63 protein-coding genes, 2 tRNA genes, 6 pseudogenes and 1 riboswitch (2 of these 72 only partly in view) are annotated in these 53,069 nt (G+C 70.0%); of the genes and pseudogenes, 34 read left to right on the top strand and 37 right to left on the bottom strand.

Translation table 11 applies throughout. The features are described 5' to 3' along the window. The 4 genes from HK415_RS15860 to HK415_RS15875 form a co-directional block, all read right to left on the bottom strand. Positions 1-952: the 5' portion of a sensor histidine kinase gene (locus HK415_RS15860; RefSeq protein ID WP_171561030.1), read on the bottom strand. 554 nt of this gene lie to the left of the window's left edge; only the first 952 of its 1,506 coding nucleotides appear in the window; its start codon is at positions 950-952; its stop codon lies off the left edge, out of view. Continuing rightward, positions 883-1,299 carry a PAS domain-containing protein gene (locus tag HK415_RS15865; protein ID WP_171561033.1) on the bottom strand — a complete coding sequence of 139 codons (417 nt, stop codon included), beginning with the start codon at positions 1,297-1,299 and terminating at the stop codon, positions 883-885. The genes HK415_RS15860 and HK415_RS15865 overlap by 70 nt, the downstream gene beginning before the upstream one ends. A 40-nt stretch (positions 1,300-1,339) precedes the next feature. Further along, a complete protein-coding gene (locus HK415_RS15870) occupies positions 1,340-1,681 on the bottom strand; it encodes a hypothetical protein (protein WP_171556302.1) in 342 nt (113 codons plus the stop codon). Between the two features lie 105 nt (positions 1,682-1,786). Continuing rightward, on the bottom strand, positions 1,787-2,131 hold the full coding sequence (locus HK415_RS15875) for a response regulator (RefSeq protein WP_171561035.1): 345 nt from the start codon (positions 2,129-2,131) through the stop codon (positions 1,787-1,789). Between the two features lie 539 nt (positions 2,132-2,670). Here HK415_RS15875 and HK415_RS15880 point away from each other — a divergent pair. After that, complete coding sequence (locus HK415_RS15880) at positions 2,671-2,877, top strand: hypothetical protein (protein WP_171561038.1); 207 nt, start codon at positions 2,671-2,673, stop codon at positions 2,875-2,877. A 213-nt stretch (positions 2,878-3,090) separates the two neighbouring features. Here the strand turns inward: HK415_RS15880 and HK415_RS26485 are convergent, their stop codons facing one another. Further along, positions 3,091-3,306, bottom strand: coding sequence for a hypothetical protein (locus HK415_RS26485; protein ID WP_309246718.1), 216 nt, complete (start codon positions 3,304-3,306; stop codon positions 3,091-3,093). Between HK415_RS26485 and HK415_RS25340 the strand changes: the two are divergent. From HK415_RS25340 to HK415_RS15890, 3 genes and pseudogenes are all read left to right on the top strand, one after another. Beyond that, positions 3,218-3,928, top strand: a pseudogene (locus HK415_RS25340) (gamma-glutamyltransferase); the annotation flags it as partial. The gene HK415_RS26485 and the pseudogene HK415_RS25340 sit on opposite strands and share 89 nt — an antisense overlap. A gap of 121 nt (positions 3,929-4,049) precedes the next feature. Next, positions 4,050-4,691, top strand: a complete 642-nt coding sequence (locus HK415_RS25345; protein ID WP_253261911.1) for a gamma-glutamyltransferase — start codon at positions 4,050-4,052, stop codon at positions 4,689-4,691. A 211-nt stretch (positions 4,692-4,902) separates the two neighbouring features. Then, positions 4,903-5,448, top strand: coding sequence for a hypothetical protein (locus HK415_RS15890; protein ID WP_171561040.1), 546 nt, complete (start codon positions 4,903-4,905; stop codon positions 5,446-5,448). A 27-nt stretch (positions 5,449-5,475) separates the two neighbouring features. On the opposite strand, the gene HK415_RS15895 is transcribed toward HK415_RS15890, so the two are convergent. After that, on the bottom strand, positions 5,476-5,754 hold the full coding sequence (locus HK415_RS15895) for a KTSC domain-containing protein (RefSeq protein WP_171561042.1): 279 nt from the start codon (positions 5,752-5,754) through the stop codon (positions 5,476-5,478). A gap of 76 nt (positions 5,755-5,830) precedes the next feature. Here HK415_RS15895 and HK415_RS15900 point away from each other — a divergent pair, with 76 nt between their 5' ends. Both HK415_RS15900 and HK415_RS15905 read left to right on the top strand, forming a co-directional pair. Continuing rightward, the gene (locus tag HK415_RS15900; RefSeq protein WP_171561045.1) at positions 5,831-6,724 is read left to right on the top strand and encodes a dienelactone hydrolase family protein; all 894 of its coding nucleotides are present in this window, start codon (positions 5,831-5,833) and stop codon (positions 6,722-6,724) included. Between the two features lie 57 nt (positions 6,725-6,781). Beyond that, the gene (locus HK415_RS15905; protein WP_171561047.1) at positions 6,782-6,955 is read left to right on the top strand and encodes an ATP-binding protein; all 174 of its coding nucleotides are present in this window, start codon (positions 6,782-6,784) and stop codon (positions 6,953-6,955) included. A gap of 10 nt (positions 6,956-6,965) precedes the next feature. On the opposite strand, the gene HK415_RS15910 is transcribed toward HK415_RS15905, so the two are convergent. After that, positions 6,966-7,115, bottom strand: a complete 150-nt coding sequence (locus HK415_RS15910) for a hypothetical protein (protein WP_171561049.1) — start codon at positions 7,113-7,115, stop codon at positions 6,966-6,968. Between the two features lie 176 nt (positions 7,116-7,291). Beyond that, on the bottom strand, positions 7,292-7,522 hold the full coding sequence (locus HK415_RS15915) for a cold-shock protein (protein ID WP_171561052.1): 231 nt from the start codon (positions 7,520-7,522) through the stop codon (positions 7,292-7,294). Between the two features lie 262 nt (positions 7,523-7,784). On the opposite strand from HK415_RS15915, the gene HK415_RS15920 reads away from it, so the two are divergent. From HK415_RS15920 to HK415_RS27610, 5 genes are read left to right on the top strand one after another with little or no spacing between them, the layout of a single operon-like run. Beyond that, entirely contained in the window at positions 7,785-8,771 is a 987-nt protein-coding gene (locus HK415_RS15920) for a Bug family tripartite tricarboxylate transporter substrate binding protein (protein ID WP_171561054.1), read from the top strand. Next, positions 8,768-9,325, top strand: a complete 558-nt coding sequence (rraA, locus tag HK415_RS15925) for a ribonuclease E activity regulator RraA (protein WP_171561056.1) — start codon at positions 8,768-8,770, stop codon at positions 9,323-9,325. Before HK415_RS15920 ends, rraA begins: the two co-directional genes overlap by 4 nt. Continuing rightward, on the top strand, positions 9,322-10,755 hold the full coding sequence (gene leuC, locus HK415_RS15930) for a 3-isopropylmalate dehydratase large subunit (protein ID WP_171561060.1): 1,434 nt from the start codon (positions 9,322-9,324) through the stop codon (positions 10,753-10,755). The genes rraA and leuC overlap by 4 nt, the downstream gene beginning before the upstream one ends. A gap of 1 nt (position 10,756) precedes the next feature. Further along, positions 10,757-11,296 (top strand): 3-isopropylmalate dehydratase small subunit, encoded by a 540-nt coding sequence (leuD, locus tag HK415_RS15935; protein ID WP_253261912.1) that lies wholly within the window; start codon positions 10,757-10,759, stop codon positions 11,294-11,296. Continuing rightward, a complete protein-coding gene (locus HK415_RS27610) occupies positions 11,263-11,379 on the top strand; it encodes a hypothetical protein (protein ID WP_507236454.1) in 117 nt (38 codons plus the stop codon). Before leuD ends, HK415_RS27610 begins: the two co-directional genes overlap by 34 nt. Positions 11,380-11,387: 8 nt before the next feature. Here HK415_RS27610 and HK415_RS26490 read toward each other — a convergent pair whose 3' ends face one another. Further along, entirely contained in the window at positions 11,388-11,651 is a 264-nt protein-coding gene (locus HK415_RS26490) for a c-type cytochrome (RefSeq protein WP_309246719.1), read from the bottom strand. On the opposite strand from HK415_RS26490, the gene HK415_RS26495 reads away from it, so the two are divergent. After that, positions 11,650-11,892: a hypothetical protein gene (locus HK415_RS26495; RefSeq protein WP_309246720.1), complete on the top strand. Its 243-nt coding sequence runs from the start codon at positions 11,650-11,652 to the stop codon at positions 11,890-11,892. The two genes, HK415_RS26490 and HK415_RS26495, sit on opposite strands and share 2 nt — an antisense overlap. An 85-nt stretch (positions 11,893-11,977) precedes the next feature. Here the strand turns inward: HK415_RS26495 and HK415_RS15945 are convergent, their stop codons facing one another. The 3 genes from HK415_RS15945 to HK415_RS15950 form a co-directional block, all read right to left on the bottom strand. Next, entirely contained in the window at positions 11,978-12,835 is an 858-nt protein-coding gene (locus HK415_RS15945; RefSeq protein ID WP_171561064.1) for an SDR family oxidoreductase, read from the bottom strand. Further along, entirely contained in the window at positions 12,832-12,957 is a 126-nt protein-coding gene (locus HK415_RS25930; protein WP_256373059.1) for a hypothetical protein, read from the bottom strand. The genes HK415_RS15945 and HK415_RS25930 overlap by 4 nt, the downstream gene beginning before the upstream one ends. Before the next feature lie 143 nt (positions 12,958-13,100). Further along, positions 13,101-13,454 (bottom strand): DUF4148 domain-containing protein, encoded by a 354-nt coding sequence (locus HK415_RS15950; RefSeq protein ID WP_171561066.1) that lies wholly within the window; start codon positions 13,452-13,454, stop codon positions 13,101-13,103. Positions 13,455-13,755: 301 nt separating this feature from the next. Here HK415_RS15950 and HK415_RS15955 point away from each other — a divergent pair, with 301 nt between their 5' ends. Beyond that, the gene (locus HK415_RS15955; RefSeq protein ID WP_171561068.1) at positions 13,756-14,061 is read left to right on the top strand and encodes an STAS/SEC14 domain-containing protein; all 306 of its coding nucleotides are present in this window, start codon (positions 13,756-13,758) and stop codon (positions 14,059-14,061) included. Positions 14,062-14,070: 9 nt separating this feature from the next. On the opposite strand, the gene HK415_RS24020 is transcribed toward HK415_RS15955, so the two are convergent. Genes HK415_RS24020 through HK415_RS15965 form a run of 3 tightly spaced genes read right to left on the bottom strand, consistent with a single transcriptional unit; the run spans position 14,071 to position 16,654 of the window. Next, positions 14,071-14,583, bottom strand: a complete 513-nt coding sequence (locus HK415_RS24020) for a molybdopterin cofactor-binding domain-containing protein (protein ID WP_216369809.1) — start codon at positions 14,581-14,583, stop codon at positions 14,071-14,073. Continuing rightward, positions 14,574-16,181, bottom strand: a complete 1,608-nt coding sequence (locus HK415_RS15960; RefSeq protein ID WP_253261913.1) for a molybdopterin cofactor-binding domain-containing protein — start codon at positions 16,179-16,181, stop codon at positions 14,574-14,576. Before HK415_RS15960 ends, HK415_RS24020 begins: the two co-directional genes overlap by 10 nt. Then, complete coding sequence (locus HK415_RS15965) at positions 16,178-16,654, bottom strand: (2Fe-2S)-binding protein (RefSeq protein ID WP_171561071.1); 477 nt, start codon at positions 16,652-16,654, stop codon at positions 16,178-16,180. The genes HK415_RS15960 and HK415_RS15965 overlap by 4 nt, the downstream gene beginning before the upstream one ends. Before the next feature lie 87 nt (positions 16,655-16,741). Continuing rightward, a riboswitch (TPP riboswitch) is annotated at positions 16,742-16,851 on the top strand. Positions 16,852-16,884: 33 nt separating this feature from the next. On the opposite strand from HK415_RS15965, the pseudogene HK415_RS15970 reads away from it, so the two are divergent. The 3 genes and pseudogenes from HK415_RS15970 (at position 16,885) to HK415_RS15980 (ending at position 18,907) form a co-directional block, all read left to right on the top strand. Further along, positions 16,885-17,924: pseudogene (locus tag HK415_RS15970) on the top strand (FAD-dependent oxidoreductase). Further along, positions 17,921-18,127, top strand: coding sequence for a sulfur carrier protein ThiS (thiS, locus tag HK415_RS15975; RefSeq protein ID WP_171561073.1), 207 nt, complete (start codon positions 17,921-17,923; stop codon positions 18,125-18,127). Before HK415_RS15970 ends, thiS begins: the two are co-directional and overlap by 4 nt. A gap of 3 nt (positions 18,128-18,130) precedes the next feature. Further along, complete coding sequence (locus HK415_RS15980) at positions 18,131-18,907, top strand: thiazole synthase (protein ID WP_171561076.1); 777 nt, start codon at positions 18,131-18,133, stop codon at positions 18,905-18,907. 18 nt (positions 18,908-18,925) lie between these two features. Here the strand turns inward: HK415_RS15980 and HK415_RS15985 are convergent, their stop codons facing one another. Further along, on the bottom strand, positions 18,926-19,192 hold the full coding sequence (locus tag HK415_RS15985; RefSeq protein WP_171561078.1) for a hypothetical protein: 267 nt from the start codon (positions 19,190-19,192) through the stop codon (positions 18,926-18,928). A 188-nt stretch (positions 19,193-19,380) separates the two neighbouring features. Here HK415_RS15985 and xth point away from each other — a divergent pair, with 188 nt between their 5' ends. After that, positions 19,381-20,154: an exodeoxyribonuclease III gene (gene xth, locus HK415_RS15990; protein ID WP_309246721.1), complete on the top strand. Its 774-nt coding sequence runs from the start codon at positions 19,381-19,383 to the stop codon at positions 20,152-20,154. Here the strand turns inward: xth and HK415_RS15995 are convergent. Continuing rightward, positions 20,135-20,536 carry a PAS domain S-box protein gene (locus HK415_RS15995; RefSeq protein ID WP_171561082.1) on the bottom strand — a complete coding sequence of 134 codons (402 nt, stop codon included), beginning with the start codon at positions 20,534-20,536 and terminating at the stop codon, positions 20,135-20,137. The two genes, xth and HK415_RS15995, sit on opposite strands and share 20 nt — an antisense overlap. Positions 20,537-20,661: 125 nt before the next feature. On the opposite strand from HK415_RS15995, the gene HK415_RS16000 reads away from it, so the two are divergent. Next, the gene (locus tag HK415_RS16000) at positions 20,662-20,961 is read left to right on the top strand and encodes a hypothetical protein (protein ID WP_171561084.1); all 300 of its coding nucleotides are present in this window, start codon (positions 20,662-20,664) and stop codon (positions 20,959-20,961) included. A 59-nt stretch (positions 20,962-21,020) separates the two neighbouring features. Here the strand turns inward: HK415_RS16000 and hemW are convergent, their stop codons facing one another. The 5 genes and pseudogenes from hemW to HK415_RS16025 form a co-directional block, all read right to left on the bottom strand. After that, positions 21,021-22,184 (bottom strand): radical SAM family heme chaperone HemW, encoded by a 1,164-nt coding sequence (gene hemW / locus HK415_RS16005; RefSeq protein ID WP_216370009.1) that lies wholly within the window; start codon positions 22,182-22,184, stop codon positions 21,021-21,023. Positions 22,185-22,201: 17 nt separating this feature from the next. Next, positions 22,202-22,747, bottom strand: a complete 546-nt coding sequence (locus HK415_RS16010; protein WP_253262278.1) for a non-canonical purine NTP pyrophosphatase — start codon at positions 22,745-22,747, stop codon at positions 22,202-22,204. A gap of 56 nt (positions 22,748-22,803) precedes the next feature. After that, a complete protein-coding gene (gene rph, locus HK415_RS16015) occupies positions 22,804-23,532 on the bottom strand; it encodes a ribonuclease PH (protein ID WP_171561087.1) in 729 nt (242 codons plus the stop codon). Positions 23,533-23,569: 37 nt separating this feature from the next. Continuing rightward, positions 23,570-24,472, bottom strand: coding sequence for a PP2C family protein-serine/threonine phosphatase (locus tag HK415_RS16020; RefSeq protein WP_171561088.1), 903 nt, complete (start codon positions 24,470-24,472; stop codon positions 23,570-23,572). 4 nt (positions 24,473-24,476) lie between these two features. Then, positions 24,477-25,470, bottom strand: a pseudogene (locus HK415_RS16025) (serine/threonine protein kinase); the annotation flags it as partial. 80 nt (positions 25,471-25,550) lie between these two features. Between HK415_RS16025 and HK415_RS16030 the strand changes: the two are divergent. The 4 genes and pseudogenes from HK415_RS16030 to HK415_RS16045 all read left to right on the top strand — a co-directional run bounded on the left by HK415_RS16030 (position 25,551) and on the right by HK415_RS16045 (position 29,733). Next, positions 25,551-26,471 carry a YicC/YloC family endoribonuclease gene (locus HK415_RS16030; protein ID WP_171561089.1) on the top strand — a complete coding sequence of 307 codons (921 nt, stop codon included), beginning with the start codon at positions 25,551-25,553 and terminating at the stop codon, positions 26,469-26,471. Between the two features lie 22 nt (positions 26,472-26,493). Beyond that, positions 26,494-27,111 (top strand): guanylate kinase, encoded by a 618-nt coding sequence (gene gmk / locus HK415_RS16035; protein ID WP_171561091.1) that lies wholly within the window; start codon positions 26,494-26,496, stop codon positions 27,109-27,111. A gap of 26 nt (positions 27,112-27,137) precedes the next feature. After that, positions 27,138-27,335, top strand: a pseudogene (rpoZ, locus tag HK415_RS16040) (DNA-directed RNA polymerase subunit omega); the annotation flags it as partial. Positions 27,336-27,522: 187 nt separating this feature from the next. Further along, a complete protein-coding gene (locus HK415_RS16045) occupies positions 27,523-29,733 on the top strand; it encodes a RelA/SpoT family protein (RefSeq protein WP_171563500.1) in 2,211 nt (736 codons plus the stop codon). A gap of 88 nt (positions 29,734-29,821) precedes the next feature. On the opposite strand, the gene greB is transcribed toward HK415_RS16045, so the two are convergent. Continuing rightward, positions 29,822-30,382, bottom strand: coding sequence for a transcription elongation factor GreB (gene greB / locus HK415_RS16050; protein WP_171561092.1), 561 nt, complete (start codon positions 30,380-30,382; stop codon positions 29,822-29,824). Positions 30,383-30,505: 123 nt separating this feature from the next. Here greB and HK415_RS16055 point away from each other — a divergent pair, with 123 nt between their 5' ends. The 4 genes from HK415_RS16055 (at position 30,506) to HK415_RS16070 (ending at position 33,927) form a co-directional block, all read left to right on the top strand. Beyond that, positions 30,506-30,808 carry a hypothetical protein gene (locus HK415_RS16055; protein WP_171561093.1) on the top strand — a complete coding sequence of 101 codons (303 nt, stop codon included), beginning with the start codon at positions 30,506-30,508 and terminating at the stop codon, positions 30,806-30,808. Positions 30,809-30,987: 179 nt separating this feature from the next. Next, the gene (locus HK415_RS16060) at positions 30,988-31,380 is read left to right on the top strand and encodes a hypothetical protein (RefSeq protein ID WP_171561094.1); all 393 of its coding nucleotides are present in this window, start codon (positions 30,988-30,990) and stop codon (positions 31,378-31,380) included. 434 nt (positions 31,381-31,814) lie between these two features. Further along, positions 31,815-32,777 (top strand): CvpA family protein, encoded by a 963-nt coding sequence (locus HK415_RS16065; RefSeq protein WP_171561095.1) that lies wholly within the window; start codon positions 31,815-31,817, stop codon positions 32,775-32,777. Position 32,778: 1 nt separating this feature from the next. Continuing rightward, positions 32,779-33,927: a DNA topoisomerase IB gene (locus HK415_RS16070; protein WP_171561096.1), complete on the top strand. Its 1,149-nt coding sequence runs from the start codon at positions 32,779-32,781 to the stop codon at positions 33,925-33,927. A gap of 12 nt (positions 33,928-33,939) precedes the next feature. On the opposite strand, the gene HK415_RS16075 is transcribed toward HK415_RS16070, so the two are convergent. Both HK415_RS16075 and treZ read right to left on the bottom strand, forming a co-directional pair. Next, a complete protein-coding gene (locus HK415_RS16075; RefSeq protein WP_216369811.1) occupies positions 33,940-35,967 on the bottom strand; it encodes an amylo-alpha-1,6-glucosidase in 2,028 nt (675 codons plus the stop codon). A 33-nt stretch (positions 35,968-36,000) separates the two neighbouring features. Then, positions 36,001-37,926 (bottom strand): malto-oligosyltrehalose trehalohydrolase, encoded by a 1,926-nt coding sequence (gene treZ / locus HK415_RS16080; protein ID WP_171561097.1) that lies wholly within the window; start codon positions 37,924-37,926, stop codon positions 36,001-36,003. Between the two features lie 193 nt (positions 37,927-38,119). On the opposite strand from treZ, the gene HK415_RS16085 reads away from it, so the two are divergent. Further along, positions 38,120-39,094 (top strand): Bug family tripartite tricarboxylate transporter substrate binding protein, encoded by a 975-nt coding sequence (locus HK415_RS16085; RefSeq protein ID WP_171561098.1) that lies wholly within the window; start codon positions 38,120-38,122, stop codon positions 39,092-39,094. On the opposite strand, the gene HK415_RS25935 is transcribed toward HK415_RS16085, so the two are convergent. The 6 genes and pseudogenes from HK415_RS25935 to HK415_RS27615 form a co-directional block, all read right to left on the bottom strand. Beyond that, positions 39,063-39,296: a YodC family protein gene (locus HK415_RS25935; RefSeq protein WP_216369812.1), complete on the bottom strand. Its 234-nt coding sequence runs from the start codon at positions 39,294-39,296 to the stop codon at positions 39,063-39,065. The two genes, HK415_RS16085 and HK415_RS25935, sit on opposite strands and share 32 nt — an antisense overlap. 86 nt (positions 39,297-39,382) lie before the next feature. After that, the gene (locus tag HK415_RS16095; protein WP_256373060.1) at positions 39,383-39,778 is read right to left on the bottom strand and encodes a response regulator; all 396 of its coding nucleotides are present in this window, start codon (positions 39,776-39,778) and stop codon (positions 39,383-39,385) included. Between the two features lie 156 nt (positions 39,779-39,934). After that, positions 39,935-40,011, bottom strand: a tRNA-Arg gene (locus tag HK415_RS16100). 58 nt (positions 40,012-40,069) lie between these two features. After that, positions 40,070-41,251: a CaiB/BaiF CoA transferase family protein gene (locus tag HK415_RS16105; protein WP_171561101.1), complete on the bottom strand. Its 1,182-nt coding sequence runs from the start codon at positions 41,249-41,251 to the stop codon at positions 40,070-40,072. Beyond that, positions 41,251-42,420 carry an acyl-CoA dehydrogenase family protein gene (locus HK415_RS16110; protein WP_171561102.1) on the bottom strand — a complete coding sequence of 390 codons (1,170 nt, stop codon included), beginning with the start codon at positions 42,418-42,420 and terminating at the stop codon, positions 41,251-41,253. Before HK415_RS16110 ends, HK415_RS16105 begins: the two co-directional genes overlap by 1 nt. 172 nt (positions 42,421-42,592) lie before the next feature. Then, positions 42,593-43,291: pseudogene (locus HK415_RS27615) on the bottom strand (HTD2 family dehydratase); the annotation flags it as partial. Positions 43,292-43,346: 55 nt separating this feature from the next. Between HK415_RS27615 and HK415_RS16120 the strand changes: the two are divergent. From HK415_RS16120 to HK415_RS16130, 3 genes are all read left to right on the top strand, one after another. Continuing rightward, positions 43,347-44,591: an MFS transporter gene (locus HK415_RS16120; RefSeq protein WP_171561103.1), complete on the top strand. Its 1,245-nt coding sequence runs from the start codon at positions 43,347-43,349 to the stop codon at positions 44,589-44,591. Further along, positions 44,588-45,301: an SAM-dependent methyltransferase gene (locus tag HK415_RS16125; protein WP_171561104.1), complete on the top strand. Its 714-nt coding sequence runs from the start codon at positions 44,588-44,590 to the stop codon at positions 45,299-45,301. The genes HK415_RS16120 and HK415_RS16125 overlap by 4 nt, the downstream gene beginning before the upstream one ends. Positions 45,302-45,528: 227 nt before the next feature. Then, positions 45,529-45,756, top strand: coding sequence for a hypothetical protein (locus HK415_RS16130; RefSeq protein WP_171561105.1), 228 nt, complete (start codon positions 45,529-45,531; stop codon positions 45,754-45,756). A gap of 62 nt (positions 45,757-45,818) precedes the next feature. Here HK415_RS16130 and HK415_RS16135 read toward each other — a convergent pair whose 3' ends face one another. From HK415_RS16135 to hrcA, 4 genes are all read right to left on the bottom strand, one after another. Further along, on the bottom strand, positions 45,819-45,971 hold the full coding sequence (locus HK415_RS16135; protein WP_171561106.1) for a hypothetical protein: 153 nt from the start codon (positions 45,969-45,971) through the stop codon (positions 45,819-45,821). Further along, a complete protein-coding gene (locus HK415_RS16140) occupies positions 45,968-46,225 on the bottom strand; it encodes a hypothetical protein (protein WP_171561107.1) in 258 nt (85 codons plus the stop codon). Before HK415_RS16140 ends, HK415_RS16135 begins: the two co-directional genes overlap by 4 nt. A 169-nt stretch (positions 46,226-46,394) precedes the next feature. Further along, positions 46,395-46,471 (bottom strand) — tRNA-Ile (locus tag HK415_RS16145). Between the two features lie 30 nt (positions 46,472-46,501). Then, positions 46,502-47,509 (bottom strand): heat-inducible transcriptional repressor HrcA, encoded by a 1,008-nt coding sequence (gene hrcA / locus HK415_RS16150; protein ID WP_171563504.1) that lies wholly within the window; start codon positions 47,507-47,509, stop codon positions 46,502-46,504. A 237-nt stretch (positions 47,510-47,746) separates the two neighbouring features. Here hrcA and HK415_RS16155 point away from each other — a divergent pair, with 237 nt between their 5' ends. Genes HK415_RS16155 through rapZ form a run of 4 tightly spaced genes read left to right on the top strand, consistent with a single transcriptional unit; the run spans position 47,747 to position 51,705 of the window. Then, a complete protein-coding gene (locus HK415_RS16155; RefSeq protein ID WP_290427538.1) occupies positions 47,747-48,247 on the top strand; it encodes a methyltransferase domain-containing protein in 501 nt (166 codons plus the stop codon). Positions 48,248-48,254: 7 nt separating this feature from the next. After that, the gene (locus tag HK415_RS16160; RefSeq protein WP_171561109.1) at positions 48,255-49,151 is read left to right on the top strand and encodes an NAD kinase; all 897 of its coding nucleotides are present in this window, start codon (positions 48,255-48,257) and stop codon (positions 49,149-49,151) included. Further along, positions 49,148-50,815, top strand: a complete 1,668-nt coding sequence (gene recN / locus HK415_RS16165) for a DNA repair protein RecN (RefSeq protein WP_171561110.1) — start codon at positions 49,148-49,150, stop codon at positions 50,813-50,815. The genes HK415_RS16160 and recN overlap by 4 nt, the downstream gene beginning before the upstream one ends. Positions 50,816-50,823: 8 nt before the next feature. After that, positions 50,824-51,705, top strand: a complete 882-nt coding sequence (gene rapZ, locus HK415_RS16170) for an RNase adapter RapZ (RefSeq protein WP_171561111.1) — start codon at positions 50,824-50,826, stop codon at positions 51,703-51,705. Position 51,706: 1 nt separating this feature from the next. Here rapZ and mutY read toward each other — a convergent pair. Both mutY and HK415_RS16180 read right to left on the bottom strand, forming a co-directional pair. Further along, positions 51,707-52,742 (bottom strand): annotated as a pseudogene (gene mutY / locus HK415_RS16175) (A/G-specific adenine glycosylase). Beyond that, positions 52,743-53,069, bottom strand: the end of a protein-coding gene (locus HK415_RS16180; protein WP_171561112.1) for a dynamin family protein. 1,641 nt of this gene lie beyond the right edge of the window; 327 of the gene's 1,968 nt are visible here — the last part of the coding sequence; its start codon lies beyond the right edge, outside the window; its stop codon occupies positions 52,743-52,745.

Here is a 53,069-nt window from a genome sequence, read left to right on the forward strand (position 1 = left end):
TCATCCCGCGGGTGCGTTCCGCGGCCGGCGGCAATTCGCCGACGCGGCGCAGGATCTCCAGGCCGGTGCGGATCGGCGCCAGCGGATTGCGCAGCTCGTGCGCCAAAGTGGCGATGAATTCGTCCTTGCGCCGGTCCGCCTCCACCACGTCGGTGATGTCGGTGGACACGCCGCACACGGCATAGATCTGGCCGTTGTCGTCGTACAGCGGGAACTTGCTGGAGCGGAAGGTCGCGGCCTGGCCGTGCAGCAAGGCGCGCTCCTGCGTGACCACCGGCTGCCCCTCCTCGGCCACCTTGCGGTCGGTGGCGCGCAGGCGCGCCGCGGTTTCGGCGCCGAAGATCTGTTCGTCGGTGATGCCCTGCGCCTCCTCCGGGCTCAGGCCATGCAGCCGCCGCCAGGCCTGGTTGGACAGGATGTAGCGCCCCTGCAGGTCCTTCGCGTACACCAGCGCGCCGGCGCCCTCGATCACCGACAGCGTGAGCCGCTGCGCGGCGCGCAGCTTGCGCTCGGCCACCATCTCCGTCGTGACCTCGCGCGCCGCGCAGATGCCGCGCTCGGGCTGCAGGCGGCCGTCGATCATGGCGAACACGATCTGCAGCCGGATGTGCAGCCAGCGCACCACGCCGCTGGGCAGCAGCGCGCGCACGTCGATCGCCAGGTGGCCGTTGCCCGCCGGATCGAGGGTGCGCGCGATCTCGCGCAGGTAGCGCTCGCGGTCTTCGGGGTGGATGCGGTCGAAGATCGCCTGCCGCGGCACCGTCAGCGGCCCCTCGCCGAGTTCCAGCAGGCGGGCCAGTTCGCCAGAGATGTGGTTGAGGTTGGTGCGGTAGTCGATCTCCGCCATCACCAGGCCCGCGGCCTGGATGCCCATCTCCAGCTTCAGCTGGGTCGCCGCGCGCTGCGCCTCGGCCAGCTTGCGCTGCGTGATGTCGCGCGCGATGCCCAGCACGCCGACGATGTTGCCGCTGGCGCCGCGCAGGGCATCTTGCGGGCCAGCCAGTGCCGCACGCTGCCGTCGGGAAGCCGCAGCGCTTCCTCGATCTCGGTCGGCTGGCCCGACGCGATCACGCGCCGGTCGTTCTCCATCAGTTGCCGCGCCGCCTGCAGGTCACCCAGGATCTCGGCGTCCGTGCGGCCGAGGACCTGCTCCGCGGAGCGCTGGAGCGCGGCCAGCGTGGCCGGATTCGCGAAGCGATAGCGGCCTTCGAGGTCCTTGGCGAACATGACGTCGTCCGTCGCTTCGGCGATGGCCGTGGCCAGCAGGCCCGGGTGCTCGAAGAGGCTCGCGGCGGTCATGTATGCGCATTCTCATGCACAAGCCGCGCCGCCTGCAGCCTCAGCGGCGGTAGGGATTGTTCGGACGGCGGTCCTGGTGGTCGGGCGTGCCGTCGCCGTCGCTGTCCTGCTGCACGGTGCCGTAGGGATAGGACGGAGCGCTGCCATAGGGATAGGTGCCGTAGCTGCCCGGATAGCTGCCCTGGCTCCCCGGATAGGTGGCGGCGGGGTAGCTGCCGTAGTTGCCGGGATAGCTGCCATAGGTATAGACCGGCCCGGTCTGGTACTGCACGTTCGCCGGGCCGTAGCCGGGCTGGCCGTAGCCGTAGCCGTAGGGATCGCCGTAGCTGGCGCAGCCGGCCAGCACGGCGACGGCGGCCAGGGGAAGAAGGAGAGCTTTCATGGGACGGACCTCACAGCATGTTCATTGCTGCAGCCAGTCTGCGCAGCGCGGCCGTTCACCGGCGCAGGGACACTGCCGCTTTACCTGTAGGAGGCCGCGATGCGCTCAGCCCGCCGCCGGCGGCAGCACCTGCAGCAAGGCGGCCACCATCACCGGCTTGAGCAGGAAGTGGTCGAAGCCGGCGAGCTGCGCGGCCTCGCGGTCGGTCGTGGAGTTCGACCCGGTGAGCGCCACCACCTTGATCGCCTCGGTGCCCGCGGCCTGGCGGATCCGCGTGCAGGCCAGCACGCCGCCCATGTGCGGCATGTGCAGGTCGAGGATCACCACCGCCGGCCTGTGCTCCAGTGCCGCGGCGACGCCGGCTTCGCCGTCGTAGGCCACGATCGGCTCGAAGCCCAGCATCTCGAGCAGCTGCGCCAGCGTGTCCGCGCCGTCCCTTTCGTCGTCCACGACCAGGACGCGCGTCGGGCGGGACGCTGGGGGTGAGGCGGGCTCGTTCTCCATCCTGCAAAGGTAGCAGTTCGGCGCGCCCGCGGGTTGAGCAAGACCAGTGCCCGCAGGGCCTTGCGCGGCCGGGCCTCCCGGCGTGGCCGCGGCTCGGCAAATGGGTTACGATGGTCCGGCCCGACGTCTGCAAGACAGTCATCCTGAGGCCTCTTCCCCTTCGCGCCCCTGCCGGGCGTGTCGCAGTCGAATCCCCCATCGTTGATCTTCCTGGCGTCGGTTCCGCGCCAGCCTTGCGCCTCGCAGGGGCTGGTCAGAGAGTCGAACAGGAGACACGCCGATGGCCAAACCCAACTACGCATTCGCCAAGCGCCAGCGCGAGCTGGAGAAGAAGCGCAAGAAGGAAGAGAAGGCGCTGGGCCGCAAGGAGCCGCACGAACAGGAACAGGACCCCGCCGCCCCCGTTCCCGCCGCCGTCGTCCCCCAGCCCCCGAACCCAAGTGAGCGCTGCCCGTCCGGAAGACCGCCGGCGAGGAGAACTGCAGTTGAAAGACGACGTCAAGACCGAGCTGCGCGCCGATGGCCTGCGCTACGTGTCGAAATCCAGCGGGACGGACTTTCCCGGCGCGTTCGGCGCGACCATGAGCTGCTTCCGCTGCGGCCGGCACGTGCCGCGCTCCGGCCTGCGCTCCTTCCTGCTGGCCGGCTCGCGCCAGTACTGCTGCCGCAACGGCTGCGCGGTTCCCGGCTAGACCCGTTTTCCCGGAGCTTCGTTCAGGCTCCGTTCAGGACCGCCCCGCCACACTGGCAGGATGAAGGCGGTCCCCACCACCCTGAAACTGCTGGCGCAGCTGGTCGCATCCGTGCTGCTGGCCTGCGTCGTGCTGTGGACCGCGGCTGCCGCCATGTGGCGCTGACCGCGCCCGGCAGAGGGAAAACCGCGGTGCCCGCCGGCCCGCCCCTCGCTACATTGGCCAGCGCATGGTCGATGACAACCTCTCCAACACCCAGTCCGTCCGCAAGGCGGTGATCGCCACCGAGGCCGGCGTGGTCGCCTCGCAGCACAAGGGCGCGGCGCGCGTGGGTGCCGCGGTGCTCGCGGCGGGTGGCGATGCGGTCGATGCCGCGGTCGCCACTTCCTTCGCGCTCGGCGTGCTCGAACCCTGGATGAGCGGCGTCATGGCCGGCGGTGCCATGGTGCTGTGGCGCGCGGACGAGCAACGCGCCCATGTCGTGGACTACGGCATGCGCTCGCCGCGTGCCCTCGATCCCGCGGACTATCCCCTGAGCGGCGCCGGCCGCAACGCCGACCTGTTCCCCTGGCCGGCGGTGGTGGACGACCGCAACGTGCAGGGCGCCACCGCCGTCGCCGTGCCCGGCGTCGTCTCCGGCCTGGGGCTGGCCCACGCGCGCTACGGCAACCAGGGCTGGCGCGACCTCGTGCTGCCGGCCGTGCAGCTCGCACGGCAGGGCATGCTGGCGGACTGGTACTCCGGCCTGATCACCGCGTCCTGCGCCAAGGCCCTGTCGCTCGATGCGGACGCGGCCGCCATGTTCCTCGACGAAGGCCGCTGGCCCATCCTCGGCTCGTGGACCGGCAGCGCCGAGCGCCGCATCGACCAGCAGGCCCTGGCCCGCACCCTGCAGCGGATCGCCGACGAAGGACCGCGTGCGCTCTACGAAGGCGAGCTGGCGCGCGCGCTGGTGCGCGACGTGCGCGCCAAGGGCGGCTGCCTGGGCGAGCCGGACATGGCGGCCTACCAGGCGCATTGGGCCGAGCCGCTGGTGGTGCCCTACCGCGGCCACCACTTGCACGCCGCGCCCGGCCTGACCGGCGGCCCGACCTTCGCGCAGGCACTGCAGCAGCCTGGAGCGCGAACTGCAGCCGGACGGCCGCGGCCCGGGCCCGCAGGCCTACCAGGCGATGGCGCGCGCGCTGGACGCGGCCTTCCGCACGCGGCTGGAGAACATGGGCGACCACGAGAGCCCGAGCGCACCGCCCTGCACCACGCACTTCAGCGTGGTCGACCGCCACGGCAACATGTGTTCGGTGACGCAGACGCTGCTGTCGGTGTTCGGTTCGCGCGTGGTGTCGCCCTCCACCGGGCTGCTGCTGAACAACGGCATCATGTGGTTCGACCCCGAGCCCGGCAAGCCGAATTCGCTGGCGCCGGACAAGCGCGTGCTGGCCAACTACTGTCCCGTGGTGGGCATCGCCGGCGACGGCCGCCAGTTCGCCCTCGGCGCCTCGGGCGGCCGCAAGATCCTGGGCGCCGTGATGCAGCTGAGCTCCTTCATCCTCGACCACGGCATGACGCTGGACCAGGCCTTCCACCAGCCGCGCATCGACGTCAGCGGCAGCGGCCAGGTGGTCGCCGACCAGGCGCTGGGGCCGGAGATCCTGGACGCGCTGGCGGAAGTCATGCCCACGGTGCCGGGCCGGCGCATGGCCTTCCCCTACCTGTTCGCGTGCCCCGCCGGCGTCATGCGCGACACAGGTCGCAACATGGGTTGCACGGAGGTGTTGTCGCCTTGGGGTGACGCCGTGGCCGGGAGCGAAAGGTAGGCTCCGGCGGACCGGCGGCGGCGCGCGCGGACTTTTCCCTGGCTCGGCTGTAACAGTGCGAATCGGCGTGGGGCTTCCCGGCCCTTGCGGCCGTACATTCAGCTGGGGCAACCGCCCACAGGGAAACGGAGCACGCGCCGCAATGGCAACCATCATCAGCTGGGTACGCGCCACTGGCGGGTGGCTGCGCTCGCCGTTCGGGGACCTCCCCGTGCTGCGCGCGGACGACCCGCAGGTGCACCAGACCTGGCTGATCCTGGCCGGCGGCATCGCGCTGATCCTCTCGCGCGCATCGAAGGCGGAACTGGAGACGCGCTTCTGCGCCGCGCGCCAGGTCTACGCCCTGGTCCGCGCCCGCCTCGAGAAGAGGCGCCTGCCCAAGCCGGAACCGACGCTGCTGCGCGACGCGCTGCACGAGATCGCCAACCTCGCCGATCCGATGACCAAGGAAGCGGGCCGCGAATGCCTGGCCCGCACGGTGGAGCGCATGGCGCGCAAGGCCGGCACCGGCACGCCCGCGAGCACCGGCCCGGCCTCGCTGCAATCGACGGGCGCCCCGCCCAGCAGCCATGTGGCGCCCTCGCAAGTCACGCAGTCCGCGCAGGCCGCACCCTTGCCTGAGCCAGCTCCCGCTGCGCCGCCGGCGGAAGACCACCAGGCCACGCAGATCGACCTGGACCTGCTGTTCGAACGCTCGAACAAGCTGCGCGGCACCGTCGCCTTCGCCCGCTCCACCACCTTCGGCCAGGACTCCTGATCCGCGCGGGCAGCGCGCGACGGCAGGCTATTCGTCTTCCTTGCCGAACAGGTCGCCGAGGTCCTTGCCGCCCGACCTCGTGCCCGGATTCATCGGCCGTCCCTTCGGATACTCCTCGGCGATGCGGTCTTCCCAGTAGGTGGCCGGATTCGGCGCACTGCAGAGGCGGCGGAACACCTCCTCGGGCACGTGCTTGTACGCGAGCACGGACTTGTTGTCCCAATGCAGGTCCAGCTGGCGCGAGGCCGGGTCGTACTCCGCCTTGCGGACGCGGCCGCTGGTGAACAGTTTGGTGGGCATGGTCATGAGGCTAGTGCGCTCCCGCCGCGCTGTCAAAACTCCGGCGCATCGCTACACTCGCCCGACCCGCCAAGGAGTGACGATGCCGCCTCGCCTCACCGTCCAGGATTTCGACCAGGAACTGCTGATCCTCTTCGACGCCTACGTGCACGGCGACATGGACCGGCGCGGCTTCCTCGACCGCGCGCAGCGCTTCGCCAAGGCAGGCGTCACGGCAGCGGGCCTGCTCGCCGCGCTCAGCCCCGACTTCGCTCTGGGCCAGCAGGTGCGCCCCGACGATCCGCGGCTGAAGGCCGAACGCGCGAGCGTCGCCTCCCCTGCCGGCCACGGCAGCATCAACGGCTACCTCGTGCGGCCCGCCGCCGCGGGCGCGGCCCGCCTGCCCACCGTGTTCGTCGTGCACGAGAACCGCGGCCTGAATCCGCACATCGAGGACATCACGCGCCGTCTCGCGCTCGACGGCTTCATGGCCTTCGCGCCCGATGCGCTCACGCCGCTGGGCGGCTACCCGGGCGACGAGGACAAGGCGCGCGCCGCCTTCGCCACGCTGGACCAGGCGAAGACGCGGCAGGACTTCCTGGCCGCCGTCGCCTGGCTGCGCGCGCGCGCCGACGGCAACGGCAAGATGGGCGCGGTCGGCTTCTGCTACGGCGGCGGCATCGTGCACTGGCTCGCGACGCAGCTGCCCGACCTGAACGCGGCGGTGCCCTTCTACGGCAACAGCCCGGCACCGGAAGAAGCCGCGAAGGTGAAGGCGCCGCTGCTGGTGCACCTGGCTGGCGTGGACGAGCGCATCAATGCGGCCTGGCCCGCCTACGAGGCGGCGCTGCGTGCCGCCGGGGTGAGATACACGATGGTGCAGTACCCGGGCACGCAACACGGCTTCAACAACGACACCACGCCTCGCTACGACGCGGCCGCGGCCCAGCAGGCCTGGGGCCGAACGGTCGCGTTCTTCAAGTCGCAGCTGGCCTGAGGTCGCGCGACGCGCGGGCCCGCGCTGAGCCACATTGCCGCGCGAAGCTCTCTTGGCATGAACACGGGCATCGGCGTGGGCCTGGCGCTGGTGCGGCAGATCGTGGAACTGCACGGCGGGACCGTGCAGGCCAAGAGCCCGGGGATCGGGAAGGGTTCGGAGTTCTCGTTCCGGCTGCCCACGGTCGCTGCGCTGCAGGACCGGGCCGACCGCGCCGCTGCGCGCGGCTAGGCAACCGGCTTCAGGCGGCGGCGAAGGTGCCCGGCGCCGCGATCCACTTCATCGCTTCGGCGCGCGCGTAGTCGGCGGCGGTGAGCGGGTCGCGGAACAGGCGCGTCAGGCGCAGGATGCGGTCGCTGGTGCTGCGGCCGCTGCCCGAGCGGATCGACACGGAGCAGGCGAACCAGCCGTTCTCGATGGCGCGGGTGAGGGGGAAATGAGGTACTTGCCCACGTTGAGCGGGCTGTGGATGTTGTCTTGCATCGTTGTTCTTCTGTGGATTCGTGCTCCCGGCATGGGAGCAGCGCCGCTGCGGGCGCGAAGGCCGCAGCGGCGCCAGCGTGACGATCAGGAGGCGATCGTGACGATGTTGCTGGCCTGGGGACCCTTGGGGCCCTGGGTCACGCTGAACTGCACGCGGGCGTTTTCGGCCAGCGTCTTGAAGCCGTCGGCGCCCTGGATCTCGCGGAAGTGGGCGAACAGGTCCTTGCCGCCGTCATCGGGGGCGATGAAGCCGTAGCCCTTGCTCTCGTTGAACCACTTGACGACTCCGGTCTGGGTTGCTTGATTGGTCTGCATTCGATTTTCCTTTCGGGAATTGCCGCGCGGCAACGTGCCTCGCGGAGTGCGAAACGCCTAGAGGAGCATCGGTGGGGAATTCAAACAACGACGCGCCGGCGGGGCCGGCGGTGGAGAAGAGACCTGATGATGAACGGTCTGGTGAACGTCTAGCGAGGGCCATCATAGCCTCTTTCCGGACATCGCGTACTGTCCATCGAAAGTTGACCCGGCCTGCGCAGGCAAAATGGCCGCTTCCCCCGCAGTCCTCCCGGAGACGAACATGAACTTCCCCTCCCGCCGCTCGCTGCTCGCCGCAGCCGCGCTGGCCCTCGCCCTGCCCTTCGCCGCCAGCTCCGTCCAGGCGCAGGCCTGGCCCGACAAGCCGATCCGCATCGTGGTCGGCTTCGCGCCCGGCGGCTTCACCGACGTGCTCGGGCGCCTGATCGGCCAGAAGCTGTCCGAGCGCCTGGGCCAGCCCGTGGTGGTGGAGAACAAGCCGGGTGCCGCCGGCACGCTGGGCGCCGACCAGGTGGCCAAGGCCAAGCCCGATGGCTACACGCTGCTGCTCGCGCACAGCAACTCCAACTCGGTGGCGCCGGCGCTCTATCCCAAGCTGCCCTACAACATCCTCAGCGACTTCACGCCGATCATCCCGGTGGCCAACACGCCGCTGCTGCTGACGGTGCATCCCAGCGTCGCGGCCAAGGACGTGAAGGAGTTCGTGGCGCTTGCGAAGGCCAAGCCGGGCGCGTTGCGCTACGCATCCTCCGGCGGCGGCAGCGCCCAGCACCTGGCGGCCGAGCGCTTCCAGCTGGCCACCGGCACGCAGATGACGCACATCCCCTACAAGGGCAGCGGCCAGGCGATCGTCGACCTGCTCTCGGGCCAGGTGGAACTGAACTTCGAGAGCCCGCCCAACGTGATGACCCACGCCAAGGCGGGCAAGCTGCGGCTGCTGGCGATCACCAGCAACAAGCGCTCGGCGCTCCTGCCCGACGTGCCCACCATGGCGGAAGCCGGCGTGAAGAACGCCGAGATGCTGCAGTGGTTCGCGGTGATGGGCCCGGCGAAGATGCCGGCGGACATCACGCGCCGCCTGAACACCGAGATCGCCGCGATCCTGAAGATGCCCGAGGTGGCCGAGAAGATCGCCTCGCAGGGCGGCGAGATCATGGGCGGCTCCTCCGAGGACTTCGCGAAGTTCATCGCCAGCGACAGCGCCGCCTTCGCCCGGCTGGTGAAGGAAGCGAAGATCACGCTGGAGTGAGCACGGTGACGCTCAAGACCTCCGACCTGTGCGACGCCTGCGATGCGGCGCTGCCCTGCGCCCTGCCCTTTCGCGGCTGGGGCCGGCGGCGCGCCTTCTCCGGCAACATCCGCACCATCCGCTGCCATGAGGACATCGGCCTGATGCGCGAACTGGTGGGCCAGCAGGGCCACGGCCACGTGCTGGTGATCGACGGCGGCGGCTCGCTGCAGCGCGCGCTGTTCGGCGACGTGATGGCGGCGGTGGCCGCGCGCAACGGCTGGGCGGGCCTCATCATCAACGGCGCCATCCGCGACGGCGGCGAGATCGACGAGATGGACGTCGGCGTCAAGGCCCTGGGCACCGTGCCCAAGCGCGGCGAGCGCAGCGGCGCCGGCGAGGTGGACGTGCCCGTCACCTTCGGCGGCGTCACCTTCCATCCCGGCCGCCGCGTGGTGGCGGACGACGACGGCGTCATCGTGCTCCCGGAAGGGATCACCGAAGCCGACATCGAAACGGCCGACGCGCTGGCGGCGACCGCCGCCTACGCCGGCAACGGCGGACCGACGAAGTGAAGCCGCGCACGCTGTACCGCCGGATCGTGGATGCGCACACCGTGCGCAGGCTGGGCGACGCGGGCCAGGTGCTGCTCTACGTGGACCGGCAGGTCCTCAACGAGTACACCAGCCCGCAGGCCTTCGCGGCGCTGCACGCGGCCGGCCGGCTCGTGTGGCGGCCCGCCTCCTCCACCATCGCGGTGGTGGACCACGTGAACCCGACCACGCCCGTGCGCAACGCGCGCACGATGATGATCGCCGACGCCGAACGCTCGCTGCAGGTCAAGCTGCTGCAGCAGAACTGCGAATGGCATGGCATCGCGCTCTACGACATGCTGGATGAGCACCAGGGCATCGAACACATCGTCGCCAGCGAGCAGGGCCTGGTGCTGCCCGGCATGGTGATGGCCGCGGGCGACAGCCACACCACCACGCACGGCGCGATGGGCGCGCTGGGCTTCGGCATCGGCAGCAGCGAGATCGAGCACCTGCTGGCCACGCAGACGCTGGTCTACACGGTGCAGAAGTCCATGCGCGTGGACGTCTGGGGCCGGCTGGGCGCCGGCGTGACGGCCAAGGACCTCGTGCTCGAACTGATCCGCAGGATCGGCGCCGACGGCGCCACCGGGCACGTCATCGAATACACCGGCGCGGCGATCCGCGCGCTCGGCGTCGAAGGCCGGCTGACCCTGTGCAACATGAGCGTGGAAGCCGCGGCCCGCGGCGCGATCGTCGCGCCGGACGACACGCTGTTCGACTACCTGCACGGCCGCGAGCGCGTGCCGAAAGGCGTGCTGTGGGACCAGGCCGTGGCGGCCTGGCGCGGCCTGCGCAGCGAGGACGGCGCGGAGTTCGACGCCAGCGTCACGCTCGACGGGACGCAGGTCCAGCCGATGGTGACCTGGGGCACCAGCCCGGACCAGGGCACGACCATCTCGCAGGCGGTGCCGGATCCGGCGGACGAGACCGACCCGACCCGCCGGCGCAGCGCGGTGCGCGCGCTGGAGTACATGGGACTGCAGCCGGGGCAGCAGCTCGAGGGCCTGCCCATCAGCCACGCCTTCATCGGCTCCTGCACCAACGGCCGCATCGAGGACCTGCGCGACGCCGCGCGCGTGCTGCGCGGCCGCCGGGTCGCGGCCGGCGTGCGCGCTTTGGTGGTGCCGGGGTCGACCCAGGTGCGGATGCAGGCGGAGGCCGAAGGGCTGGCCGAGGTGTTCCGCGCAGCCGGCTTCGAATGGCGGCAGGCGGGCTGCTCGATGTGCGTGGCGATGAACGACGACCACCTGATCGCCGGCGACCGCTGCGCCTCCAGCACCAACCGCAATTTCGAGGGACGGCAGGGACCGGGGGCGCGCACGCACCTCATGAGCCCGGCGATGGTGGCTGCCGCGGCCGTGACCGGCGCCCTGGCCGACGTGCGCAAGCTGATGGCCGAGGAGCGCTGAGATGGAAGCCTTCAAGTCGCTCACCGGGATCGCCGCGGCACTGCCCATGGCCAACCTGGACACCGACCAGATCATGCCCAAGCAGTTCCTGCGCGGCGTGGACCGCGAGAGCGGGCTGGCGCTGGGATTCCTGCACGACCTGCGCTTCGACGCCTCGGGCGTGCAGCGCGCCGGCTTCGTGCTCAATCGCGAACCCTGGAGCCACGCGAAGATCCTGGTGACCGGGCCGAACTACGGCTGCGGCTCCAGCCGCGAGCACGCGGTGTGGGGCATGGTGCAGGTGGGCCTGCGCTGCGTCATCGGCTCCAGCTTCGGCGGCATCTTCGCCGACAACTGCGCGCGCAACGGCGTGCCGGCGATCACCTTGCCGGTGGAGGAAGTCGAGCGCCTGCTGGCGCTGGCGGCCGATCCCGCGCGCTGCGAGATGACGGTGGACCTGGAGCGGCAGGTGATCGCGACGGCGGACGGCCGCACGCAGGGCTTCGCGTTCGACCCCTGCGCCGGCACATGCTGCTCAAGGGCCTGGACGCGGTGGGCCTGACGATGGAGATGGCGGAGGACATCCGCCGCTTCGAGCAGAAGTACTTCCTGGCCAACCCCTGGCTCGCGCCGTCAGGCGCCTGAGCGCGCCGCTACTTGCCCTGCGCGACCATGTAGTCGACGGCCGCCTTCACGTCGGCATCGGCCAGCGCGGTGTTGCCGCCCTTGGGCGGCATCATGCCCTTCTTGCCGGTGTAGCCCTCGAGGGCGTGCTTGTAGAGGATGTCATTGCCCTGCGCGATGCGCGGGCCCCAGTCGCCCTTGTCGCCCAGCTTGGGCGCACCGGCGACGCCGGCACCGTGGCAGACCACGCAGGCCTTGCCGTAGGTGTCCTGGCCGGAGCCCGCGGCGCCCATGGCGGCGGTGCTGCTCGCGTCGGGGCTGGTGCTCGACGGTGCCGGCGAGGTCGAGGTGGTATTGGCGGCGACGGTCGTGTCCGCCGCCGGTGCGCTGGGCGCGGGGGTCGCGCTGCTCGGCGCGGGTGTCACGCTGCTGGCCGCCGTGGAGGCGCTGTCTTCCTGCCGGCTGCAGGCGCCGAGCGCCGCGGCGACCGCGAGCAGCAATGCAAGTCTTTTCATGGGATGTCTCTCCCGCTGACGTTGGGCCTGCATTCTGCGAACGGCGCGCGCAGCCGCCGCGTGAGACGCCGCCGCGCCGGCGCGTGCGGCGTCGTCCGACGGCTTCAGGACTTCAGGGCTGCGGCGACGGCCTGCTGCAGGGTGGCCGCGGGACGGCCGATCAGCTTTTCCAGGTCGGGCTCCGTTCCGTGCAGCGCGCCCTTCGCGGCGGAAGCATCCGAATCGGCCAGCAGCTGCGCGACCGGCTCCGGCAGGCCCGCGCCGAGCAGCGCCGCCTTGTACGCGGCCTCGGGCATGTCCTGGTGCTTGACCGGCTTGCCGCTCTGGCGCGCCAGTTCCGCGGCGAACTGGGCCAGCGTGAAGTGGGTGCCGCCCGCGAGCTCGTACACGCGGCCGGCTTGCGCATCGCCGGCCGTGAGCACCGCCGCGGCGGCATCGGCGTAGTCGGCCCGGCTGGCGCTGGAGATGCGGCCCTCGCCCGCGCTGCCCATCACCACACCGTATTGCAGCGCCGCGGGGATGCCCAGCATGTAGTTCTCGGCATACCAGCCGTTGCGCAGCAGCACGTGCGGGATGCCCGATGCCGCCAGCGCCGCTTCGGTCTGGCGGTGCTCTTCGGCCAGGCCCAAGGGCGACACGTCGGCATGCAGCACGCTGGTGTAGGCGATGAGTTGGACGCCCGCGCGCTTGGCAGCATCGACGACGGCGGCGTGCTGGCGGGCCCGCTGGCCGATCTCGCTGGAAGAGACCAGCAGCAGCTGGTCGACGCCGGCGAGCGCCCGCTCCAGCGTCTGCGGCCGGTCGTAGTCGGCCTCGCGCACCTGCACGCCACGGGCGGCCAGGTCGGACGCCCTGCCCGGATCGCGCGCCAGCGCAAGGACCTGCTGCGCGGGCACCGTGTCGAGCAGCCGCTCGATCACCAGGCGGCCGAGCTGGCCGGTCGCACCCGTGACGGCGATCATGCGGCGCTCCCGGACAGCAGGATGCAGAAGTCGACGGCGGGCGGGGCGGCGCGATCGTCGCCCAGCGCGAGCGAGGACGCCGCGGCGAGGGCAAGCAGGAGGGTGAGGAGGTAGCGGGCCATGGAATTCCTTCGGGGGCGTGGACCGGTGTCCACGCCATCACTCTAGGCAAGCCGCGCGCCTGCGTATGTGCGTTTACGCACGCCCCAAACGACGCAGGCGCCGCGATGCGGCGCCTGCGTCCCCTCCCCGGCCGGGAGCGTTCTTATTCGCCGATCAGCTTCGTGCCGTCCTCGGCCATCTGCGTGTCGGCCGGATGCGCCGGTTCGCGGCGGGCCAGGAATGCGGAGCCGCTGTCCTCGCCGTTGAAGGCGCCGACCACGTCACGCGAGCGGATGTACTCCTGCGTGACCTGCTCGCGGGTGTGCGCGCTGCGGAAGCCCGCGACCGGGTTGTAGTCGTCGGCCCAGGGGTTCACGCCGGACTGGCGGTGCTGTTGCAGGTCCTGCAGCACCTGCGCGCGCGACAGGGTGGACGTGAACGGCGGCTCCATGGTGATGTCGTCGGCATACGCGCCGGCGGAAGCGAGGAGCAGGGCGAAAGCGATGGTGCGGTTCATGGTGGTTTCCTCTGTTCGGGTGAGCTGGAATTGCGCCGGGGGTGCTGCCTGGGTGCCGCGCCTTCGACGCAGCGAACAATAGGCGAGCCCCCTAAGATCCAGCTCGTCCCGACAAGGTAGGGACCGCATGCATGCGCGATGCGCCACGTGCTCACGCGATGCGGCGCGAGGGCCTGCGCTGCGTCGCGTCTGCGTGCGGCCTCAGGAAAATGCTGCCTGCGCCGGCGGCGGCATGCCGTATGCTCGAACCATGAGCCTGAGCTTCGACGTAGAGCACAGGGAGGGTTATGCGGTCGTCCGCATGAAGGGGGAACCTTCGCTCGGGCAGTTCCTGTCGCTGATCCAGATCATCGCGGTGGAAACCGGCACCTGGACGTCCAGGCGCGTGCTGTTCGACCTGCGCGGCATCCGCACCCTCACCAGCTTCACCGACCACTACGCCATCGGCGAGGAGACGGCGCGGCAGCTGCACCACCTGCACCGCATCGCCTCCGTGGTCGACCCCGACATGATCACGCGCGCCAGCGAGAAGACGGCCCGCCGCTCCGGCGTCAACCTCACCGTCTTCACCGACGAAGCCGAAGCGGTGCGCTGGCTCACTGACTAGGCGACCCGCTCACGCGGCCAGCGCCGCCTGCCGCAGCCGGTCCCAGGTGAAAGGCATGTCGCGCAGCCGCACGCCCGTGGCGCTGGCCAGGGCGTTGGCGATGGCTGCGGCCAGCGGCCCGTGGGTCGGCTCGCCGGCCCCCAGCGACTTCTCCTGCGGCCGGTCGACCAGCGCGATCTCCACGGGCGGCACCTCGGAGAAGCGCAGGATCGGATAGGCACCCCAGGTGTCGCTGGTGACGCGGGTGCGGTCGAACTGCACGGCCTCCTTCAGGCACCAGCTCACCGTCTGGATGGCGCCGCCCTCGAGCTGGTTGCGCACGCCGTCGGCATGCACGACGCGGCCGACGTCCACCGCGAGCCAGACGCGGCGCACGCGGATGTCCTGCTGCACCTCCACCTGCGCCACCGCGGCGCACCACGCGCCCTTGTTCTTGTAGCGGGCGAAGCCGAGGCCGAGCGCTTCGCCCTCGCGCTGCGTGCGCGCCTGCCACCCGGACATCTCCGCGACCTTCAGCAGCACCTCGCGGCGCGCGCGTCGGAAAGGTGGCGCAGCCGGAAGGCCAGCGGGTCTTCGCCCAGCGCGCCGGCGATCTCGTCCATCAGCGACTCGGCGGCGAACACGTTGCAGTGTGCACCCAGCGAGCGCAGCGAGGAGGTGCGCAGCGGCATCGCCAGCAGCCGGTGGTTGACGATCTTCCGTTGCGGGAAGTCGTAGTCCGGGACCGCGTTGCGCTCGGCCCCCGCGCCCGTGGCCACCGGCACGTTGATGGACACCTGCGGCGCGAAGCCCCGGTCCAGCAGCGGTGCCGCGTGGAACACCGGCACCGGCATGCGGCCGGGGCGCATGCTGTGGCCGTTGGACCAGATCTCGTGCTGCCACGCGCAGATGCGGCCCTGCGCATCGACGCCCGCGCGCACGTCGACCACCATCGCCGCGCCGAAGGGCGAGTGGCTCATCTCGTCCTCGCGGGTCCAGAGCACGCGGATCGGGACGCCCGGCATCGCGTGGGCGATCACCGCCGCATCGACCGCCGCGTCGTCCGCGCCGTTGTGGCCGTAGCAGCCCGCGCCGGGAACGTGCGAGACGGTGATCGCCGCCGCCGGCAGCCCGAGCAGCACCGCCAGGTCCTTCTGCATCGGATACACGCCCTGCGCGTGGGTCCAGACCTCCAGCTGGCCGCCGTCGAAACGGGCGACGCCGCAGGACGGGCCGATCGACGCGTGCGCGAGGAAGGGCCGCGAGTAGCTGGCGGCGAAGCTGCGCACCGCCGGCTGCGCCTGCGCCGAAGTCTTCTCGTCGACGATGCTGGTCTCGACCGGCTGCGAGCGCAGGAAAGTGCCCAGGTCGTTGACGTCGGGCAGCGTCTCGCTTTCGCGCCAGCGCGCCACTGCCTTCAGCTTGCGCAACGCGCGGGTCGCCTCGTGCTCGCCACGCCCGACGACGGCGAGGAAGCTGCCCTCGCGCAGCACGCGCACCACGCCGGGCAGGGTCTCGACGCTGGCGGCGTCCACCTCCAGCAGCGTCGCGCCGGGCGACGGCGGATGCGCGATGCGCGCGTGCAGCATGCCGGGCAGCGCGAGGTCGTGCAGGAAGGCGGGCTGGCCCAGCACCTTGGCCGGCAGGTCGATGCGTTCCACGTCCTCGCTCGCGGCAGCGGGCGGCCTGGGCGCGGCCTGCCCGTCGGCGGCGCGCTGCAGCAGCGCGGGGTCGGCCAGTTCCCAGTAGCTGATGCGCACGCCGGGCACGCCGCGCACGGCGATCTCGCCGTCGCGCACCTCCAGGTCGGCCACGGCCACTTCGAGCCGCCGGGCGGCGGCGCGCAGGTAGATGGCGCGCGCTTCGGCGCACACCTGGCGCAGCGCGCTGCCGGAGTCCTGCACCGACAGGCTGCCGGAGGTGAAACCCTCGTTGGGCCCGCAGGCGGTACTGGCGCGGACCATCGCGATGCGGTAAACCGCCACGTCGAGTTCGCCGGCGACGATCTGCGCCAGCGCGGTCGTGATGCCCTGCCCGAGTTCGACCTTGCCGCTGCGCACCTCGACGCGGCCATCGGGGAGGATGGACAGCCACTGGGCGAGCAGCGGATTGGCCTTCAGGCTGGCCGGCAATTCCGTCATGCCCCTGCCCCGGCGGCGGCCGCGCGCAGCACGGCGCGCACGATGCGGTTGTGTGCGCCGCAGCGGCACAGGTGGCCGTCGAGCGCCGCACGCACCTGCGCTTCGTCGGGGTTCGGCGTGCGCGCGAGCAAGGCGGCCGCCGTGGCCAGGATGCCGGAGAGGCAGTAGCCGCACTGGCCCGCCTGCTCCGCGAGGAAGGCCTGCTGCAGGACGCCGGGCTGTCCCTGCACGGCGAGCCCTTCCACGGTCACGATGTCCTTGCCCTCGGCGGCCGACACCGGCGTGTCGCACGAGGGGACGGAGACTCCGTCGACCAGCACGTTGCAGGCGCCGCACTCGCCGGAGCCGCAGCCGAAGCGCGTCCCCTTCAGTCCGCACGCGTTGCGCAGAACGTCGAGCAGTGGCGCGTTCTCCTCCGCCTGCACGAGGCGTTCGCTGCCGTTGATGCGCAAGCGGAAGCTGCCCGCGGCCATGAGCTGTCTCCTGCGCCCGATCACCCGCCGGGTCGTGCGGCCAGTCTAAGCCACGCGGGCGGCGCGGCGGGCCCGGCGCTATACTGGCGCCTTGCTCCGGGGTGCGGGCGGCATGGGCCGCGTCGCTGAGATGGAACCTCCAAACCCGAGAACTTGAACCGGTTCGTACCGGCGTAAGGAGAGCTGCATGCATCCCCCTCCCCCGTCTTTCGCCACACCGGCCGGCCACGATGAAGATCGCAGTCGCCGGCGCCGGCCTGCTCGGTCGCCTGCTCGCTTTCCAGCTGGCGCGCGCCGGGCACGCAGTCCACGTGTTCGATCCCGCAGCGCATGCCGGGGCGCGCGGTGCCGCGGGCTGGACGGCCGCCGGCATGCTGAGCCCGGTGGCCGAACTCGAATGCGCGGACGAGGCGGTGTTCCGGCTCGGCCTGCGTTCGATGGAGCTGTGGCCGCAATTGCTGGCGCGGCTGCCGGTGAGCGTGGAGTGCCGCTTCGACGGCAGCCTGCTGCTGGCGCATCGGGGGATGAGGGCTCAGCGCGGCGCGTCGTGGACCTGCTGGAGGGCAAGCTGGCGGGCGCGGATGCCGGGGTTCGCCTTGCTCACCACCGGCCTGCGAGGGTGGAGCCGGCGGCACTGAAGGAACTGGAACCGGCCGTGCACGGCCCCGCGCACGCCTGGCTGCTGCCGCACGAAGGACGCATCCACACCGTGCAGGCCATGCAGGCCCTGGCCGCATGCGCGACCGGCGTGCACTGGCGCTGGGGATGCGCGGTGGACGAGACGGCGCCAGGCAAGCTGCGCAGCACCGGAGGCACGGAACACTTCGACTGGGTGTTCGACGTGCGCGGCACGGGCGCGCGGCCGCAGCTGCCGGTGCGCGGCGTGCGCGGCGAGATCTTCTGGCTGCAGGCGCGCGGGCTGCAGCTCACGCGGCCGTTGCGCCTGCTGCACCCGCGCCACCGCGTGTACCTGGTGCCGCGCGCGCCCGACCTGGTGGTCGTGGGCGCCAGCGAGATCGAGAGCGAGGACCGCTCGCCCGTCTCCCTGCGCAGCACGGTCGAACTGCTGGCCGCCGCGCACAGCGTGGTGCCCGAGCTCGCCGAGGCGCGCATCGTGCACAGCGAAAGCAACCTGCGCCCCGCCCTGCCCGACAACCTGCCGCTGCTGGACACGCAGCAGGGACTGACCCGCATCAATGGCCTGTTCCGCCACGGGTGGCTGATCGCCCCCGCGCTGGTGGAGCGCGCACTGCAGGAGATGACACCATGAGTTTGCAGATCACCATCAACGGCGAGCCGCGCGTGCTGGAAGGCCACGAGACGCTCGCCGACCTGGTCGCCGCCCTCGGGCAGCCGCCGGCCGCGCTGGCCACGGCCGTCAACGGCGAATTCGTTCCGCGGTCGGCGCGCGCCACCGTGCAATTGCGCGACGGCGATGCCGTCTTCACTTTCCAGCCCATCACAGGAGGTTGAACCATGGGACTTCGCATCGCCGACGTCGAACTCGAAAGCCGCTTCTTCCAGGGGACCGCCGGCTACCCCTCGCCGCAGGTGCTGCAGGAGGCGATCGCCGCTTCCGGCACCGAGGTGGTGACGGTGAGCCTCAAGCGCCAGCTGGCCGCCGCGGGCACGCCCAACGACTTCTACGGGATCATCCGCAAGGCCGGCGCGCGCATGCTGCCCAACACCGCCGGCTGCAAGACGGCCAAGGAAGCGATCACGCTGTCGCACATGGCGCGCGAGCTGTTCGACACGAACTGGATCAAGCTGGAAGTGATCGGCGACGACCACACGCTGCAGCCCGATCCCTTCGAGCTGCTGGAAGCCACGCGCGTGCTGGTGAAGGACGGCTTCGAGGTCTTCCCCTACTGCACCGACGACCTGGTGAGCTGCCAGCGCCTGATGGACGCAGGCTGCCGCATCCTGATGCCCTGGGGCGCGCCGATCGGTTCCGGCCAGGGGCTGCTGAACCCCACCGCCCTGCGCACGCTGCGTGCGCGGCTGCCGGACGCGGTGCTGGTGGTCGATGCCGGCATCGGCTCGCCGCAGCACGCCGTGCACGCGATGGAACTGGGCTTCGACGCGGTGCTGGTGAACACTGCGGTGTCGCATGCCCACGACCCGGTGAGGATGGCGCGTGCCTTCCGGCTGGCGGTGGAAGCGGGACGCCTGGGCTACGAGGCCGGCATCATGGCCAAGCAGGAGATGGCAGTGCCGAGCACGCCAGTGACCGGACAGCCCTTCGTGCTGTGAGCCGGGCGCGGCGGCCGCTCAGCGCGGGCCGTCGCAGCCGGCCGTGGAGCGGCCGGGCGCTTCGAGCGATGCCACCATGCGGCGCACTTCCGCGGTGGACTTGGCGAGCAGCTGCCGTGCGCGTTCGCGCTTGCGCGCCGCATCGGCGCGCAGTTCATCGAGGCGGTCGCCGGGGGCGCCGCGCGCATGTTCGAGGGTGGCCTGGTACAGCGAGCTTTCCGCGGCGCGCGCCGCGTGTTCGGCCTGCTGCCATCGTTCGAAGGAAGAAGGTTGGTCTGGACTCAATGCACGCTCCTTGGAAGGGTGCACTCACGACGACCTGGCTCTGCGGCCGCTGGCTAAGGGCACGAAGGATAGCCAGGCGAAGGGGAATGCGGTCACTATACGCCGCAGCGCGGATGGCGTCCAAGGGAATCTGCACTCGCTTGTGCGTCATATGTGCGTGTCATGCACATGCCAAACGTGTTGGAAATGTGAAGATCGCCACTTTCAACGTCAACGGTGTCAAAGGCCGGCTGCCCCGGCTGCTCGAGTGGCTGGAGGAAGCCCGGCCGGACGTCGCCTGCCTGCAGGAGATCAAGACCGGCGACGCGACCTTCCCCGCCAAGGCGATCGAGGACGCGGGCTACGGCGCCATCTGGCACGGCCAGCGTTCGCACCATGGCGTGGCGATCCTCGCGCGCGGCACGACGCCGGTGGAAGTGCGCCGCGGACTGCCGGGCGACGACAGCGACGCGGCGACGCGCTGGCTCGAAGCCGACATCGGCGGCCTGCGCATCGTCTCGGTGTACCTGCCCAACGGCAATCCGGTGCCCAGCCCCAACTTCGACTACAAGCAGCGCTGGATGGATCGCCTGATCGCGCACGCGCGCACGCTGATGGACTCGGGCCGCGACGTCCTGCTGTGCGGTGACTTCAACGTGGTGCCGACCAACTTCGACATCTACAACGCCGGCAGCTGGCGCTTCGACGCGGTGCTGCAACCCGAGACACGCGAGAAGTACGCGCGGCTGCTCGCGCAGGGCTGGGTCGACGCCACCCGCCATCTGCATCCCGGCGAGCGCATCTACACCTTCTGGGTCAACGAGGCGGCATTCCGCCGCAACGCGGGCTTCCGCATGGACTTCCTGCTGCTCACGCCTTCGCTGCTGCCCCGGCTGCAAGCGGCCGGCGTCGACGCGGAGCAGCGCGGCCGGGAAAAGCCGAGCGACCACGCGCCGGCGTGGATCAGCCTGCGGCCGCCTTGAGCTGGGCGTCGGTGGCATCGCGCCCGGTCGCGTAGACCCCCACCACCTGCCCCTGTGCGTCCTTCAGCAGCGCGAAGCTGAAGTCCACGTAGAGCTTGCGGCCCTCCTTGTGCGTGGCGCGGGTGCGCATGACGCGGCCGCCCACGCGCAGTTCGCCGGTGGCGACGGCACGGGCGAAGCCGGCATCGTGCGCCGCCTTGAAGCGCTCGGGCATCAGGATGTCCAGGCTCGCGCCGAGCGCCTCGCTGCGCGGATGGCCGAACAGGCGCTCGGCCGCGTCGTTCCAGTAGCGGATGATTCCCTGCGTGTCCGTGACGACCAGTGCTTCGGGCAGGCCGTCGAGCAGCGAACGCAGCAGGACGGTGTCGTCGAGCATGCTCATCGTGCCAGTCTCGCACAGCGGCGCCCGCGGCCGGATGGAAGCCCCGCTTCGCTGCCGTCCGACAAGGGTCATGCCGGGCCGCTTGCTAGGATGGCTGCGAACCGACGGAACAAGAAGGGGACCCCATGGATGAGGATATAGAGGCGCTCCGGCGCGAGGTGCAGCACCTCATCGCGATGCACACGGCTTCCTACGTGACCCTCACTTCGCTGGTGGCGACCCACCCGCACCCGGAACACTTCCAGCTGCACCTGATCAGCGCGCTGGAGGGCGTGCTGGGCTCGGAGCGGCTGGCGAAGTGGACCGACGAGCAGAAGCAGATCGTGCGGCGGGTGGTGGAGACCTTCCAGAACGTGCGGCCGGCGGCGCCGATCGATCCCTTGAAGGCGGCGCTCGGAGATCGGGACCCTCGGTCGTACCCGTAGGCTGGCGGTGCGAGCGAAGCGGCACCCCAGCGCTGGGGTTCGCTACGCTCACCACCAGCCTACGAAAGAAAGAGCCCCTGCAGGTCCGACAGGAAATCGAAGCCCCGCTCGGTCGGCCGCACGCGCACCAGGTCCCGCTCGATCAGCCCCTTCGCCTGCGCCTCCTGCAATGGCTTCTCGATCGCCGACAGCGGCAACCCCGTGCGGTCCCGGAAGTCCTGCAGCGCGAAGCCCTCCCGCAGGCGCAGCGCATTCAGCATGAACTCGAACGGCAGGTCGCTGCGTGCGACCTCGTCGTCCTGCGCGATCGCGTGGCCGGCCAGCGCGTTGTCCATGTAGAGCTTGGGCTCGCGCTTGCGCACCTGGCGCACCACGCGGTGCGGGAAGCTGATCTTGCTGTGCGCACCGGCGCCGATGCCCAGGTAGTCGCCGAACTGCCAGTAGTTCCAGTTGTGCCAGCAGCGGTGGCCCGGCTTGGCATAGGCCGACACCTCGTAGCGCTCCAGCCCGGTCGCCGCGGTCATCTCGGTGATGCGGTCCAGCATCGCGTACGCCAGGTCCTCCGGCGGCGTCACCGGCGGGAACTTGGCGAAGTAGGTGTTGGGCTCGATGGTGAGGTGGTAGATCGACAGGTGGGGCGGCATCAGCGCCAGCGCCTGCGTCACGTCCTGCTCCAGCTGCTCCAGAGTCTGCCCGGGCAGCGCGTACATCAGGTCGAGGTTGAAGGTGTCGAAGCTCGCCGCCGCCTCCTCCACCGCCGCGATCGCCTGGCGGCTGTCATGCACGCGGCCGAGCGCGCGCAGGAAGCCGTCGTTGAAGCTCTGCACGCCCACCGACAGGCGAGTGACGCCCGCGGCGCGGAAGGCCTTGAAGCGGTCCTTCTCGAAGGTGCCGGGGTTGGCCTCCAGCGTGATCTCGGCATCCGCCGCCAGCTTCACGCGCGCGCGCACGTCCGACAGCAGGCGATCGATGCCCTGCGGCGAGAACAGGCTGGGCGTGCCGCCGCCGATGAAGATGCTGTGCACCTCGCGGCCCCACACCAGCGGCAAGGCGGCTTCCAGGTCCGCGCGCAAGGCATCGAGGTAGCGCTGCTCCGGCATGGCGGAGGGCTGCATCTCGTGCGAGTTGAAGTCGCAATACGGGCACTTCTTCAGGCACCAGGGCAGGTGCACGTACAGCGCCAGCGGCGGCAGCGCGGGCAGCTGCAGCGTGCCGGGCCGCATGTAGTGCTGGATGTCCTTCACAGCCAGCGCTCTCGGATGAGCTCCACCATCTGTTTCGCGGCCTGGCCGCGATGGCTGTGCGCGTTCTTCACTTCCGGCGGCAGTTCGGCGAAGGTCTTGCCGAAGGCGGGAATGAACATGACGGGGTCGAAGCCGAAGCCGTGGCTGCCGGCAGGGCGGCGCGCGATCTCGCCCACGGCACGGCCGACCGCGATCAGTGGCTCGGGGTCCTCCGGCGAACGCACGGCAACCAGCGTGCTGACCAGCGCCGCGCGGCGGTTCGTGATGTCGCGCATCTGCTCCAGCAGCGCGATCACGTTGTTGTCGTCGCCCTTGGGATAGCCGAACTGCGTCGCGTAGTAGGCGGTGTCCACGCCAGGCTGGCCGCCGAAGGCATCGACGCAGAGACCCGCGTCGTCCGCGATGGCCGGCAGCCCCGTGTGCTGCGCGGCGTTGCGCGCCTTGGCCAGCGCGTTCTCGACGAAGCTGCGGTGCGGCTCCTCGGCTTCCGGCACGCGCAGGCTGCCCTGGCGCACGAGTGCTATGCCCAGCGGCGCGAACATCGCCTGCAGCTCGGCGAGCTTGCCCTGGTTGTTGGACGCGAGGACGATGCGATCGATCACGCCTGCAACGCCTTTTCCTGCATGGCGACCAGCTCGGCGATGCCCTTCTCGGCCAGCCGCAGCAGTTCGTCCATTTCCTTGCGGGTGAAGGCCACGCCCTCGGCCGTGCCCTGCACTTCGACGTAGTGGCCGGCGCCGGTCATCACCACGTTCATGTCGGTGTCGCAGGCGACGTCCTCCACGTACTCCAGGTCCAGCAGTTCCGTGCCTTCGACGATGCCCACCGACACGGCCGCGACGTGGCCGGTGATCGGCGAGGCCGCCAGCTTGCCGTCGCGCACCAGCTTGTTGACCGCGTCCTGCGCGGCCACGAAGGCGCCGGTGATGGCCGCGGTGCGCGTGCCGCCATCGGCCTGCAGCACGTCGCAGTCCAGGGTGATGGTGCGCTCGCCCAGCTTCTTCAGGTCGAACACGGCGCGCAGGGACCGGCCGATCAGGCGCTGGATCTCCTGCGTGCGGCCGCTCTGCTTGCCGCGCGCGGCCTCGCGGTCGCCGCGCGTGTGGGTGGCGCGCGGCAGCATGCCGTATTCGGCGGTCACCCAGCCTTCGCCGCTGCCGCGCTTGTGGGGCGGCACCTTCTCCTCGACGGAAGCGGTGCACAGCACGCGGGTGCTGCCGAACTCGATGAGCACGGAGCCCTCGGCATGGATGGTGAAGTTGCGCGTGATGCGCACGGGGCGCAGCTGGTCGGCGGCACGGCCGCCCAGACGGGAGAAAGTCGACATGGGCCCGATTGTCTCAGGCCCGGATAGCCCTGCCGGACTAGGCCTTCTTCGCGGCGGAGCGCCGGATGGCTTCGTTGATCTCGGCGATGGAGCGTTCGATCGCCGCGTCGTCGAGGTCGTCCACCAGCGTGTCGAGCACGCCGGCCTGGATGGTCGAGGCGAACACGCCGTCGGAGATGCTGTCGGTGGAGATGCCGCGGGTGGACTCGAAGGTGTCCGGCGTCTCCCACTCCATGGCGATCACGGTGACGTTGTCCGAGTGCTCGCCGCCGTTGCGCAGCGCGCCCTCGACCAGGTCGGGCACGGCCTCGGCCACCGGCTTGATGGCCAGCTCACGCACGATCTCGTTGTCTTCCAGGCTGCCCCACAGGCCGTCGGAGCACAGCAGGATCTTGTCGCCCTGCTGCAGCTGCACCGGCCCGGTCACGTCGAACACGGGCTTGGTCGGCGAACCGAGGCAGGTGAAGAGGATGTTGCGGTTGATCCGGTCCATGCGGATCACGCCGGCGTTCTGCTGTTCCAGGTAGGAGTGGTCGCGCGTGCGCGTGAGCAGCTCGCCGGCGCGCACCACGTACAGCCGCGAGTCGCCGCAGTGCACCCAGGTGGCGTGCGTGCCCTGAACGATCGCCGCGACCAGGGTCGTGCGCGGCGTGTCGAGCATGCCCTTCTCGCTGGCGTAGCGGATGATCTGGTGGTGCGCCGCCATCAGCGCGATCGACAGGAACTCGGTCACGTCCTTGACGACCGGGCGCGCTTCCTTCTGGTACAGGGCGGAGATGGTCTGCAGCGCCAGCTGCGCGGCAACCTCGCCTTCGGGATGGCCGCCCATGCCGTCGGCGAGCAGGAACAGGCCCGACTCGCGCGTGTAGCAATAGCCCATCCGGTCTTCGTTCTTCTCGCGACCGCCCTTGCGGCTGATCTGGAAGACGGAGAATTTCACTTGGCTTTCGCCCGAAGCCCGTCTTCTTCATGCTCTTCTTGGTGTCGCTCACCATGTTGTCGAACTGCAGGCGCATCTTTTCACCCACGGACAACTTCGTGTAGCGGCGCTCGCCTTCGCGGCTCAGTTCCTTCTGGAGCGCGAACACCGACTGCGGACGGGACAGCGGATCGAGCGACATGCACCATTCGACCACCTCGATCAGGTTGTCGGAATAGACCCCGCGCAGGCGGGACAGGGCGAGCGACAGGCGGTCCTTCTCGAGTCGCTGGGGCGCATCATTCGGGGGTAACCCTGCATGCAGGCGTAGATGCAGGCGCCGATGGCATAGATGTCCGTCCAGGGGCCCATCGAGGAGTCCCGGCGGTACATCTCGGGGGCGGCGAAACCCGGCGTGTACATGGGGCGGATGAAGTTGCCCTCCTTGGACAGCACTTCGCGCGCCGCGCCGAAATCGATCATCACGGCGCGGTTGTCGTCCGTGATGAAGATGTTGGCAGGCTTGATGTCCAGGTGCAACATCTTGTGCTGGTGCACGATGCGCAAGCCCCGCAGGATCTCGTCGAACAGCGACCGGATGGTCGATTCGCGGAACACCTTCTGCTTCTTCAGCTCGCGGGCCGTGATGATGAAGTCCTGCAGGGTCGCGCCCTCCAGGTAGTTCATGACCATGTACACGGTCTCGTTCTCGCGGAAGAAGTTCAGCACGCTCACCACGGAGCTGTGCGAGATCTGGGCGAGCGAGCGGCCTTCCTCGAAGAAGCTTTTCAGGCCGAGGCGATAGAGCGAGAGTTTCTCGGGCGCCACCTGGGGCAGCAGCTCTCCCGGGGGCGCGTGGCCAGCGACGAAGGCAGGTATTCCTTGATCGCGACCTGCTGGCCTTCGTTGTCCACGGCGAGGTAGACGACGCCAAAGCCCCCTGCGGACAGCTTGCGCACCACACGGTAGCCTCCGATCACGGTGTCCGGCGGTAAAGGCGCCGGTTTGAGCTTTGACATAATTTGAAGATTGTGGAGGCGCTCCCGCGCCCCTGCGATTACCGCATTCCCCGCAACGACTTCTTCAAAGACCCCTCTGCATGCCAGTTTACAGTATGACCGGTTACGCCTCGGCACAAACGAGCGCGGGGACCGCTCCGGCCGGTCACGATGGCAGCAAGGCCGCAACAGCCAGCCGCCTCGGGCTGGAAATCCGCTCCGTCAACAGCCGCTTCCTGGACCTCTCCTTCCGCCTGGGCGAGGAGCTGCGCGCCCATGAACCGGCCCTGCGCGAGCTGATCACCTCCCGCATCAAGCGGGGCAAGGTGGAAGTGCGGGCCGGCGTCGAAGGCGCCAGCGCCGAACTCGCGCGCGAGCCCTCCATGGCCACCCTGCAGCGCCTGGCGGCGGTGCAGGACACCGTCAAGACCTGGATGCCGACCGCCGCCGCCCTGTCGGTGGGCGAGATCCTGCGCCTGGCCGCCGCCGAAGGCGACACCTCGGTGGACTGGGGCGACAACCTGCAGAAGCTGGCGGCCCGCACGCTGGAAGACCTGGTGTCGGCCCGCGAGCGCGAAGGGGCCCGCCTGGCCAAGATGCTGCTCGGGCACCTGGCCCAACTGCGCCAGCTGGCCGCCCAGGCCAAGCCGATGGTCCCGCAGCTGGTGGAACAGCAGCGGCAGAAGTTCCTGGAGCGCTGGAAGGAGGCGATGGCGCTGGGCGAAGGCACGGCCACCCCCGAAGCCGCCCAGGACCGCGCGCTCACCGAAGCCACCGCATTCGCGATCCGCATCGACGTGGCGGAGGAACTGACCCGGCTGGCGGCGCACGTGGACGAGATCGAGCGCCTGATCCAGAAGGGCGGCGAGATCGGCAAGCGCCTGGACTTCCTGATCCAGGAACTGCACCGCGAGGCCAACACCCTGGGATCCAAGTCCGCGGCTCTGGAATTGACCAAGATCTCGGTGGACATGAAGGTCCTGATCGAGCAGATGCGCGAGCAGGTCCAGAACATCGAGTAGCGCACCCCTCTTACAATCCCGCATGGACTACCCCGGCAACCTGATCGTCGTCGCCGCCCCTTCCGGCGCGGGCAAGTCCAGCCTGGTCAAGGCCTTGCTGGAGCTCGATTCGCACGTCCAGCCCTCCGTTTCGCACACCACCCGCGCGCCGCGCGGCCAGGAAAAGCACGGGCGCGAGTACTTCTTCGTGTCCGAGCCCGAGTTCGACCAGATGGTGCTGGGCGACGCCTTCGTGGAATGGGCGCACGTGCACGGCCGGCGCTACGGCACCTCCAAGAAGATGATCGAGGACCGCATCGCCCACGGCTCGGACGTGATCCTGGAGATCGACTGGCAGGGCGCGCTGCAGATCAAGCGCATCTTCACCAACGCCATCCTGGTGTTCATCCTGCCTCCCAGCTGGGACGAACTGCGCTCGCGGCTGGAGCGCCGGGGCGAGGACTCGCCGGAAGTGATCGAAACCCGACTCGCCAACGCGGCCGCCGAACTGCAGCAGGCGAAGGAATTCGATTTCGTTATAATCAACGAGTTATTTGAGCGCGCGCTTTTCGACCTGAAAGCGATCGTGCACTCCCAGCGCCTGAAGTACGTGTCCCAGCGCCGGCTGCGTGCCGACACCTTCAAGGCCCTCGGCATCTGAGCCCCATTCCCGGAGAGATTCATTCCATGGCCCGTATCACCGTCGAAGACTGCCTTGCCAAGATCCCCAACCGCTTCCAGCTGGTGCTCGCCGCGACCTACCGCGCCCGCATGCTGAGCCAGGGCCATGCGCCCAAGATCGAGAGCAAGAACAAGCCCGGCGTGACCGCCCTGCGCGAGATCGCGGAAGGCAAGATCGGCCTGGAGATGCTGAAAAAGTCCCCGGCTGAGGCACACACCGTCATCCCCGCGCAGGCGGGGACCCAAGGCGTCCTTGTCGCCCCGAATAGCACCGCCCCGCGGTGCTTTTTCATTTGCGTTTCCCCATCCGTAGCCCCCGCGCTACATTAGGGGTCATGAGCGCGGTGCTCCCCCGGTTTCGGGCAGCGGCAAGAAACGGCCCAGCAGCCCCATCCTCCCCTCCCCCGCCGCGGCCAACGCCGCAGCGGCCAGCTTTGCCGCGCTGACCGCCCGCCTCGACTACCTGGACCCGGCCGAAGTGGACCTGGTCCGCAAGGCCTACCGGTTCGCCGACGAATCGCACCTGGGCCAGATGCGCGCCAGCGGCGAGCCCTACATCACCCACCCGATCGCGGTCGCCGCCCAGTGCGCCGAGTGGAAGCTCGATGCCCAGGCGCTGATGGCGGCCCTGCTGCACGACGCCATCGAGGACTGCGGCGTCACCAAGCCGCAGCTGATCGAACGCTTCGGTGCGCCGGTGGCGGAACTGGTGGACGGCCTCACCAAGCTGGACAAGCTGCAGTTCAACACCCGGGAAGAGAACCAGGCCGAGAGCTTCCGCAAGATGCTGCTGGCCATGGCGCGCGACGTGCGCGTGATCCTGGTGAAGCTGGCCGACCGCACGCACAACATGCGCACGCTGGAAGACGTGCCGCGCGAGAAGTGGCACCGCATCGCCAGCGAGACCCTGGACATCTACGCGCCGATCGCCCACCGCCTGGGCCTGAACACCACCTACCGCGAGCTGCAGGAACTCTCCTTCCGCTACCTCAAGCCCTGGCGCTACGCCGTTCTGTCCAAGGCGGTCTCGCGCGCGCGCAGCCGCCGCCGCGACCTGATCCAGAAGGTGCACCGCGACGTGGAGAACGCCTTCGACGCGGCCAGCCTGAAGGTGCGCATCGCCGGGCGCGAGAAGACCCTGTACTCCATCTACAAGAAGATGGACGAGAAGCACCTGAGCTTCGCGCAGGTGACCGACATCTACGGCTTCCGCATCGTCGTGCCGACGGTGACCGACTGCTATACGGCCATGGGCCTGCTGCACCAGCTGTACAAGCCGGTGCCCGGCAAGTTCAAGGACCACATCGCCATCCCCAAGATCAACGGCTACCAGTCGCTGCACACCACGCTGGTCGGCCCCTCGGGCGTGAACGTGGAATTCCAGCTGCGCACCGAGGCCATGCACCTGGTGGCCGAGTCCGGCGTGGCCGCGCACTGGCTGTACAAGGCCAGCGTGCCGCAGGAAGAGAACACCGAGCGCCTGGGCACCAAGTGGCTGCAGTCGCTGCTGGACATCCAGAACGAGACGCGCGACGCGGCGGAGTTCTGGGACCACGTGAAGATCGACCTGTTCCCGGACGCCGTCTACGTGTTCACGCCCAAGAGCCAGATCCTGGCCCTGCCGCGCGGCGCGACCGTGGTGGACTTCGCGTATGCGATCCACTCGGACGTGGGCGACCACACGGTGGCGGCGCGCATCAACGGCGCCCAGGTGCCGCTGCGCACCGAGCTGAAGAACGGCGACGTGGTGGAAGTGGTCACGGCGCCGGTGTCCACGCCCAATCCCGCCTGGCTCGGTTTCGTGCGCACCGGCCGCGCGCGCTCCAAGATCCGGCACCACCTGAAGACCCTGGCGCAGGCGGAGTCGCAACAGCTCGGCGAAAAGCTGCTGGCCCAGGCGCTGCGCGCCGAAGGCATGGAGAAGCTGCCGGCCGACGACGACACCTACCACGCGCTGTGGGAAAAGCTGCTGCGCTTCACCGGCAACAAGAGCCGCGCCGAGCTGCTGACGGACGTCGGCCTGGGCCGGCGCATCGCCGGCATCGTCGCCAAGCGCCTGATGACGCTGCTGGGCGAGATGGGCGAAAAGCCCGACGCCCTGCTCCTGAGCCGCGAGCGCTTCACGGCCCACGAGAACGTGTCGCAAGGCGGCCTGACGCTGGACGGCAGCGAGAACGCCTCGGTGCAGTTCGCCAGCTGCTGCCGGCCGGTGCCGGGCGATCCCATCCTGGGCTACCTGGGGCGCGGCGAAGGCCTGGTGGTGCACACCACCGACTGCACGGTCGCCAAGCGCCTGCAGCACAAGGACGCCGAACGCTTCATCGGCGTCGAATGGGCGGAGGAGCCGGTGCGCTCCTTCGAGACCGGCATCCTGGTCACGGTGGCCAACGGAAAGGGCGCGCTGGCGCGGGTCGCGGCGGCACTGGCCAACGCGGAAGCCGACATCACGCACGTGGACATGGACGACGAGCGCGCGCAGGACGCGACCGACCTGCGCTTCGTGGTGGCGGTGCGCGATCGCACGCACCTGGAGTCGGTGCTGCGCAACCTCAAGCGCACGCCGAGCGTGATGAACGCGGTGCGGATCCGGCCGGGCGCGTGAGCTGCTGGGGTTCGCCCGGAGGGCTCACCGCCAGCCTACCGGGAGTCTCGTAGGCTGGTGGTGAGGGGCAGCCGAACCCCAGCGCATTTCATTGCGGCGCCGGATACCCCACCTTCAGGATCTCCACCTCCTTCACCCCCGCCGGCGTCACCAGCTTCACCACGTCGCCTTCGCGCGCCTTGAGCAGCGCGCGCGCGATCGGCGAGATCCAGCTCACCTGCCCCTGCGCGCTGTCCGACTCGTCGATGCCCATGATGGTCACCGTGCGTTCCACACCGGTGTCTTCCTCCACGTAGCTCACGGTGGCGCCGAAGAACACCTGGTCGTGGCCGTGGTGCAGCGTGGGATCGGTCACCTCCGCGATCTCCAGCCGCTTGGTGAGGAAGCGGATGCGGCGGTCGATCTCGCGCAGGCGCTTCTTGCCATAGAGGTAGTCGCCGTTCTCCGAGCGGTCGCCGTTGCTGGCCGCCCAGTGCACCACCTCCACCACCTTGGGCCGCTCGTCGTCGATCAGCTGCAGCAGCTCGGCGCGCAGCCGCGCGTAGCCCTGCGGCGTGATGTAGTTCTTGCCGCCCGGGGGCAAGGGCGGCAGGCCGCCACCTTCCTCGTCTTCCTCGGCATCGGTCTCGCGCGTGAACGCCTTGCTCATGCGGCCAAGCATAGCGACTGCCCGCGCGCGGCGACAGCGCCGCCGTCCTACACCCGGAAGGGCCGGCCTCCGTAAGGCAGAGCCGGGGTCGGTCGCACGATGGCGACATCGAGGACCCGCGCGATGACCACCGAACTTGCCGCTCCGCCCGCCATCAATCCGACTGCCGAAGAGGCCTACTGGCGCGAGGCGTTCCGCAGTGAACCCTACTACCGCAGCGAATTCACCTACGAGGATTACAGTCCTGCCTACCGCGTGGGCTACACCGGCCCGGTGCGGCGCAACGGCGAGTTCGAGCAGCTCGAAGGCGAGCTGAAGAGCGATTTCGACCGCGTGCGCGGCAAGTCGCGCCTGCGCTGGGAAGAGGCGCGCGAGGCCACGCGGGCGGCCTGGCGGCGGGCCACGCGCGGCGAACATCCGCACTGAGTCACAGCTTTATTCCGACTTTTCCCCTGCAATCGAAGGACGCCGTGGCGGGCTTGCTCCCTAGAATGCGAGTGCACTCAGCTTCCGCCGCGGCTCGCGCCCGGAACTCGCGTGAACTCCTGCACGGGCCCGCCCTGGAATCCCCTCTCGCTGCCGCCGGCATTCCCGGCCGCCCCCTGGTGGCCGTCCTGCCCTTCACCCCTTGCGGGAGCGATCCGCAGCTGGCCCTGCTCGGCACCGAGATCGCCGACCGCGTGCGCGAGCGGCTTGCCGCCGACCCCGCCACCCAGGCCATCCTGATCAGCTCCGATTTCCTGGCCAAGGCGCCACCGCACGCGCTGGAACTCATCTGTCGCGAGCTGCGGGTGGGCTACCTGGTGTCCGGCAAGTGCCACGCCACCGGCGCCGAACCCTCCCTGTACGTGGAACTGACCACCACCCACGACTGGCATATCCGCTGGGCGGAGTTCTATCGCTTCGGCGCCCGCCGCCTGCTCGCCGACGAAGGCGAGTCCATGGGCCGGCTGGTCGCGGACCTGCGCACCTCGCTCGCCGAACACCGCCTGCGTTGACCGGGGAACCCGGTCCGCCGAATGGTGGATGCCGCTCGCGCGCGCAACTGCCTAGCATGGCCTGTCCCGACGAAAGAACACATGGCCAGCTACTTCGTGGCGAGTCGCACCCACCCGGACGGAGGCCACGCCGTCCATGACCGCAGCCGCTGCCCGCCGGGTTGCTTCCCGGGCGGCGGGGCCGGCGAGTACCTGGGCGAGTTCAACGAGCCGGCGCAGGCGCTCGCGGTGGCACGCGTGCGCTACGCCTGCGCCTCCAGCTGCACCTGCTGCGCGGAGCTGCAGGCACCCCCGCCGTCGCCAGCGAACCCGCTCCCGCCCTGCTGCCGCTGCGCACCTGAGTTCCTTGCGGCCGTCGACCGGCCGCGTCCCTGGACAAGCGTCAACGCCGTCCGACGTCAGCAGTCCACGGGCCGCCTCCATACTGGCCCGGCATGCAGCTCAACCCCATCGACCTGTTGCTCATCGCCATCGTGCTGGCCGGCGCGCTGGCCGGCTGGTGGCGCGGCTTCGTGTTCGCCGCCCTGGACCTGCTGACGCTGGTCGCCAGCCTGGCGGCCGCGTTCCTCGGCTACCGGTACGTGACGGACTGGCTGGCCTCCCTGGCGCCTGCCCTGGGCGTGTGGATCGCGCCGCTCGCCTTCGTCGCCCTCTTCCTGCTGGTGCACTTCGTGCTGGCCAACGTGGTGATGAGATTCACGCTGCACCTGCCCAGGCAGGTGCACGTCAACCTGCTGAACCGGCTGCTCGGGATCGCTCCCGGCGTGGTGAACGGCGCCATGTACGCGGTGGTGGCCGCCGTGCTGACGCTGACGCTGCCGCTCGGGGCGCGCATCGGCACCTGGGCGCACGAGAGCGACCTGGCCGGCCGCTTCTCCGCCCCGGCCGAATGGGTGGAGGTGCGGCTGGGCCCCGTGTTCGAACCCGCGGTGCGGAGGCTGGCCGACATGCTCACGGTGCAGCCGGAGTCGCGCGACACCATCGCGCTGCGCTTCCGGGTGAACAGGGCCGAGCCGCGGCCCGACCTCGAGTCGCAGATGCTGGAGCTGGTGAACGCCGAGCGGCGCTCGGCGGGACTCAAGCCGGTGCGGCCCGATCCGGTGATGACGCAGGTGGCGCGCTCGCACAGCCGCGACATGTTCAAGCGCGGCTACTTCTCGCACTTCAGCCCGGAAGGCAAGGACCTGGGCGACCGCCTGCAGCAGGCGCGCATCGGCTACCTCAGCGCGGGCGAGAACCTGGCGCTGGCGCCCACGCTCGCCATCGCGCACAAGGGGCTGATGCGCTCGCCCGGGCACCGCGCCAACATCCTGCGGCCGCAGTTCGGCCGCCTGGGCATCGGCATCCTCGACGGCGGCATCCACGGCCTGATGGTGACCCAGGCCTTCCGGAACTGAAGTGAAGGACACCGAGCCCTTCGCCCCGACACCGGCGGATCCGCGCGAAGCGGCCGAGGCCGCCGGCCTGGTCTACGTGAGCGACGAGGACCGCGGCATCCGGCGCGAGCGCAAGGGCGAGGGCTTCGCCTACTACAAGCCGAACGGCGAGCTGCTCACCGACGAGGCGGCGCTGGACCGCATCCGCAAGCTGGCCATCCCGCCCGCCTACGTGGACGTGTGGATCTGCCCCAGGGCCAACGGCCACCTGCAGGCCACCGGCCGCGACGCGCGCGGGCGCAAGCAGTACCGCTACCACCCGCAGTTCCGCGAAGTGCGCGAGAGCACCAAGTACGAACGGATGATGGAGTTCGCGCGGACGCTGCCGGCGATCCGCGCGCAGCTGGCTGCGCACATGGCGCTGCGCGGGCTGCCGCTACAGAAGGTGCTGGCCACGGTGGTGCACCTGCTGGAGACCACGCTGATCCGCGTCGGCAACGACGACTACGCGCGGGAGAACAAGAGCTACGGCCTGACCACGCTGCGCAACCCGCACGTGAAGGTGGAAGGCGCCGAACTGCGCTTCCAGTTCAAGGGCAAGAGCGGCAGGACCTGGCGCCTGCAGGTGAAGGACAGGCGCATCGCGAAGATCGTGCGCGCCTGCCAGGAACTGCCCGGGCAGCGCCTCTTCCAGTACCAGGACGAGGACGGCGCAGTCCGCGAAGTCACCTCCGCCGACGTCAATGCCTACCTGAAGGAGATCACCGGCGCGGACATCACGGCCAAGGACTTCCGCACCTGGGCCGGCACCGTGCTGGCCGCGCTGGCGCTGCAGGAGTTCGAGGCCTTCGACAGCCAGGCCGCGCAGAAGAAGAACCTGAAGGCCGCGATCGAGCGCGTGGCGGCGCGCCTGGGCAACACGCCCACCATCTGCCGCAAGTGCTACATCCACCCGGAAGTGCTCAACGCGTACACCGAGGGGCAGCTGCTGCTGCAGGTGAAGAAGGAAGTCGAAGAGGAATTGCGCGAGGACCTGGCTTCGCTGCGCCCCGAGGAGGCCGCGGTGCTGGCGATGCTGGAGGCGCGGCTGAAGCGGACGCTGGAGGGTTCGTTGAAGGAGAGCCTGGCGGCGGTGAGGAAGAAGAAGAAGAAGGCGAAGGCGGAGGCCTGAGGGCCGCAAGGCCTAGGCGTGCACCACCGCCTGCGACCACGTCTGACCGGCGGATGGCATGCCGGCGCGCTGCTCGCCGGCCGCATGCCGGCACTTCACCAGGATCCGCAGCACCTCGGCGACGCTCCACGCCTGCGCGACGCAGCCGCGCGGCGTGAAGGGCTCCTGCGCGTCGAAGATCTCGCTGATCGAGCCGATGCACGCTTCGCCCAGGTGGTTAGCGAAGCCCTCGATCAGCCGGGCGATGCCCTCGTTGTCGTCCGGGTGCACCTTGAGCCAGGCGTCCGCGAACGGCCCGGCCAGCCAGCCCCACACGGTGCCCTGGTGGTAGGCGGCGTCGCGCACGCGCAGGTCGCCGTCGTAGTAAGGCTTGTAGTCGGGGTGGCCGGGGGCCAGCGAACGCAGGCCCACGGGCGTGACCAGCAGGCGCTGCGCGACGTCCAGCACGCTGCGCCAGCGCTCGGGTCGGAGCACCGGGTGCGGCAGAGAGATCGAGAAGATCATGTTCGGCCGGATCGCGGGGTCGTCGCCGCCCTCGCCGTCGACCACGTCGTACAGGCACCCGGTCTGCGGATTCCAGAAGCGCTGGTTGAAGCTCTCGCACAGGCGGCGCGCGTGCTGCGCCATCTCCTGCGCCTTGGGGTCCTGGCCTTCCTCGCGCAGCCAGCGCTCCATCAGGCGCAGCGCGTTGTAGAACAGGGCGTTGAGTTCCACCGCCTTGCCACGGCGCGGCGTCACCACCCAGCCGTCCACCTTGGCGTCCATCCAGGTGAGCTGGTAGCCCTCGGCGCCCTGGCGCAGCAGCCCGTCGCGCGGGTCCACGCCGATGTTGAAGCGCGTGCCGCGCAGGTGGTGCTCGATGATGTCCACGAACACCGGGATGGCGTGGCGCAGCGTGAGCCGGTCGCCCGTGACCGTGACGTAGCGGTCCATCGCGTGGAACAGCCACAGCGTCGCGTCGGCCGTGTGGTACAGGCCCTCGTTGTGCCCTTCGGGGAACATGTTGGGGATCAGGCCGTCCTTCACGTAGTGCAGGAAGGTGCGCAGGATGTAGCCCGCTTCGGCATGGCGGCCCGTGGTGAGCGTGAGCCCCTCCAGGCTGATCATGGTGTCGCGGCCCCAGTCGGTGAACCAGTGGTAGCCGGCGATCACCGTGCGGGCCTGGTCGCCTTCGGCCAGCGCCCGCGCGGCATCGGCCTGGCGGCTGAAGGGCGCGATGATGAACTGGTCGGCGGCCAGCACCAGTTCGGCGGCGCGGCCCGTGCGCGCGGCCGGGTCGGCCTTCTCGATCAGCTTCTCGCGGCGCGCGTGTTCAGCCTGCAGCGCCTGCTGCGGCGTCAGCGCCTGGATGGTGTCCCAGCTCTCGGTGGAGGCGATCAGCGTGCACTCCTCGCCCGGCCCGAGTTCGGCGCGGAAGCGCCCCGGCGTCCACACGCGCCCGCGCGACGGATAGCCGCGCGCGGCTTCGATGCGGTAGAAGAAGTCCTCGAAGTTGCCGCCTTCCAGCACCAGCTGCGGATCGCGCCCCAGCATGGTCATGCGCAGCGGCGGCAGCTGCGGGTTGTTTTCCGCATGCACCTCGAAGCGCTGGCTCATGACGTGCAGGCGGCAGGGCTGGTCGTAGCCCTCCTCCACCGGCAGCTCGTGCCCGCGGAAGTGCAGGCGCGGCCGCAGGATCAGGCGCACGCCGTGGCCGCCGCCGGTGAGGCGGTAGTTCACGTGCACGGTGTTCTGGCCGTAGGGCAGCAGGATGCGCTTCTCGATCGCGACGTCGCCGACGTGGAAGGTCCACACGGGCAGGCCCATCTCCAGGCGGAACTCGGTGAGCACCTCGGGCAGCTCGAAGGCGCGCTCCGGCCGCTCCTCGCCCGCCAGGCTGACGGTGCGGCGGTCCGGCAGGCGCACCCATTCGCCCAGGTGGCTGAGCATCACCGTGCGGCCGATCGGCGTGGGCAGCGCCGCGATCAGCAGGCCGTGGTAGCGCCGGGTGGCGACACCGGCGACCGAGCCCGAGGCATAGCCGCCCAGGCCGTTGGTCACCAGCCATTCGCGCGTCAGCAGCTGCTTGGGCTTTCATTGCGCCCCGTCCAGGGCACCTTGTTCAGGATGGCTTCGGCCATCGTTTTCCTCCAGGGGTTCGGGGGCGAGCACCATCAGCGCATGCGGGGGCAGGCGCCAGCTGTGCTCGCCATCGGGTTCGATCATTCCGTTGCCGCCGTAGCGCGCGTCCTCGCTGTGCCACAGCAGCTTCCAGCGGCAGCCCGCCGGCGGCGCCAGCAGCGGCTCCGGCATCGGCAGCAGCGGCAGCGTGGCGCCGAGGTTCACCACCAGCAGCCGGTCGCCGTCCGCGCCACCGAGGAAGCGCAACAGGAAGGCTTCGGCACCCAGCACCGCGCCGTGCATGCGATCGCGGTCCTGCGCGGCGAACACCGGGTCCTCGCGCCGCAGCGCCAGCAGGTCCTGGTGCATCCGCAAGACGTGCGCATGGCTTTCGCGTTCGGCGTGGTCGAGCTTGCATCGTCGGAATGTTTCTTCGTCGGCGGGTGGTGCCAGCAGCTTGCCACCATCCGCGCTGCGCAGGTTGGGGAACTGCGTCATGAATTCCTGCCGGCCCTTGCGGATCGCCACGTTGAGTTCGTCCTCGTGGCGCGCGAAGTAGAGGAAGGGCGCGCTGGCGGCGAACTCCTGGCCCTGGAACAGCAGCGGCGTGCCCGGCGTCAGCAGCAGCAGGGCCGTCAGCGCGCGGTAACGGCCCGGTGATGTCATCGCATGCAACCGCTGGCCGCGCGCGCTGTTGGCCACCTGGTCGTGGTTCTGCAGGAACTGGATGAAGGCCTGCGCCGGCAGGTCCAGCGCGGCATGGCCGCGCCGCTGTTTCTGCCACGCGTAGTACTGGCCCTGGTACAGGAAGCCCCACTTCAGCGACGAGATCAGCTCCTGCGGCGTGCCGCGCGTCTCCGAGTAGTAGGCCTCGCAGCCGCCGGTGGCCGCGACGGTGGCGCTGTGGTGGAAGTCGTCGTTCCACAGCGCGTCCAGTCCCATGCCGCCCTGCGCTGGCGGCCGCGCGAGTTCCGCGTGCTGCGGCTCGTTCTCGGCGCTGAGGTAGATGCCGCGGCCGCGCGCGGCGGCGCGGGCCCGCTGCGCGATGTCCGCGACGATGTGCGGCGTGCCTGCGTCGAACAGGGACTGCGTGGCGTCGAGCCGCAGGCCGTCGAAGTGGAACTCGTCAATCCAGTAGCCGGCGTTGGACACGAAGAACTCGCGCACCGGGCCGCTGTGTTCGCCGTCGAAGTTGATCGCGTCGCCCCATTCGTTCTCGTAGCGCTCGCTGATGTAGTGCGGCGAGAAACGCGCGAGGTAGTTGCCGCTGGGGCCGAAGTGGTTGTAGACCACGTCCAGGATCACGCCCAGGCCGATGCCGTGGGCGCTGTCGATGAAGTGCCGCAGCTCGTCGGGCGTGCCGTACAGGTGCGTCGGGGCGTACAGGTTGACGCCGTCGTAGCCCCAGCCGAAGGGGCCGTTGAACTCGTTGAGCGGCATGATCTCCAGCACGGTGATGCCGTGGTCCTTCAGGTAGGGCAGGTGCCGCTGCGCCGCCGCGTACGTGCCCTCGGGCGTGAAGGTGCCGATGTGCATCTCGTACAGCACCTGGCCGCGCGGCCCGATGCCGCGCCAGTCGCGGTCGGACCAGGGGTAGCTGTCCAGGGCAACGATCTCCGAGGGACCGTGCGGGCCCTCGGGCTGCCAGCGCGAGGCCGGGTCGGGGAAGGCGTCCTTGCCATCGAGCCGCAGCCGGTAGCGCATGCCGGGCCGGGCGTGCGCCACGCAGGCCGAGAAGTAGCCGTCGCCTTCGTGGCGCAGCGGTGCTGGATCGCCGTCGCTCGCGTTGTCGAAGACGACGTCCACACGGCGCGCGGCCGGTGCCCAGACGCGGAACTGTGTTCCCGTGCCGTCCTGGTATTCCGCTCCGATCGGAAGCCGACGGTTCGTGGTGGTCATGCGCAAAGTGCCCTGGGTAGCGCGGATGATTGTGCATTGCAGCAGCGCGGCCGTGCGCGGGCGGCCGTGTCCGCGATCGCGGAAAGAATTTGCAGGACAGGACGCGCAGCACCATGCGCGGGAAAGCACGCGGTCCCGGTGCACCGCGCGCGCGGCATCATGGTGCGCAGTCCAGGACACAGGAGAAGCAGAGATGCCTTGCCCCGGGAGATTCAGCCGCCGCGCCGCGCTGGCCACGGCGCTCGCGCTGGTGGCGCCCTTCGCCGCCGCGCAGGCCTTTCCGAACAAGCCCGTGCGCGTGATGGTCGGTTATGCGGCAGGGGGCGGCGTCGACGCGATGGCGCGCATGCTGGCGCAGCGCCTGTCTCCGGTGCTGGGCCAGCAGGTGGTGGTGGAGAACCGCGCCGGCGCCTCCGGCATGATCGCCGCCGAAGCCGTGGCGCGCTCCGCGCCCGACGGCCACACGCTGCTGATGGGTGAGAGCGGCATGCTCATCACCTCGCACCTGCAGCCGCGCGCGAACATGGATCCCCAGAAGGCCTTCACGCCGGTGTCCGGCACCTTCATCGCGCCGCTGATGGTCGTGGCCCACCACAGCGTGCCGGCGGCGGACCCGCGGCAGCTGATCGCCCTGCTCAAGGCCAGTCCCGGCAAGTATTCGTATGCGACCTCGGGGGTCGGCACGGTGCACCACCTGGGCTTCGAGATGCTCAAGGCGCAGACCGGCGCCTTCATCGTGCACATCCCCTACCGCGGCGCCGCGCAGATCCTGCCGGACGTGATCAGCGGGCAGGTACCGATCGGGGTGGTGAGCGCAGCGGCCGGCCTGGCGCAGGCGCGCGCAGGCAAGGTGCGCGCCATCGGCCTGATGAACACGGGCAAGCTGGCGGGCGCCGAGAACGTGGCGGCGATTGCCGATGCGCTGCCGGGATTCAACGTGGCGCCTCGGCTGATGCTGCTGGCGCCCGCGGGCACGCCGGCGGCGGTGGTGGAACGCTTGAACGAAGCAGTGCGCGGAGTGCTGGAGAGCGCGGACCTCGCGCAGGCCGCCGCGCAGCAGGGTGCGATCCCGGCCTACCTGCCCCCGCCGCAGCTGGCCGCGACGCTGGCGCAGGAGTCGGCCGAGTGGGCCGGTCTCATGAAGACACAGAAGATCGCGTCGGAGTGAGCGAGGCCGCGCGCGCCGCCGCTGCGCGCCGCTCGCGGCCGATGTCGCGCAGCGACGTGAACAGGAAGGTGCCCTGGTGCAGGTCGATGCCGGCGTACCACTGGCAGTAGGCGGTGTCGCCGCTGACCGCGCGCACGACCATGGGCGGGCCGCCGGCCCTCAGCCTGACGACGTCCCCCGCTTCCAGATGTCTTTCGCTCACACGCGGATTATGGTGGGGGCCGCTCGGCGCACAGGCGCGCAAATCCGTCATGCAAGGTAGGACTGCACCGACACCTCACCCGGCGTTCAGGGCGCGGGGCCGGGCCGGTCCAGCCGGTTCACTTCCTCGTCGAGCCACGAGACGAAGGCCGCCGTGTCCACCTTGTCGAACACCGCATCGGCGCCCAGCGCCAGGCAGTGCGCGCGGATGCCGGGGGTGGCGAAGCTGCTGAAGACCACGGCCCGGGACGCCGGCGCGCGCCGCTTGGCCTCGCGCAGGACCTCGATACCCGAGCCTTCGTCCAGGATCAGGTCGACGATCACCAGGTCCCACGCCCCCGCGTTGTCCGACAGCCAGAGCTTGGCCTCGGCCTCCGTCGCCGCGCCGCCCACCAGCCTCAGGCCACCGATCGCGGAGAAGAGCTCGCCCATCAGCGTGCGCATGCTCCGGAGGTCTTCGACCAAGAACACCCGCAAATCCATCCGTTCCGTCCAAAGCCTTTTGAAGCATTGTGGCTTTGCACTGGCTCTGCCCTTCGCAAGTCACAAAGGGCGCCTACAGGGGACACAGTGGGCCGACGGACAAGGAAAGGGGTTGCGCCCGATGGACGCAACCCCTTGACCGACTTTCCGAATTGTTGGCGCGGGTGGCAGGATTCGAACCCACGACCCCTTGGTTCGTAGCCAAGTACTCTATCCAACTGAGCTACACCCGCGAAGCCGCAGATTATAGCAGCACTCCGCAAGCCCTTTCCGGGCCGGCCTGCCCGGCCGTCAAATGGCCGCGGCGGCCCGCAGCCGCGCGATGGCCGCGTCGTCGCGACCCAGCTCGCGCAGGATCGCCTCCGTGTGTTCGCCCACCGCGGGAATGGCGTCCATGCGGTAGTCGAAACCGCTGTGCACGCCGGGCGGCAGCAGGGCGGACAGGGCGCCGTTGGGAGAGCCCACCTGCGCCAGCCGCCCGCGGGACTGCAGCTGCGGGTGGCTCCACAGGTCACCGACCGCGTTGACGTGCGCGTTGGCGATCTGCGCCTCTTCCAGCCGGGCGATCACCTGTTCGGCGTCGAGCCGGCCGAAGGATTCCAGGATGATGGCCTTCAGGGCCTGCCGGTTGGCATTGCGCCGGCTGTTGCTGTCGAAGCGCGGGTCGCCGGCCAGAGACGGCTGCAGCAGCACCTTGTCGCAGAAGACCTTCCACTCGCGCTCGTTCTGAAGGCCCAGCATCACCGTCTTGCCGTCGCCCGCCTCGAACGGGCCGTAGGGATAGATCGTGGCGTGCGCGGCGCCGCTGCGCGGGGGCGGCTCGGCGCCCTCATAGGCGTAGTACATGGGAAAGCCCATCCACTCGCCGAGCGCCTCCAGCATGGAGATGTCGACGTGCGAGCCCTCGCCGGTCTTCTGCCGCTGCAGCAGCGCCGCCAGGACGCTGCTGTACGCGTACATGCCGGCGGCGATGTCGGCGATGGAGATGCCGGCCTTGGACGGCTCGTCCGGCGTGCCGGTCACCGAGAGGAAGCCGGCCTCGCTCTGGATCAGCAGGTCGTAGGCCTTCTTGTCGCGGTAGGGGCCGTCGTTGCCGTAGCCCGAGATGTCGCAGGCGATGAGACGCGGGTTCAGCGCGCGCAGTCGCTCGTAGCCCAGGCCCATGCGCTCGGCGGCGCCCGGCGCGAGGTTCTGCACCAGCACGTCGGCGCGCGCGAGCAGGTCCCTCAGCACCTGCAGCGCGTCCGGGTTCTTCAGGTCCAGCGTCAGGCTTTCCTTGGACCGGTTCACCCACACGAAGTGCGAGGCGAGGCCCTTCGTTCGCGTGTCGTAAGCGCGGGCGAAGTCGCCGCTGCCGGGCCGCTCCACCTTGATGACGCGCGCGCCCAGGTCCGCCAGCTGCCGCGTGCAGAAGGGCGCCGCGATCGCATGTTCCAGCGAAACCACCGTGATGCCATCGAGCGGACGTGCCATCAAAAGCTCCGCGGCAGGCCGAGCAGGTGCTCGGCGACGTAGGAGTAGATCAGGTTGGTGGAGATCGGCGCCACCTGGTACAGGCGCGTCTCGCGGAACTTGCGCTCCACGTCGTATTCGTGCGCGAAGCCGAAGCCGCCGTGCGTCTGCAGGCAGGTGTTGGCCGCCTCCCACGAGGCCTTGGCGGCCAGGTACTTGGCCATGTTGGCTTCGCCGCCGCAGGGCTTGCCGGCGTCGAACAGCGAACACGCCTTGAAGCGCATCAGGTTGGCCGCCTCGGTCTCGATGTAGGCATCGGCGATCGGGAACTGCACGCCCTGGTTCTGGCCGATCGGCCGGTTGAAGACCACGCGTTCGCTGGCATAGCGGCGCGCGCGCTCGACGAACCAGTAGGCGTCGCCGATGCATTCGGCGGCGATCAGGGTGCGCTCGGCGTTCAGGCCGTCCAGGATGTACTTGAACCCCTGGCCTTCGGTGCCGATGAGGTTCTCGGCCGGGATCTCGAGGTTGTCGAAGAACACCTCGTTGGTCTCGTGGTTCACCATGTTCTGGATCGGCCGCACCGTCATCCCCTGGCCGATCGCCTGGTGCAGGTCGACGATGAAGATGCTCATGCCCTCGCTCTTCTTCTTCACCTCCGCCAGCGGCGTGGTGCGCGCGAGCAGGATCATCAGGTCCGAGTGCTGGATGCGCGAGATCCAGACCTTCTGGCCGTTGACGACGTAGCGGTCGCCCTTCTTCACGGCCGTGGTCTTGAGCTGCGTGGTGTCGGTGCCCGTGGTGGGCTCGGTCACCGCCATGGTCTGCAGGCGCAGCTTGCCGCTGGCGATGCCGGGCAGGTACTGCTTCTTCTGTTCCGGCGAGCCGTGGCGCAGCAGCGTGCCCATGTTGTACATCTGGCCGTGGCAGGAGCCCGCGTTGCCGCCGGAGAAATTGATCTCCTCCATGATCACCGAGGCCTCGGCCAGGCCCAGTCCCGAGCCGCCATATTCGTTGGGGATCAGCGCGGCCAGCCAGCCCGCTTCGGTGAGCGCATCGACGAAGGCTTCGGGATAGCCGCGATCGGTGTCGACCTTCTGCCAGTACGCGGAGTCGAAGCGGCCGCACAGGTCGCGCATCGCCTCCCGGATTTCCTGGTAGGCGTCGGGGGTGGGGATCTGCGTCTTCATGCGAACCGTGCCTCCGCCTGCATGGTGAGCCAGCCTTCGTGGTCCTGCGCCCAGAGAGCGCGCCACGGCCGTCGGCCGAAGGAGTGCCGTTGACGCGGAAGGGATGCAGGTCGAAGGTGGGCCGCACCGCCTTGAAACTGAAACTTCGCAGGCGCGCTTCGGGCTTTTGCCGCCGCGCCAGGTCCACCAGCAGCGTCGCGATCAGAGGGCCGTGCACGATCAGGCCGGGGTAGCCCTCGACTTCCGTCACGTACTTGCGGTCGTAGTGGATGCGGTGGCCGTTGAAGGTGAGCGCCGAATAGCGGAACAGCAGCACGTCGTCCGGCACGATCTCGCGCGACCACGTGGCGCCGGTGGGCGCGGCCTGCGGCGACGGAACCGGGTCGCCCGGCTGCGCGGCAGCGCGGTAGACGATGTCGTGTTCCTCGGTGAGCGCCACGCCCTGCGCGTTGCGCACCTCGTGCTGCACCAGCACGAACACGAGGTCGCCGGTGCGGCCCGCCTTGTGGCTGACCGATGCGATGCGCGAGGTGCGTTCAATCTTTTCACCTACCCGCAGCGGGGCATGCCACTGCAGGCGGCCGCCGGCCCACATGCGGCGCGGCAGCGGCACCGGCGGCAGGAAGCCGCCGCGTTTCGCATGGCCGTCGGCGCCGATCTCGCTTTGCCGCGCGCTCGGCAGGAAATAGAGCCAGTGCCACAGCGGCGGCAGCTCGGAGCCTGCCGCGGGCGCCGGGTCGTCCCGGTCCAGCGTGGCGGACAGGTTGCGCACCGGCGCTGCGGTGATCTCGTCGTGCAGCGTCTCGCTGCGGCCTTCCCAGCCGCGCAGCTGCGCGAGCAGTTCGGGGGTGAGTGAGGCGGTGGGGTCCATGGGCCGATTAGACCAGCCCCGGGCGCGGGGGCGGCCGCTTCCCTATGATGCGCGGATGGCTGCTCCTCGCTGGTACTTCGGATGGAACATCGTCGCGGCGGCCGCCGTGCTCACCCTGCTGTCCACGGGCATGCGGTTGAGCTTCGGCCCCTTCTTCCTGCCAATCGCCCGTGACCTCGGCTTCAGCCGCAGCCTGCTGGCCACCATCGTCGCCGTGGGCATGATCATCTACGGGCTGGCGATGCCGGTGGCCGGCGTGCTGATCGCGCGCTTCGGCACGAAGCCCGTGCTGCTGACAGGTACGGCGCTGGTGGTCGCTTCGGTGCTGTGGAGCGTGACGGCGACCTCGGCCCTGCCCTTCCTGCTGGCGTTCGGCGTGCTGCTGTCGGTGGGGCTGGCCTTCGTCAGCCCGGTGTCGCTCACGCCGGTGATCAGCCACTGGTTCACGCGCGAGCGCGGCAAGGCGCTGTTCTACCTGTCCACCGGGTCGATGGCGGGCATGGCGCTGATGACGCCGGTGCTGACGGCGTCCATCGAGGCCTTCGGCTGGCGGCCGACGCTGGTCGGCTTCGCCGTGGTGTTCACGCTGTTCACGCTGCCGGCGGCGCTGCTGGTGATCCGCGAGGGCGCGCCGGAACACACCGACGTCGGGGCCGAGGAATTCGCGGCGCAGCGCGCGCGCAGCGGCACGCCGCCGGCCAGCCTGAAGGCGCGCGAGGCGATGCGCACGGCGCCGTTCTGGAAGGTGGTGTTCGGCCTGTTCTGCTGCGGCTTCAGCATGAACCTGCTGGGCACGCACGGCATGCCCATGCTGATGGACCACGGCTTCGACGCCTTCAGCAGCTCCATGGGCATCGGCCTGATCGGCGTGGTCGCCATCGGCGGCACGCTGGTGCTGGGGCGCGTGGCCGACCGGCTGCAGCGGCGCAACATCCTGGCCACCATCTATTTCATCCGCGGCCTCGGCTTCTTCGCGCTGGTGGCGGTGGGCACGCACTGGGAGCTGTACGTCGCGGCGGCCATCGGCGGGCTGGTCTGGGCCGGCAGCATCGCGATGTCCTCGGCGATCCTGGCCGACGTCTACGGCGTGCGGCTGGTCGGCGTGCTGTACGGCATGGCCTTCGTCGGCCACCAGGTCGGCGGCATGCTCAGCTCCTGGCTGGGCGGCTGGGGCTACGAGACCTTCCACACGCACTGGGTGGCCTTCGGCCTGGCCGGCGCGCTGCTGGTGACGGCGGGCGTGGTGTCGCTGCAGCTGCCGCGCAAGGGCTTCACGCTGATGGCGCGGGCGGCGGCATGAAGCGTGTCCTTCTCGCATGGCTGCTCGGGGCGGCGCTGGCCGCGCAGGCCCAAGTCGTCGACGAGGTGCCCTTCATCACCTCGCCGGACAACGTCACGCTGGAGATGCTGCGCCTGGCGAACGTGGGGCCGGGCGACCACGTGATCGACCTCGGCTCCGGCGACGGCCGCATCGTGATCCTGGCGGCGAAACGCTTCGGCGCGACCGGCCTGGGCGTGGAGATCGATCCCCAGCTGGTCGAACGCAGCCTGCGCAGCGCGCGCGACGCGGGCGTGGCCGAGCGCGTGCAGTTCCGCGTGCAGGACCTGTTCGAGACCGACCTGTCCAGGGCCAGCGTGATCACCATGTACCTGTTGCCGGAGTTCAACCTGAAGCTGCGGCCGTTGATCCTCGGTCTGAAGCCCGGCACCCGCATCGTGTCGCACGACTGGGACATGGGCGACTGGAAGCCCGACGTGAGCTCCATCCTGCCGGTGCCGGACAAGAAGGTGGGGCTGGAGAAGTTCAGCCGCGTGCACCTGTGGATCGTGCCGGCGAAGGTGGACGGGCTCTGGTGCGCGAGTTCGCCGCCGGCGGCGGGTTCGCTGCAGCTCACGCAGCACTACCAGGAGGTGGTGGCGCGCAGCGGAATGCCGCATCGAAGGGGCGCGTGGCGGGGACGTTGCTGTCCCTGGAACCGGGCGCCGGTGCGGCGGGCGAGCTGCGCGTGATGGGCGACACCTTGCGCAATGCGGAAGGTGTGGCGCTGTATCGACGCGCCCCCGCTGAACGCTGTCCGGGCTGAGCAATTCCTGATTCAGATCAGCAAGCGCGGCCCGTGCGCTGGCTACGATCGAGCCGTGACGCGCCGCCTCCTCGCCGCCGCCCTGCTCGTGACAGCCCAGCTGGTGCCGACCGGTTGCGCGATCGCGCCAGGTGGCATCCCACCCGAACCCCCGTGCGAACGGACCGTGAAGAGGCGATGAATGCCCGCTGGAGGAACCACACCCTCGCGGAACTGGTGCGCGTGCGCGGCGCCCCGCGCGGCACCATGACCATTCCGGGCGGCGGCAACCCCGGGGGCTTCATCACCGTGTACGAGAAGGATCCCGAAAGCGGCTGCGTCGACGCGTTCGCGTTCATGTACGGGCCGGAGCCGGTCATCCGCAACTACTACTGCCGCTGAAGCCGGCACCGTGCTTCCATGCCACGGCGCGGCGCGCCGACGTGGCGGCCGCGCCGCGTCGGTCACCTGCGCATGGCTCTTTCGTCCCGGACGTATCCGGCTTCTCCGCCGATGAAGCGGTAGCCGTCGATCGTCAGGCCGTCGCCCGGGGCCGCGCCGAGCATGCGGGTGTCCGGCATGGCTCCCAGCGCCACCGCGGAAGGCAGCGTCTTCATGCCGGCCAGCGGGTAATCGGCGCGTCGTCGCCGACGGGCAAGGTGCGCGCCGCCAGTGCCTCGCGCAAGGAGGCGGCGACTTCCTCGCGCGTGAGCGTCCCTTTCCAGCTGCGCGCGGCGCCCGAATAGACGCTCAGGTCGGTCTGCGGCGCCAGGTCCGCGTAGCCGCCGGAGTCGACGTATGCCTTGTCCGCGAAGGCGGGGAAGCTGCATCCTGCGATGAGGACGCCGAGAAGGATGTTGCGTCTTTTCATGATGGCCTCCTGTGACGACTTCAAGACTAGGAAGCGACCATGGAATTACCAGCGCCTAGGCGACTGGTCGAGCCACTTCGCGCAGGAACCTTGACGCAGGACAAAGACAGCCACGCGGAGGCCAGGGCAGGCGGCTTGGATCGGAACGATCGCGGAACTTTCCTGCCAATGGTAGGCCGTGCTGGGCTCGAACCAGCGACCAAGGGATTATGAGTCCCCTGCTCTGACCAACTGAGCTAACGGCCCGCCTGCGGGGATTGTAGGTGCCGCGCCGTTTTACGGCTTGTGGCTCAGCGCATTGCTCACCAGCCGCGAGGTGATGTCCACGATCTGGATCATGCGGTCGTAGGCCATGCGCGTGGGGCCTATGACCCCCAGCGTGCCGACCACCTGCCCGTCCACCTCGTAGGGCGCGCTCACCACCGACAGTTCCTCGAAGGGCACGATCTGGCTTTCGCCGCCGATGTAGATGCGCACGCCCTCGGCCTGGCTGGAGACGTCCAGCAGGCGCATCAGCTGGGTCTTCTGCTCGAACAGTTCGAAGGCATGCCGCAGGTGCGTCATGTCGCTGGCGAAGTCGCTCACCGACAGCAGGTTGCGTTCGCCCGAGATCACCACTTCGTCCTGGTCCTGCTGCATCGCTTCCGAGCTGGCCTCCACTGCCGTCTGCATCAGCGTCACGATCTCGCCGCGCAGCTGCTCCACCTCGCCCTTCAGGCGCTCGCGCACCTCCTCGATGGCCAGGCCGGCGTAGTTCGCGTTCAGGTAGTTCGCGGCCTCGGCCAGCTGCGACTGCGTGTAGTCGGCCGCGGTGTGCACCACGCGGTTCTGCACGTCGCCTTCGGGCGAGACGATGATCACCAGGAAGCGGCGTTCCGACAGGCGCAGGAACTCGATGTGGCGGAACACGCTGCTGCGCCGCGGCGCCACCACCACGCCGACGAACTGCGACATGTTGGAAAGCATGTGGGCCGCATTGGCGATCACCTTCTGCGGCTGGTCGGGCGGCAGCGACGCGGGCGCGGCCAGGTCGGTGCGGCGCGCGGTGAGCATGGTGTCCACGAACAGGCGGTAGCCGCGCGCCGTGGGGATGCGGCCGGCGGAGGTGTGCGGGCTGGCGACCAGGCCCAGCTCCTCCAGGTCCGACATCACGTTGCGGATGGTGGCGGGCGACAGCTCCAGGCCCGAGGCACGCGAAAGCGTGCGCGAGCCTACCGGCTGCCCCTCGGCGATGTAGCGCTCGATCAGGGCTTTCAGCAGCAGCTTGGCGCGGTCGTCGAGCATCATGGCACTTCCTGCGGCGATTCTAGTGATCTTGCTCCCGCGTGCCGGGCGGCGGGGAGAGAAATCACCCTAGGACGCTGCCGCGGCGGCGCATTAGAGTCACACCATGAGCTCCGACGCGAGCATCCGCTTCTTCGAGACGCAATTCCAGCGCCAGGTGGAGGCGCACGACCTGCGGCTGAACCCCTTCGAACAGCGGGCCCTACCCTACCTGCGCGGGCGCGTGCTGGATTACGGCTGCGGGCTGGGCAACCTGGCCCTCGAGGGGGGGCGCGGCGCGGCTGCCCGGTGCTGGCCCTCGACGGCAGCCCCACGGCCATCGCGCACGTCCGGCAGGCGGCGGCAGCGGCCGGACTGCCGGTCGAGGCGGACGTGGCGGACCTGCGGACCTTCGCGATCCAGGGCGAGTTCGACACCGTGGTGTCCATCGGCCTGCTGATGTTCTTCGACTGCCCCGCGGCCCGGCGCAAGCTGGGTGAGCTCCAGGCGCACCTGCGCCCCGGCGGCATCGCCGTCCTCAACGTGCTGGTGGAAGGCACCACCTACCTGGACATGTTCGACCCCGCCGCCTACTGCCTGTTTCCGGACGGCGAGCCGGAAAAGCACTTCCCCGGATGGGAGATCCTGGTGTCCGGCTACGAGGACTTTCCCGCGCCCGGCGGCCGAGTCAAGCGCTTTGCCACACTCATCGCGAAGAAGCCGGCGGCCGCCGTGCATTCCGATGGTGCTGTGATGTAATTTGCCGATGAAATCGATCTTCCGGCAGGTCGCCCTGATCGGCAAGTACCACGCCGCGGTGGCGCCTGCGCTGGCCGCCTCGATGCGGGCGGTGCTGGAGGACATCGCGCAGTTCCTCACCACGCAGGGCTGCGAGGTCGTGGTGGAACGCGACACCGCCGCCGTCGCCGGCATGAGCGGCCGCCCCACGGCGGACGTCGCGACCATCGGCACGCAGTGCGACCTCGGGCTGGTGGTGGGCGGCGACGGCACCATGCTGGGCATCGGCCGGCAGCTCGCGCGCCACGGCGTGCCGCTGATCGGCATCAACCAGGGGCGCCTGGGCTTCATCACCGACATTCCGCTGGACGCCTACCGCACCGTGCTGCCGCCCATGCTGGCCGGCGAGTACGAGGAAGACCACCGCACGCTGATGCACGCGCGGGTGGTGCGCGACGGAAACACCGTGTTCGACGCGCTGGCGATGAACGACGTGGTGGTGAACCGCGGCGCGACCTCCGGCATGGTGGAACTGAAGGTGGAGATCGACGGCCATTTCGTGGCCAAGCAGCGCGCCGACGGCCTGATCGTGGCGACGCCGACCGGATCGACCGCCTATTCGCTGTCGGCCGGCGGGCCGCTGCTGCACCCCTCCACCCCCGGCTGGGTGCTGGTGCCGATCGCGCCGCACACACTGTCGAACCGGCCGATCGTGCTGCCCGATGGGGTGGAGATCGCGATCGAACTGGTCTCCGGGCGCGACGCCAGCGCGAACTTCGACATGCAGTCGCTCGCGTCACTGCTGCACGGTGACAGGATCACCGTGCGCCGCTCGCAGCACAAGGTACGATTCCTGCATCCCCGCGGCTGGACCTACTTCGACACGCTGCGCAAGAAACTGCACTGGAACGAGGGGAACGTGTGAGCCTGAAACGCCTGGCCCTGCGCGATTTCGTGATCGTCCGCGAGCTCGAGCTGGAGCTGGCGGAGGGCTTCTCCGTGCTCACCGGCGAGACCGGCGCCGGCAAGTCCATCCTGGTCGATGCGCTGCAGCTCGCGCTGGGCGCGCGGGCCGAATCCGCCGCCGTGGTGCGCGAAGGCGCCGCCCGTACCGAGATCAGCGCCGAATTCGACCTGCCCGCCTCGCTGGTGCCCTGGCTGCAGGAAGCCGGCTTCGACGCCGGCGACGCGCTGCTGCTGCGCCGCACCGTGGACAACCAGGGCAAGAGCCGCGCCTGGATCAACGGCAGCGCCGCCACCGCCACGCAGCTGCGCGAGGTCGGCGACCACCTGGTGGACATCCACGGCCAGCATGCCTGGCAGAGCCTCACGCGGCCGGCCTCGGTGCGCTCGCTGCTCGACGGCTATGCCGGCATCGCCACCGACAAGCTGCAGCAGCTGTGGACCGGCTGGCGCGCCGCGCAGAAGCTGCTGGCCGACGCGCGCACGGCGCAGGACACGCTGCAGCGCGAACGCGAGCGCCTGGCCTGGCAGATCGGCGAGGTGGACAAGCTCGCGCCCGGCGCGGACGAGTGGGACGAACTCAATGCCAGCCACACGCGGCTGTCGCACGCGCAGGCGCTGCTCGATGCCGCCAACGGCGCGCAGCAGCGGCTCGATGGCGAGGAAGGCGGCGCCCGCCAGAACCTGGCGCAGGCGCTGGACGCGCTGCGCGACCAGGAACACCTGGAGCCCCAGTTCCGCGAGATCGCGGAGGTGCTGGCCTCCAGCCTGGCGCAGATGGAAGACGCCGCGCATTCGCTGCAGGGCTACCTGCGCAAGACGGACCTGGACCCGCAGCGCCTGGCCGAACTCGACGAGCGCATGTCGAACTGGCTGTCGCTGGCGCGCCGCTACAAGCGCCAGCCCGCCGAACTGCCGGCGCTGCTGGCCGGCTGGAAGGACGAACTGAAGAAGCTCGATGCCGCCGCCGACCTCGCCGCGCTGGAAGCGGCCGAGAAGAAGGAACACGAGGCCTTCCTCGCCGAGGCCCGCGCGATTTCGAAAGCCCGCGGCAAGGCCGCGCCACAGCTGTCCAAGGCGGTGACGCAGGCCATGCAGGGCCTGGGCATGCAGGGCGGCCGCTTCGAAGTGGCGCTGGAGAAGGGCGACACGCCTTCGGCCTTCGGGCTGGAGGAAGTGAGCTTCCTGGTGGCGGGCCATGCCGGCAGCACGCCGCGGCCCGTGGGCAAGGTGGCCTCGGGCGGCGAGCTCTCGCGCATCGCGCTGGCCATTGCGGTCACGACCAGCCGCCTGGGCGAAGCGCAGACGCTGATCTTCGACGAGGTGGATTCGGGCGTCGGCGGCGCCGTCGCCGAGACCGTGGGCCGCCTGATGAAGCAGCTGGGGCGCGACCGCCAGGTGCTGGCCGTCACGCACCTGCCGCAGGTCGCGGCTTGCGCGGACCACCACCTGCTGGTGGCCAAGCAATCGCAGGCCGGTGGCGTCAGCAGCACGGTGGCGCCGGTGGAAGGGGAAAAGCGGGTCGCGGAGATCGCGCGCATGCTGGGCGGCGAAAGGCTGTCCGGCACGACGCTCGCACACGCGAAGGAAATGCTCGGTGACGCCGCGGCGGCACCGGAAAGCTGAGGCTTCCCATGTCGCTGGAACTCGTCCTCATCACCGGCATGTCCGGCTCCGGCAAGTCGGTGGCGCTGCGCGCGCTGGAGGATGCGGGCTACTTCTGCGTGGACAACCTGCCGCCGGAACTCTTGCTGGAGTTCGCCGCGCTGGAGGACCGCAACCAGCGGCGGCGCGTGGCGATCGCCATGGACGTGCGCACGGCCAATTCGCTGCCGCAGGTGCCCGCCCACCTGCAGGAACTGGTGCGGCAGGGGCATGCGGTGCGGCCGCTGTTCCTCGATGCGGCCACCGACACGCTGGTGCGGCGCTTTTCCGAGACGCGCCGGCGCCATCCGCTGTCGGCCAGCGACCTGTCCGGCGACCAGCACCGCGCGGTGGTGGATGCGATCGAGCTGGAACGCCAGCTGCTGGCCGACCTGCGCGAGCACGCGCACGTGATCGACACCAGCGTGCTGCGCGCCTCGCAGTTGCAGGACTACGTGAAGTCGCTGCTGTCGGCGCCGCTGGCGCAGATGACGCTGGTGTTCCAGTCCTTCTCGTACAAGCGCGGCATCCCGGTGGACGCCGACTACGTGTTCGACGTGCGCATGCTGCCCAATCCGCACTACGAGCCCGAGCTGCGCGACCTGACCGGCCAGGACGACCCGGTGATCTCCTACCTGCGCAAGAGCCAGGAAGTCGAGGACACATACGGCGACATCTGCGCCTTCCTCGACCACTGGCTGGAGCCGCTGGCGCGCAACCACCGCAGCTACGTCACGGTGGCGATCGGCTGCACCGGCGGCCAGCACCGCTCGGTGTACCTGGTGGAGCGGCTGGCGGAGGAGTTCGGGCAGCGCTGGTCGACGTTGAAGCGCCACCGCGAAATCGAAGGGCGCCAGGCGGCAGCGCCGTAGTTCAGGCGGACCGTTCCAGGAACTTGCGCACCGGCGCCGGCAGACCGAGCTTCGGCCACTCGCCCGAAGCAAACCAGGCGCCCTCCGCCCCGCTCCACTCCGCCGGCACCACCGCCTGCACCGGATGCAGGTGCAGGTCCTTGTGCGTCAGCACGTGCACGAAGGGCTCCACCTCGCGCAGCTGCCGGCGCGCCGTCTTCGGCAGCATCTCTTCCAGCGCGTCGCGGCTGCCGAACACCGGCAGGCAGTACAGCCCGGCCCACACGCCCGGCGTCGGGCGCTTCTGCAGCCAGACCGAGCCGTCGCCCGCCTGCGCGTGCAGCAGCCACAGCGACTCGGCGCTGCGCTTGAGCTTGCGCGTCTTCACGGGGTAGGCCTCGGGCCGGCCTTCCTTCGCCGCCGCGCATTGCGGCTGCACCGGGCAGAGCAGGCAACTCGGGTTGCGCGGCAGGCAGACGGTGGCGCCGATGTCCATCAGGCCCTGCGTGTAGCGCGGCATGTTCTCCTGCAGCTCGCGCGTCGGCAGCAGGGCGCGCGCATGCTCCCACAGCTGGCGCTCGTTCGCTCCCGCACTGAGGTCCTCGCCGAGCCCCAGCACGCGTGAGCACGCGCTTGACGTTGCCGTCCAGGATCGCCGCCCGTTCGCCGAAGCAGAAGGAGGAGATCGCCGCCGCCGTCGAAGGCCCGATGCCGGGCAGCGTCGCCAGCACTCGCGCCGTGCGCGGAAAGGCCCCGCCATGCAGCGCCACGACGTCCTGCGCGCAGCGGTGCAGGTTGCGCGCGCGGCTGTAGTAGCCCAGCCCGCTCCACAGCGCCAGCACGTCGTCGAGCGGCGCGGCGGCCAGCGACTGCACGTCGGGGAAGCGCGCGAGGAAGCGGTCGTAGTAGCCCAGCACCGCCGCCACCTGCGTCTGCTGCAGCATGATTTCGGAAAGCCAGACACGGTAGGGATCGCGCGTGTTCTGCCAGGGAAGGGTGTTGCGGCCGTGCGTGCGCTGCCAGCGGACGACACGGCCGGCAAAGCCGGCGGGAAGCATCTACGCCGTCTTGAGGGCGGGCTGCGCCGCGGCGGCCTTGCCCGACATGATCGAGCTGTTGGTCAGGTGCGCGGTCAGCTCGGACAGCTTGTGTTCCAGCGTGTCCAGCGCTTCTTCCTGCGCCTGGATCTCGGCGATGCGGTCGTCCAGGCCGCTGGCGGCCTGCTGGATGCGTTCGATCGCTTCCAGGCGGCGGCCGAAGTTGCGGCGGCGTTCGCGCAGCTGCGCATCGAGCTGCGCCGCGGCGGACTTGTTCCACAGCTCCACCTCGCCCAGCGCCGATTCGTAGATGACGCGCAGGCGCGTGGCCAGCGCGCGCACCAGGCG

Source organism: Ramlibacter montanisoli, assembly GCF_013087525.1.
Lineage (GTDB): Bacteria > Pseudomonadota > Gammaproteobacteria > Burkholderiales > Burkholderiaceae_C > Ramlibacter > Ramlibacter montanisoli.

Coding starts and splice junctions, on each gene's coding strand:
- HK415_RS15865 (WP_171561033.1), bottom strand. CDS start 1,299: ATGACCGCCGCGAGCCTCTTCGAGCACCCGGGCCTGCTGGCCACGGCC.
- HK415_RS15870 (WP_171556302.1), bottom strand. CDS start 1,681: ATGAAAGCTCTCCTTCTTCCCCTGGCCGCCGTCGCCGTGCTGGCCGGC.
- HK415_RS26485 (WP_309246718.1), bottom strand. CDS start 3,306: ATGACGCCGCTCATCCAGGGTTCGAGCACGCCGAGCGCGAAGGAAGTG.
- HK415_RS25345 (WP_253261911.1), top strand. CDS start 4,050: ATGGCGCGCGCGCTGGACGCGGCCTTCCGCACGCGGCTGGAGAACATG.
- HK415_RS15895 (WP_171561042.1), bottom strand. CDS start 5,754: ATGACCATGCCCACCAAACTGTTCACCAGCGGCCGCGTCCGCAAGGCG.
- HK415_RS15900 (WP_171561045.1), top strand. CDS start 5,831: ATGCCGCCTCGCCTCACCGTCCAGGATTTCGACCAGGAACTGCTGATC.
- HK415_RS15905 (WP_171561047.1), top strand. CDS start 6,782: ATGAACACGGGCATCGGCGTGGGCCTGGCGCTGGTGCGGCAGATCGTG.
- HK415_RS15915 (WP_171561052.1), bottom strand. CDS start 7,522: ATGCAGACCAATCAAGCAACCCAGACCGGAGTCGTCAAGTGGTTCAAC.
- HK415_RS15920 (WP_171561054.1), top strand. CDS start 7,785: ATGAACTTCCCCTCCCGCCGCTCGCTGCTCGCCGCAGCCGCGCTGGCC.
- leuD (WP_253261912.1), top strand. CDS start 10,757: ATGGAAGCCTTCAAGTCGCTCACCGGGATCGCCGCGGCACTGCCCATG.
- HK415_RS27610 (WP_507236454.1), top strand. CDS start 11,263: ATGCTGCTCAAGGGCCTGGACGCGGTGGGCCTGACGATGGAGATGGCG.
- HK415_RS26495 (WP_309246720.1), top strand. CDS start 11,650: ATGGCGGCGGTGCTGCTCGCGTCGGGGCTGGTGCTCGACGGTGCCGGC.
- HK415_RS26490 (WP_309246719.1), bottom strand. CDS start 11,651: ATGGGCGCCGCGGGCTCCGGCCAGGACACCTACGGCAAGGCCTGCGTG.
- HK415_RS15945 (WP_171561064.1), bottom strand. CDS start 12,835: ATGATCGCCGTCACGGGTGCGACCGGCCAGCTCGGCCGCCTGGTGATC.
- HK415_RS25930 (WP_256373059.1), bottom strand. CDS start 12,957: ATGGCCCGCTACCTCCTCACCCTCCTGCTTGCCCTCGCCGCGGCGTCC.
- HK415_RS15950 (WP_171561066.1), bottom strand. CDS start 13,454: ATGAACCGCACCATCGCTTTCGCCCTGCTCCTCGCTTCCGCCGGCGCG.
- HK415_RS15955 (WP_171561068.1), top strand. CDS start 13,756: ATGAAGGGGGAACCTTCGCTCGGGCAGTTCCTGTCGCTGATCCAGATC.
- HK415_RS15960 (WP_253261913.1), bottom strand. CDS start 16,181: ATGACGGAATTGCCGGCCAGCCTGAAGGCCAATCCGCTGCTCGCCCAG.
- HK415_RS15965 (WP_171561071.1), bottom strand. CDS start 16,654: ATGGCCGCGGGCAGCTTCCGCTTGCGCATCAACGGCAGCGAACGCCTC.
- thiS (WP_171561073.1), top strand. CDS start 17,921: ATGAGTTTGCAGATCACCATCAACGGCGAGCCGCGCGTGCTGGAAGGC.
- HK415_RS15980 (WP_171561076.1), top strand. CDS start 18,131: ATGGGACTTCGCATCGCCGACGTCGAACTCGAAAGCCGCTTCTTCCAG.
- HK415_RS15995 (WP_171561082.1), bottom strand. CDS start 20,536: ATGAGCATGCTCGACGACACCGTCCTGCTGCGTTCGCTGCTCGACGGC.
- HK415_RS16000 (WP_171561084.1), top strand. CDS start 20,662: ATGGATGAGGATATAGAGGCGCTCCGGCGCGAGGTGCAGCACCTCATC.
- hemW (WP_216370009.1), bottom strand. CDS start 22,184: ATGCGGCCCGGCACGCTGCAGCTGCCCGCGCTGCCGCCGCTGGCGCTG.
- HK415_RS16010 (WP_253262278.1), bottom strand. CDS start 22,747: ATGTTCGCGCCGCTGGGCATAGCACTCGTGCGCCAGGGCAGCCTGCGC.
- rph (WP_171561087.1), bottom strand. CDS start 23,532: ATGTCGACTTTCTCCCGTCTGGGCGGCCGTGCCGCCGACCAGCTGCGC.
- HK415_RS16030 (WP_171561089.1), top strand. CDS start 25,551: ATGCCAGTTTACAGTATGACCGGTTACGCCTCGGCACAAACGAGCGCG.
- gmk (WP_171561091.1), top strand. CDS start 26,494: ATGGACTACCCCGGCAACCTGATCGTCGTCGCCGCCCCTTCCGGCGCG.
- greB (WP_171561092.1), bottom strand. CDS start 30,382: ATGAGCAAGGCGTTCACGCGCGAGACCGATGCCGAGGAAGACGAGGAA.
- HK415_RS16055 (WP_171561093.1), top strand. CDS start 30,506: ATGACCACCGAACTTGCCGCTCCGCCCGCCATCAATCCGACTGCCGAA.
- HK415_RS16065 (WP_171561095.1), top strand. CDS start 31,815: ATGCAGCTCAACCCCATCGACCTGTTGCTCATCGCCATCGTGCTGGCC.
- treZ (WP_171561097.1), bottom strand. CDS start 37,926: ATGACCACCACGAACCGTCGGCTTCCGATCGGAGCGGAATACCAGGAC.
- HK415_RS16085 (WP_171561098.1), top strand. CDS start 38,120: ATGCCTTGCCCCGGGAGATTCAGCCGCCGCGCCGCGCTGGCCACGGCG.
- HK415_RS16095 (WP_256373060.1), bottom strand. CDS start 39,778: ATGGATTTGCGGGTGTTCTTGGTCGAAGACCTCCGGAGCATGCGCACG.
- HK415_RS16105 (WP_171561101.1), bottom strand. CDS start 41,251: ATGGCACGTCCGCTCGATGGCATCACGGTGGTTTCGCTGGAACATGCG.
- HK415_RS16110 (WP_171561102.1), bottom strand. CDS start 42,420: ATGAAGACGCAGATCCCCACCCCCGACGCCTACCAGGAAATCCGGGAG.
- HK415_RS16120 (WP_171561103.1), top strand. CDS start 43,347: ATGGCTGCTCCTCGCTGGTACTTCGGATGGAACATCGTCGCGGCGGCC.
- HK415_RS16125 (WP_171561104.1), top strand. CDS start 44,588: ATGAAGCGTGTCCTTCTCGCATGGCTGCTCGGGGCGGCGCTGGCCGCG.
- HK415_RS16135 (WP_171561106.1), bottom strand. CDS start 45,971: ATGAAGACGCTGCCTTCCGCGGTGGCGCTGGGAGCCATGCCGGACACC.
- HK415_RS16140 (WP_171561107.1), bottom strand. CDS start 46,225: ATGAAAAGACGCAACATCCTTCTCGGCGTCCTCATCGCAGGATGCAGC.
- hrcA (WP_171563504.1), bottom strand. CDS start 47,509: ATGCTCGACGACCGCGCCAAGCTGCTGCTGAAAGCCCTGATCGAGCGC.
- HK415_RS16160 (WP_171561109.1), top strand. CDS start 48,255: ATGAAATCGATCTTCCGGCAGGTCGCCCTGATCGGCAAGTACCACGCC.
- rapZ (WP_171561111.1), top strand. CDS start 50,824: ATGTCGCTGGAACTCGTCCTCATCACCGGCATGTCCGGCTCCGGCAAG.